At 39.8% G+C, this 53913-nt stretch carries 74 protein-coding genes (2 of these 74 cut by a window edge); 58 read left to right on the plus strand and 16 right to left on the minus strand.

What is annotated here, in order from left to right; translation table 11 throughout:
• The 3 genes from ACH0CI_RS07690 to ACH0CI_RS07700 form a co-directional block, all read left to right on the plus strand.
• Nucleotides 1-399 carry the final stretch of an NAD(P)-dependent alcohol dehydrogenase gene (locus tag ACH0CI_RS07690; RefSeq protein ID WP_406901206.1) on the plus strand. 516 nt of this gene lie to the left of the window's left edge, so only the last 399 of its 915 coding nucleotides appear in the window; its start codon lies beyond the left edge, outside the window; it ends in the stop codon at nt 397-399.
• A gap of 163 nt (nt 400-562) precedes the next feature.
• A complete protein-coding gene (locus ACH0CI_RS07695) occupies nt 563-1903 on the plus strand; it encodes an LLM class flavin-dependent oxidoreductase (RefSeq protein ID WP_406901207.1) in 1341 nt (446 codons plus the stop codon).
• Complete coding sequence (locus tag ACH0CI_RS07700) at nt 1893-3077, plus strand: M20 family metallopeptidase (protein WP_335706930.1); 1185 nt, start codon at nt 1893-1895, stop codon at nt 3075-3077. The genes ACH0CI_RS07695 and ACH0CI_RS07700 overlap by 11 nt, the downstream gene beginning before the upstream one ends.
• Before the next feature lie 181 nt (nt 3078-3258).
• Here the strand turns inward: ACH0CI_RS07700 and ACH0CI_RS07705 are convergent, their stop codons facing one another.
• Nucleotides 3259-3723: a hypothetical protein gene (locus ACH0CI_RS07705; protein ID WP_047750438.1), complete on the minus strand. Its 465-nt coding sequence runs from the start codon at nt 3721-3723 to the stop codon at nt 3259-3261.
• A 102-nt stretch (nt 3724-3825) separates the two neighbouring features.
• Here ACH0CI_RS07705 and ACH0CI_RS07710 point away from each other — a divergent pair, with 102 nt between their 5' ends.
• Nucleotides 3826-4371, plus strand: a complete 546-nt coding sequence (locus ACH0CI_RS07710; protein ID WP_406901209.1) for a GNAT family N-acetyltransferase — start codon at nt 3826-3828, stop codon at nt 4369-4371.
• 36 nt (nt 4372-4407) lie between these two features.
• Here ACH0CI_RS07710 and ACH0CI_RS07715 read toward each other — a convergent pair whose 3' ends face one another.
• On the minus strand, nt 4408-5796 hold the full coding sequence (locus tag ACH0CI_RS07715) for an alpha/beta fold hydrolase (RefSeq protein ID WP_406901210.1): 1389 nt from the start codon (nt 5794-5796) through the stop codon (nt 4408-4410).
• 176 nt (nt 5797-5972) lie between these two features.
• Here ACH0CI_RS07715 and ggt point away from each other — a divergent pair, with 176 nt between their 5' ends.
• From ggt to ACH0CI_RS07730, 3 genes are all read left to right on the plus strand, one after another.
• On the plus strand, nt 5973-7583 hold the full coding sequence (gene ggt, locus ACH0CI_RS07720) for a gamma-glutamyltransferase (protein ID WP_406901211.1): 1611 nt from the start codon (nt 5973-5975) through the stop codon (nt 7581-7583).
• Between the two features lie 206 nt (nt 7584-7789).
• A complete protein-coding gene (locus ACH0CI_RS07725) occupies nt 7790-8290 on the plus strand; it encodes a CBO0543 family protein (protein WP_335706925.1) in 501 nt (166 codons plus the stop codon).
• A 38-nt stretch (nt 8291-8328) separates the two neighbouring features.
• Nucleotides 8329-8940: a CBO0543 family protein gene (locus ACH0CI_RS07730; protein ID WP_406901212.1), complete on the plus strand. Its 612-nt coding sequence runs from the start codon at nt 8329-8331 to the stop codon at nt 8938-8940.
• Between the two features lie 29 nt (nt 8941-8969).
• On the opposite strand, the gene ACH0CI_RS07735 is transcribed toward ACH0CI_RS07730, so the two are convergent.
• Complete coding sequence (locus ACH0CI_RS07735) at nt 8970-9308, minus strand: hypothetical protein (RefSeq protein ID WP_406901213.1); 339 nt, start codon at nt 9306-9308, stop codon at nt 8970-8972.
• A 225-nt stretch (nt 9309-9533) separates the two neighbouring features.
• Here ACH0CI_RS07735 and ACH0CI_RS07740 point away from each other — a divergent pair, with 225 nt between their 5' ends.
• The 20 genes from ACH0CI_RS07740 (at nt 9534) to gvpU (ending at nt 20672) form a co-directional block, all read left to right on the plus strand.
• The gene (locus ACH0CI_RS07740) at nt 9534-9716 is read left to right on the plus strand and encodes a hypothetical protein (protein ID WP_335706922.1); all 183 of its coding nucleotides are present in this window, start codon (nt 9534-9536) and stop codon (nt 9714-9716) included.
• 32 nt (nt 9717-9748) lie between these two features.
• Entirely contained in the window at nt 9749-9949 is a 201-nt protein-coding gene (locus ACH0CI_RS07745; RefSeq protein ID WP_034263931.1) for a hypothetical protein, read from the plus strand.
• A 90-nt stretch (nt 9950-10039) separates the two neighbouring features.
• A complete protein-coding gene (locus ACH0CI_RS07750; RefSeq protein WP_029715023.1) occupies nt 10040-10378 on the plus strand; it encodes a zinc ribbon domain-containing protein YjdM in 339 nt (112 codons plus the stop codon).
• 200 nt (nt 10379-10578) lie between these two features.
• The gene (gene gltP, locus ACH0CI_RS07755) at nt 10579-11823 is read left to right on the plus strand and encodes a glutamate-aspartate/proton symporter GltP (RefSeq protein ID WP_406901214.1); all 1245 of its coding nucleotides are present in this window, start codon (nt 10579-10581) and stop codon (nt 11821-11823) included.
• A 263-nt stretch (nt 11824-12086) separates the two neighbouring features.
• Nucleotides 12087-12566, plus strand: coding sequence for a DUF2798 domain-containing protein (locus tag ACH0CI_RS07760; RefSeq protein WP_335706920.1), 480 nt, complete (start codon nt 12087-12089; stop codon nt 12564-12566).
• Between the two features lie 191 nt (nt 12567-12757).
• The gene (locus ACH0CI_RS07765) at nt 12758-13243 is read left to right on the plus strand and encodes a general stress protein (RefSeq protein ID WP_406901216.1); all 486 of its coding nucleotides are present in this window, start codon (nt 12758-12760) and stop codon (nt 13241-13243) included.
• 450 nt (nt 13244-13693) lie between these two features.
• Entirely contained in the window at nt 13694-13954 is a 261-nt protein-coding gene (gvpA, locus tag ACH0CI_RS07770) for a gas vesicle structural protein GvpA (protein WP_301862454.1), read from the plus strand.
• 60 nt (nt 13955-14014) lie between these two features.
• Nucleotides 14015-14500, plus strand: a complete 486-nt coding sequence (gene gvpT, locus ACH0CI_RS07775; RefSeq protein ID WP_048019585.1) for a GvpT/GvpP family gas vesicle accessory protein — start codon at nt 14015-14017, stop codon at nt 14498-14500.
• A gap of 25 nt (nt 14501-14525) precedes the next feature.
• A complete protein-coding gene (gene gvpQ / locus ACH0CI_RS07780; protein ID WP_335388023.1) occupies nt 14526-14999 on the plus strand; it encodes a gas vesicle protein GvpQ in 474 nt (157 codons plus the stop codon).
• 19 nt (nt 15000-15018) lie between these two features.
• A complete protein-coding gene (gene gvpA, locus ACH0CI_RS07785) occupies nt 15019-15285 on the plus strand; it encodes a gas vesicle structural protein GvpA (RefSeq protein ID WP_013057997.1) in 267 nt (88 codons plus the stop codon).
• 74 nt (nt 15286-15359) lie between these two features.
• Nucleotides 15360-15626, plus strand: coding sequence for a gas vesicle protein GvpO (gene gvpO / locus ACH0CI_RS07790; protein ID WP_033580317.1), 267 nt, complete (start codon nt 15360-15362; stop codon nt 15624-15626).
• Between the two features lie 28 nt (nt 15627-15654).
• Nucleotides 15655-16581, plus strand: a complete 927-nt coding sequence (gene gvpN / locus ACH0CI_RS07795) for a gas vesicle protein GvpN (protein WP_335388026.1) — start codon at nt 15655-15657, stop codon at nt 16579-16581.
• Nucleotides 16582-16595: 14 nt separating this feature from the next.
• Entirely contained in the window at nt 16596-17363 is a 768-nt protein-coding gene (locus ACH0CI_RS07800; protein WP_221784081.1) for a GvpL/GvpF family gas vesicle protein, read from the plus strand.
• A gap of 1 nt (nt 17364) precedes the next feature.
• Complete coding sequence (locus tag ACH0CI_RS07805; RefSeq protein WP_013084016.1) at nt 17365-17631, plus strand: gas vesicle protein GvpG; 267 nt, start codon at nt 17365-17367, stop codon at nt 17629-17631.
• A complete protein-coding gene (locus tag ACH0CI_RS07810; RefSeq protein WP_406901217.1) occupies nt 17632-18441 on the plus strand; it encodes a GvpL/GvpF family gas vesicle protein in 810 nt (269 codons plus the stop codon).
• 17 nt (nt 18442-18458) lie between these two features.
• Nucleotides 18459-18749, plus strand: coding sequence for a gas vesicle protein (locus ACH0CI_RS07815; protein WP_028414530.1), 291 nt, complete (start codon nt 18459-18461; stop codon nt 18747-18749).
• Nucleotides 18700-18984: a gas vesicle protein K gene (locus ACH0CI_RS07820; protein WP_028414529.1), complete on the plus strand. Its 285-nt coding sequence runs from the start codon at nt 18700-18702 to the stop codon at nt 18982-18984. Before ACH0CI_RS07815 ends, ACH0CI_RS07820 begins: the two co-directional genes overlap by 50 nt.
• Nucleotides 18985-19005: 21 nt before the next feature.
• Nucleotides 19006-19308 carry a gas vesicle protein gene (locus ACH0CI_RS07825; protein ID WP_028414528.1) on the plus strand — a complete coding sequence of 101 codons (303 nt, stop codon included), beginning with the start codon at nt 19006-19008 and terminating at the stop codon, nt 19306-19308.
• 36 nt (nt 19309-19344) lie between these two features.
• Nucleotides 19345-20232, plus strand: a complete 888-nt coding sequence (gene gvpT / locus ACH0CI_RS07830; protein WP_406901219.1) for a GvpT/GvpP family gas vesicle accessory protein — start codon at nt 19345-19347, stop codon at nt 20230-20232.
• 23 nt (nt 20233-20255) lie between these two features.
• Nucleotides 20256-20672 carry a gas vesicle accessory protein GvpU gene (gene gvpU, locus ACH0CI_RS07835; RefSeq protein WP_013057987.1) on the plus strand — a complete coding sequence of 139 codons (417 nt, stop codon included), beginning with the start codon at nt 20256-20258 and terminating at the stop codon, nt 20670-20672.
• A gap of 30 nt (nt 20673-20702) precedes the next feature.
• Here gvpU and ACH0CI_RS07840 read toward each other — a convergent pair whose 3' ends face one another.
• Nucleotides 20703-21602, minus strand: a complete 900-nt coding sequence (locus tag ACH0CI_RS07840) for an AraC family transcriptional regulator (RefSeq protein ID WP_335388033.1) — start codon at nt 21600-21602, stop codon at nt 20703-20705.
• Nucleotides 21603-21710: 108 nt separating this feature from the next.
• On the opposite strand from ACH0CI_RS07840, the gene ACH0CI_RS07845 reads away from it, so the two are divergent.
• Entirely contained in the window at nt 21711-22631 is a 921-nt protein-coding gene (locus tag ACH0CI_RS07845; RefSeq protein WP_335388036.1) for an EamA family transporter, read from the plus strand.
• Nucleotides 22632-22665: 34 nt separating this feature from the next.
• On the opposite strand, the gene ACH0CI_RS07850 is transcribed toward ACH0CI_RS07845, so the two are convergent.
• On the minus strand, nt 22666-22881 hold the full coding sequence (locus ACH0CI_RS07850) for a hypothetical protein (RefSeq protein ID WP_013057984.1): 216 nt from the start codon (nt 22879-22881) through the stop codon (nt 22666-22668).
• A gap of 273 nt (nt 22882-23154) precedes the next feature.
• On the opposite strand from ACH0CI_RS07850, the gene ACH0CI_RS07855 reads away from it, so the two are divergent.
• From ACH0CI_RS07855 to ACH0CI_RS07865, 3 genes are all read left to right on the plus strand, one after another.
• Nucleotides 23155-24090 (plus strand): aldo/keto reductase, encoded by a 936-nt coding sequence (locus ACH0CI_RS07855; protein WP_406901220.1) that lies wholly within the window; start codon nt 23155-23157, stop codon nt 24088-24090.
• Nucleotides 24091-24454: 364 nt separating this feature from the next.
• Entirely contained in the window at nt 24455-24838 is a 384-nt protein-coding gene (locus ACH0CI_RS07860) for a MerR family transcriptional regulator (protein ID WP_014459212.1), read from the plus strand.
• A 20-nt stretch (nt 24839-24858) separates the two neighbouring features.
• The gene (locus ACH0CI_RS07865) at nt 24859-25305 is read left to right on the plus strand and encodes a GNAT family N-acetyltransferase (protein ID WP_335388041.1); all 447 of its coding nucleotides are present in this window, start codon (nt 24859-24861) and stop codon (nt 25303-25305) included.
• A gap of 298 nt (nt 25306-25603) precedes the next feature.
• Here the strand turns inward: ACH0CI_RS07865 and yjcZ are convergent, their stop codons facing one another.
• A complete protein-coding gene (gene yjcZ / locus ACH0CI_RS07870) occupies nt 25604-25753 on the minus strand; it encodes a sporulation protein YjcZ (RefSeq protein WP_014459214.1) in 150 nt (49 codons plus the stop codon).
• A 517-nt stretch (nt 25754-26270) separates the two neighbouring features.
• Between yjcZ and ACH0CI_RS07875 the strand changes: the two genes are divergently transcribed.
• The 3 genes from ACH0CI_RS07875 to ACH0CI_RS07885 all read left to right on the plus strand — a co-directional run bounded on the left by ACH0CI_RS07875 (nt 26271) and on the right by ACH0CI_RS07885 (nt 28740).
• A complete protein-coding gene (locus ACH0CI_RS07875) occupies nt 26271-26603 on the plus strand; it encodes a hypothetical protein (RefSeq protein ID WP_033580324.1) in 333 nt (110 codons plus the stop codon).
• Between the two features lie 347 nt (nt 26604-26950).
• Nucleotides 26951-27523 (plus strand): GNAT family N-acetyltransferase, encoded by a 573-nt coding sequence (locus tag ACH0CI_RS07880; protein WP_335388044.1) that lies wholly within the window; start codon nt 26951-26953, stop codon nt 27521-27523.
• 80 nt (nt 27524-27603) lie between these two features.
• On the plus strand, nt 27604-28740 hold the full coding sequence (locus ACH0CI_RS07885; protein ID WP_335388047.1) for an ATP-binding protein: 1137 nt from the start codon (nt 27604-27606) through the stop codon (nt 28738-28740).
• A 58-nt stretch (nt 28741-28798) separates the two neighbouring features.
• Here ACH0CI_RS07885 and ACH0CI_RS07890 read toward each other — a convergent pair whose 3' ends face one another.
• Nucleotides 28799-29572 carry a DUF2628 domain-containing protein gene (locus ACH0CI_RS07890; protein ID WP_335388050.1) on the minus strand — a complete coding sequence of 258 codons (774 nt, stop codon included), beginning with the start codon at nt 29570-29572 and terminating at the stop codon, nt 28799-28801.
• Between the two features lie 190 nt (nt 29573-29762).
• On the opposite strand from ACH0CI_RS07890, the gene ACH0CI_RS07895 reads away from it, so the two are divergent.
• The 10 genes from ACH0CI_RS07895 (at nt 29763) to ACH0CI_RS07940 (ending at nt 36854) form a co-directional block, all read left to right on the plus strand.
• On the plus strand, nt 29763-30107 hold the full coding sequence (locus ACH0CI_RS07895; RefSeq protein ID WP_335388052.1) for a YunG family protein: 345 nt from the start codon (nt 29763-29765) through the stop codon (nt 30105-30107).
• A 14-nt stretch (nt 30108-30121) separates the two neighbouring features.
• Nucleotides 30122-31003 carry a PhzF family phenazine biosynthesis protein gene (locus ACH0CI_RS07900; RefSeq protein ID WP_406901222.1) on the plus strand — a complete coding sequence of 294 codons (882 nt, stop codon included), beginning with the start codon at nt 30122-30124 and terminating at the stop codon, nt 31001-31003.
• A gap of 162 nt (nt 31004-31165) precedes the next feature.
• The gene (locus tag ACH0CI_RS07905) at nt 31166-31840 is read left to right on the plus strand and encodes a response regulator transcription factor (RefSeq protein ID WP_335388056.1); all 675 of its coding nucleotides are present in this window, start codon (nt 31166-31168) and stop codon (nt 31838-31840) included.
• Nucleotides 31837-33219 carry a sensor histidine kinase gene (locus ACH0CI_RS07910; protein WP_406901223.1) on the plus strand — a complete coding sequence of 461 codons (1383 nt, stop codon included), beginning with the start codon at nt 31837-31839 and terminating at the stop codon, nt 33217-33219. Before ACH0CI_RS07905 ends, ACH0CI_RS07910 begins: the two co-directional genes overlap by 4 nt.
• 72 nt (nt 33220-33291) lie before the next feature.
• Nucleotides 33292-34377, plus strand: coding sequence for an ABC transporter permease (locus tag ACH0CI_RS07915; protein WP_406901224.1), 1086 nt, complete (start codon nt 33292-33294; stop codon nt 34375-34377).
• Complete coding sequence (locus tag ACH0CI_RS07920; protein WP_406901225.1) at nt 34377-35072, plus strand: ABC transporter ATP-binding protein; 696 nt, start codon at nt 34377-34379, stop codon at nt 35070-35072. Before ACH0CI_RS07915 ends, ACH0CI_RS07920 begins: the two co-directional genes overlap by 1 nt.
• 127 nt (nt 35073-35199) lie before the next feature.
• Nucleotides 35200-35397, plus strand: a complete 198-nt coding sequence (locus ACH0CI_RS07925; RefSeq protein ID WP_080974267.1) for a hypothetical protein — start codon at nt 35200-35202, stop codon at nt 35395-35397.
• 37 nt (nt 35398-35434) lie between these two features.
• A complete protein-coding gene (locus ACH0CI_RS07930; RefSeq protein ID WP_406901226.1) occupies nt 35435-35887 on the plus strand; it encodes a hypothetical protein in 453 nt (150 codons plus the stop codon).
• An 11-nt stretch (nt 35888-35898) separates the two neighbouring features.
• The gene (locus ACH0CI_RS07935) at nt 35899-36459 is read left to right on the plus strand and encodes a shikimate kinase (protein WP_182030585.1); all 561 of its coding nucleotides are present in this window, start codon (nt 35899-35901) and stop codon (nt 36457-36459) included.
• Between the two features lie 5 nt (nt 36460-36464).
• Nucleotides 36465-36854: a VOC family protein gene (locus ACH0CI_RS07940; protein WP_335388065.1), complete on the plus strand. Its 390-nt coding sequence runs from the start codon at nt 36465-36467 to the stop codon at nt 36852-36854.
• Nucleotides 36855-36920: 66 nt separating this feature from the next.
• Here ACH0CI_RS07940 and ACH0CI_RS07945 read toward each other — a convergent pair whose 3' ends face one another.
• Entirely contained in the window at nt 36921-37214 is a 294-nt protein-coding gene (locus tag ACH0CI_RS07945) for a hypothetical protein (protein ID WP_406901227.1), read from the minus strand.
• Between the two features lie 119 nt (nt 37215-37333).
• Between ACH0CI_RS07945 and ACH0CI_RS07950 the strand changes: the two genes are divergently transcribed.
• The 8 genes from ACH0CI_RS07950 (at nt 37334) to ACH0CI_RS07985 (ending at nt 45498) form a co-directional block, all read left to right on the plus strand.
• Nucleotides 37334-37933: a GNAT family N-acetyltransferase gene (locus tag ACH0CI_RS07950; protein ID WP_335388067.1), complete on the plus strand. Its 600-nt coding sequence runs from the start codon at nt 37334-37336 to the stop codon at nt 37931-37933.
• A 168-nt stretch (nt 37934-38101) separates the two neighbouring features.
• Nucleotides 38102-38461, plus strand: a complete 360-nt coding sequence (locus tag ACH0CI_RS07955; RefSeq protein ID WP_335388069.1) for a hypothetical protein — start codon at nt 38102-38104, stop codon at nt 38459-38461.
• Between the two features lie 439 nt (nt 38462-38900).
• Entirely contained in the window at nt 38901-40403 is a 1503-nt protein-coding gene (gene zwf, locus ACH0CI_RS07960) for a glucose-6-phosphate dehydrogenase (protein WP_406901228.1), read from the plus strand.
• Between the two features lie 28 nt (nt 40404-40431).
• Entirely contained in the window at nt 40432-42426 is a 1995-nt protein-coding gene (gene tkt / locus ACH0CI_RS07965; RefSeq protein WP_406901229.1) for a transketolase, read from the plus strand.
• Between the two features lie 30 nt (nt 42427-42456).
• Entirely contained in the window at nt 42457-43350 is an 894-nt protein-coding gene (gene gnd / locus ACH0CI_RS07970) for a phosphogluconate dehydrogenase (NAD(+)-dependent, decarboxylating) (protein ID WP_047750468.1), read from the plus strand.
• Between the two features lie 48 nt (nt 43351-43398).
• A complete protein-coding gene (gene fsa / locus ACH0CI_RS07975) occupies nt 43399-44067 on the plus strand; it encodes a fructose-6-phosphate aldolase (protein ID WP_013083988.1) in 669 nt (222 codons plus the stop codon).
• Between the two features lie 78 nt (nt 44068-44145).
• Complete coding sequence (locus tag ACH0CI_RS07980) at nt 44146-44631, plus strand: hypothetical protein (protein WP_335707595.1); 486 nt, start codon at nt 44146-44148, stop codon at nt 44629-44631.
• 273 nt (nt 44632-44904) lie between these two features.
• Nucleotides 44905-45498, plus strand: coding sequence for a hypothetical protein (locus tag ACH0CI_RS07985; RefSeq protein WP_028409296.1), 594 nt, complete (start codon nt 44905-44907; stop codon nt 45496-45498).
• Between the two features lie 40 nt (nt 45499-45538).
• Here the strand turns inward: ACH0CI_RS07985 and ACH0CI_RS07990 are convergent, their stop codons facing one another.
• From ACH0CI_RS07990 to ACH0CI_RS08015, 6 genes are all read right to left on the minus strand, one after another.
• The gene (locus tag ACH0CI_RS07990; protein ID WP_028414497.1) at nt 45539-45883 is read right to left on the minus strand and encodes a DUF1516 family protein; all 345 of its coding nucleotides are present in this window, start codon (nt 45881-45883) and stop codon (nt 45539-45541) included.
• 162 nt (nt 45884-46045) lie between these two features.
• Nucleotides 46046-46417: a NucA/NucB deoxyribonuclease domain-containing protein gene (locus tag ACH0CI_RS07995; protein WP_406901380.1), complete on the minus strand. Its 372-nt coding sequence runs from the start codon at nt 46415-46417 to the stop codon at nt 46046-46048.
• A 191-nt stretch (nt 46418-46608) separates the two neighbouring features.
• A complete protein-coding gene (locus ACH0CI_RS08000; protein ID WP_406901230.1) occupies nt 46609-47073 on the minus strand; it encodes a FixH family protein in 465 nt (154 codons plus the stop codon).
• Nucleotides 47074-47102: 29 nt separating this feature from the next.
• On the minus strand, nt 47103-48482 hold the full coding sequence (locus ACH0CI_RS08005) for a PepSY-associated TM helix domain-containing protein (RefSeq protein ID WP_406901231.1): 1380 nt from the start codon (nt 48480-48482) through the stop codon (nt 47103-47105).
• 134 nt (nt 48483-48616) lie between these two features.
• Nucleotides 48617-49258 carry a response regulator gene (locus ACH0CI_RS08010; RefSeq protein WP_033580507.1) on the minus strand — a complete coding sequence of 214 codons (642 nt, stop codon included), beginning with the start codon at nt 49256-49258 and terminating at the stop codon, nt 48617-48619.
• Nucleotides 49259-50080: a sensor histidine kinase gene (locus tag ACH0CI_RS08015; protein ID WP_335707589.1), complete on the minus strand. Its 822-nt coding sequence runs from the start codon at nt 50078-50080 to the stop codon at nt 49259-49261.
• A 221-nt stretch (nt 50081-50301) separates the two neighbouring features.
• Between ACH0CI_RS08015 and ACH0CI_RS08020 the strand changes: the two genes are divergently transcribed.
• From ACH0CI_RS08020 to ACH0CI_RS08030, 3 genes are all read left to right on the plus strand, one after another.
• Nucleotides 50302-51135, plus strand: a complete 834-nt coding sequence (locus ACH0CI_RS08020) for an AraC family ligand binding domain-containing protein (RefSeq protein WP_335707588.1) — start codon at nt 50302-50304, stop codon at nt 51133-51135.
• Between the two features lie 27 nt (nt 51136-51162).
• Nucleotides 51163-51792, plus strand: a complete 630-nt coding sequence (locus ACH0CI_RS08025; RefSeq protein WP_028414490.1) for a LysE family translocator — start codon at nt 51163-51165, stop codon at nt 51790-51792.
• 158 nt (nt 51793-51950) lie between these two features.
• Complete coding sequence (locus tag ACH0CI_RS08030; protein WP_260503752.1) at nt 51951-52085, plus strand: hypothetical protein; 135 nt, start codon at nt 51951-51953, stop codon at nt 52083-52085.
• Between the two features lie 87 nt (nt 52086-52172).
• Here the strand turns inward: ACH0CI_RS08030 and ACH0CI_RS08035 are convergent, their stop codons facing one another.
• Nucleotides 52173-52535, minus strand: a complete 363-nt coding sequence (locus ACH0CI_RS08035) for a transporter (protein ID WP_406901232.1) — start codon at nt 52533-52535, stop codon at nt 52173-52175.
• 203 nt (nt 52536-52738) lie between these two features.
• Here ACH0CI_RS08035 and ACH0CI_RS08040 point away from each other — a divergent pair, with 203 nt between their 5' ends.
• The 3 genes from ACH0CI_RS08040 to cotJC are packed head-to-tail and all read left to right on the plus strand — an operon-like array spanning nt 52739 to nt 53835.
• Nucleotides 52739-52987, plus strand: coding sequence for a spore coat associated protein CotJA (locus ACH0CI_RS08040; RefSeq protein WP_033580510.1), 249 nt, complete (start codon nt 52739-52741; stop codon nt 52985-52987).
• Nucleotides 52984-53244, plus strand: coding sequence for a spore coat protein CotJB (locus ACH0CI_RS08045; protein WP_335707586.1), 261 nt, complete (start codon nt 52984-52986; stop codon nt 53242-53244). The genes ACH0CI_RS08040 and ACH0CI_RS08045 overlap by 4 nt, the downstream gene beginning before the upstream one ends.
• 21 nt (nt 53245-53265) lie before the next feature.
• On the plus strand, nt 53266-53835 hold the full coding sequence (gene cotJC, locus ACH0CI_RS08050) for a spore coat protein CotJC (RefSeq protein WP_025751043.1): 570 nt from the start codon (nt 53266-53268) through the stop codon (nt 53833-53835).
• Between the two features lie 69 nt (nt 53836-53904).
• Here cotJC and ACH0CI_RS08055 read toward each other — a convergent pair whose 3' ends face one another.
• Nucleotides 53905-53913, minus strand: the final stretch of a protein-coding gene (locus ACH0CI_RS08055) for a nuclear transport factor 2 family protein (RefSeq protein WP_335707585.1). The gene runs 360 nt beyond the window's last position; the window shows 9 of its 369 coding nt (coding positions 361-369); the start codon falls outside the window, past its right edge; it ends in the stop codon at nt 53905-53907.

Below are 53913 nucleotides of genomic sequence, written 5' to 3' on the forward strand. Positions count from 1 at the left end.
CTTGCTAGCTATTACGGGGCCGAAGTGACAGGCGTGTGCAGCGCCAAAAATAGCGAATTAGTAAAATCTTTAGGAGCAAATCACGTCGTCAACTACCAAACTGAAGATTTTATTAAAAAAGAGAAAAGGTACGATCTTATTTTTGATGCTGTTGGGAAAATCACAAAAAATCAGTGCAAGGAAGCTTTAGCTTTAAATGGACAATTTGTCTCAGTGGAAGGTCAAGGGATTGCGAAAGTGGAGACGAAAGATTTATTATTCCTTAAAAAGCTGATGCAAGAAGAGAGTATCAAATCAGTGATTGATAGACGCTACTCTTTAGAACAAATTCCAGAAGCTCATGAATATGTAGAAACGGGACGTAAGGTAGGAAATGTAGCTGTAGTTTTACAGAAATAAAAGGAAATATTTAAAAAGCTAATTTGACTTACCGGGATAGTAGGTATAACATGCAGGTAAGTCACATAAACAGCTATTTAAAAACAATCGACCAGACGACTGGAGATGCTTTGAACAATCAAAGCATCTCTTTTTATTTGTCGTAAAAAGGAGGAAATATACGGTGAGTAAAAAAAGAAAGCTAAAGCTAGGAGCAAATATTAAAGGGCTTGGAAATACGACGGATGGATGGAGGCATCTGGACGTAGAGCCTGATGCGAGCATTAATATTGAGTTTTATAAGAAACAAGCGCGTATATTAGAAAAAGGACTTTTCAGCTTTGTCTTTATTGCGGATGGATTAGCCATATCTGAAAAGTCTATTCCTCACTTTTTAAATCGTTTTGAGCCCATTACGCTGCTGTCAGCTCTTGCTGCTTCTACGAGTCACATCGGACTAGTTGGAACGGTTTCAACAAGTTTCAGTGAGCCTTTTACAATCGCTCGTCAGCTGATGTCTCTTGATCATATCAGCGGTGGCCGAGCAGGATGGAACTTAGTTACTTCTCCGCAAGAAGGGGCAGCGCGCAATCACAGCAGAGGATATCTTCCTGTTCACAGCGAGCGATACGAAATGGCAAAAGAGCATCTCGACGTAGTAAAAGGGCTGTGGGATTCGTGGGAAGACGATGCTTTTATCTATCAAAAAGAAACCGGTCAGTTTTTTGATCCGAAAAAAATGCATACGCTTGGGTTTAAAGGCAAGCATTTTCAAGTTCAAGGGCCTTTAAATATTGCTCGTTCAAAGCAAGGACATCCGGTTGTGTTTCAAGCTGGCTCATCAGAAAGGGGAAGAGGTTTCGGAGCGGAAAATGCGGATGCGATTTACACAAATGCACATACACTAGAAGAGGCGCAGGCATTCTATCAAGATATGAAAAATAGAGCAAAAAATCACGGAAGAAGTCCTGAAGAGCTTCTCATTTTTCCAAGTATTGATTTAATTATAGGAGATAGCGAGGAAGATGTAGAAAGAAGATATGGAGAGCTTGCTGCTTTAATTCCAATTGATCATGCCATTACATATTTAGCTCGTTTTTTTGATGATTATGACTTTCATCAATTTGACGTAGACGCACCGTTTCCAGAGTTAGGGGATATCGGAGCCAATGCCTTTCAAAGCACCACGAATAAAATTAAACAAGCGGCTGCTGCTCGAAAGTTAACGTTAAGAGAGGTCGCGCTTGAAACAATTTTGCCTCGTTCGTCGTTTTCAGGAACGCCAGAGCACGTAGCGGATGAAATGCAAAAATGGTATGAGCAGGAAGCAGCGGATGGATTTGTGCTTCGCCTGTTTATGAGCGAGACGTTTCATCAGTTTGTGGAAAAAGTGGTGCCTATCTTGCAAGAGCGTGGGCTTTACGGCACTTCATACGAAAGCAATACGCTGCGCGGAAATTTAAACCTTTCCGTTCCAGCCAATCGATATAGTCAAACAAAGGGGGAGTTTGTATATGACAGTTAAATCAATCGGTGAATACAGCGTCACAGAAAGCTTAAAGAAGCAGGTAATTGAGTGGAGAAGACATTTTCATCGCTATCCTGAATTATCGTTTCAAGAGCACCGAACGGCTCAGTTTGTTGAAGATACGCTTCGTTCATTTGGAAGCTTTAACATTACGCGTCCTACGCCAACAAGCGTGGTAGCTAGATTAATAGGGAAAGAAGAGGGAAAAGTAGTTGCGATTCGAGCGGATATGGACGCGCTGCCGATTGAAGAAGAAAATACGTTTTCATTTGCTTCGGTTCATAAAGGCGTGATGCATGCATGCGGACATGACGGTCACACGGCTATTTTGCTAGGAGTAGCTTCTGTGCTTTCTCAGTTAGGAAATGAATTTAAAGGAGAAATTCGCTTAATTTTTCAACACGCAGAAGAGCTGCTGCCCGGGGGAGCGCAGGAGCTTGTGAAAGAAGGCGTGATGGAAGGTGTGGATTATGTAATTGGTACGCACTTGAATTCTGGTCTTCCGGTCGGAGAAATCGGCGTGCTTGCAGGTCCTATGATGGCTTCGCCTGACACGTTTAATATATCGATTAAAGGAAAAGGAGGACACGCCGCGGCGCCTCATGAAGCAGTTGACGCCATCGTTGTAGGAGCGCAAATTGTGACAAACCTTCAAACGATTGTTTCAAGAACGACGAATCCAATCGATAAATTAGTCGTATCGGTTACACAATTCCACGGAGGAACTACGCACAACGTACTTCCTGATAAAGTGCAGCTGAACGGTACCGTTCGAAGCTTTGACGCGGCTCTGCGAGAAAAAGTTCCGGCACAAATCGACCGGATTGTAAAAGGACTAACAGAAGCCTACGGTGCAGAGTACACCTTCACATATGAAAAAGGCTATCATCCCGTCATTAACTCTGAAAAAATTACAAGGCTAATTGAAGAAACAGCCATCGAAGAATACGGAAAAGAACGTGTTAAAACACTGTCTCCTAAAATGGGAGGAGAAGATTTTTCAGCTTACCTGCAGGAAACGGAAGGAGCTTTTTTTAACATCGGAGCCCGAAATGAAGAACATGACATCGTATACCCTCATCATCATCCGAAGTTTACAATAGATGAAGCCTCGCTTGAAGTCGGAGTAAAGATGTTTTTGCGCGTTACTGAAAAGCTGTTGGCTCGTTAAAAAAAGAACAAGAACCTATTTGGTTCTTGTTCTTTTTTATGTATCCTTACTTCGTATCTTTATAATTCGTCGCAAATCCTGCTGCAATTAAACCAATCAGACCCAGCACTCCTACAATAACCGTTATGACCATTACGCTCACCTCGATCTCTCTTAATAATACGTTTTTAATTGTTTAATTTTACCATGAGTCTTCGTATGAAAGAAGCTTTTCTTTTAAAGGCTCGAGCTTCTTGAATTTTTGATCATAGCTTTGCCGTTTTAACATGTCATTGGTTATTATCAGCGCATCTTCTTTACGCCCCGCATACAAGTAGGCTTCAATAACTTCGTCGAATCCCTCTGAATAAGGAAACTTTTCGTATTTTGCGAGTTTAAATGATGCATCGTAGTGTTTCGTTGATTCTTCATATTGCTTTAGTTTTAAAAGCATACGCCCGTTCGCTAAATGTAAATCAGCTCGTTCTAAATCGGTAAGGGTATGGAGTTCAATTCCTTGGTTACGTATATCAAGCGCATCTCCATAGCGCTTTTTCTTTTCCAGCTCAAACGCTCTCTCGTAAAAATGATCAAACTTCGTTAGCGGTCTCCTTGATTTATACAACTTGTAAATGCCGTATAGAATCAAAAGCAATAACCAAAGCAATTCCTTCAACTCTCTTTCATTTCTTTGTGTATAATATTTATAATAAAGGAAATTAAAACTAATTGATAGATTGAATGAAAGAAATACATGTGGAGGTATAGGATGGTCATCAATCAGCAGATTTACCATGTAAAAGGACTTCAGTACATCATTCGTTCAGCTCACATTAGCGATGCAAACGAACTGTCTCACCTAAGAGTTCAGCTAGATGGAGAAACGGAAAACTTAGATCGTGAATCAGGAGAAGGGTATATGGACGAATCCGACTTTGAAAAACTTATTCAACGTGACACAGAAAGTAAACGAAACTTATTTTTAGTAGCGGTTGTACATAATGAAATTGTCGGATTTTCAAGATGTGAAGGTAATGAGTTGAAGCGATTGGCTCATAAAGTAGAGTTTGGTGTATGCGTCGCACAAGAATATTGGGGATACGGAATTGGCAAAGGTTTTTTGCAGCAATCCATACTGTGGGCAGAGAGCGCGAGCATGAAGAAAATGACGCTGAATGTGTTAGAAACGAATAAAAAAGCCATTGATTTATATGAAAAGTTCGGATTTGAAGTAGAAGGAGTATTAAAAAATGACAAGGTGCTGTCAGACGGGAAGTACTATAGTACGGTTGTAATGGGAAGGTTTAAAGAGTAAGAGAACAAGGCGCTGATAAAACAGCGCCTTGTTTCTTTACTTTTGCGTTTCACGAACCCATTTCACAATATCATCAATGACATAAGAAGGAATGTTGGCTGAAACAGAATATTCATCGGGCGTGCTTTTTTCACCAGTTCCTTCTGTGAAAAAGTGGTTGAGCTTTGGATAAAGCTTAAAAGAAGCGTTTGAACGCTGAGACAAGCTTTGCTTCCAGCCTTCAAAATCTTCGGTCGTTACTTGATAATCACGCGCTCCTTGTAAAAGAAGCAGCGGCGTTTTCTGAGATTTTGCAATTTCTGCAGGGTGCCAGTGAGCTAAGTCATACCAAAAATAAGGCGTGCCAAGCAAAAATTCTTTTGGCGGCTGAGCTGGCGAAAAGCTTGGGTCTTGTAAAATGGCAAACTGCTGCTGGAAAAAAGAAAGCTGCTCTTTCGGAAGCTGATTCAGCGATACAAGATAGGAAAATTGTTCAAGCATTAACTCTGGAAGTGTGCGGCTCGGTGCAGCAAGTAAAACAGAGCCGCGAACGCTTTTATCCGGCGTTTGATTTAAAATTCTGGGCATCATCATGCCGCCTTGACTGTGTCCTAGTATAAAAATGTTACGGCTGTCGATGCCTTTTTGTTTCGCCATTGCTTTGACTGCAAGTACGGCATCATCAGTTGTTTCATCGTCAACGCTTATCTTACTTTCACCGGACATTTTAGCTGTATGTTCGTATGTACGCTTGTTGTAGCGTAAAACGGCGATTCCTTGAGAAGCCAGTCCTGAAGCCAGATCTCGAAACGGCTTTAAGCTCATAAAGGTTTCATCTTGATCAGAAGGACCTGATCCGTGAACTAAAATGACAACGGGGACATTTTGATGCTTTGAACGTGTTGAAAGAGTGAGCGTTGCTGGAAGTTCGTAAGGTGCTTTGCCGATTGAAAGCTGTGTTTCTCTGTAATTCTTAGGGGTGTCATAAGGCGGTGTGGAAAACGAAAACTGGCGCTCGTCCGGTACAATTCGCCAGTCATCAATTTGACGATTTTGACTAAATCGAACGGTTAAAGTAGCTGATGCGTGTTCAAATTCAATGGGAATGTCTATATTTCGATGAACGGTATTGACTTCACCTTGTACAGCTGTACCAATCTTTTTTACAGCACCAAGCTGAGCCGTTAGAGATGACCACCATGTTTTTAGGTTGTCTTCACTCATTTTTGCCTGCAGGCTGCGGGAAAAGTAGCGCGTAGCTTCGTTTGTTTTTCCGTTTGCTACATTCGTTAAAAATACGTTTGCTCGTTTGACTTCAACTTTTGCTGAGTGATGAGCAGCATTTGCCGCTGCTTCAGCTTGAATGGTTGAAGTGGACATAGGAAGTACTTGAAGGCCGAGAGCTAAAGCAACAGCGAGTGGAAGGGCAGCTTTTACTTTTTTCATACATCATCCTCCTTGACGATTCTTTTACTCTACCAGTATACCAATTTTAGGTAAATGAAGTCATGTCATTCTGAGATAAAAAGAAAGGCGCTTGGCTATAAATATGGTAAAATAAAGAAGTTAAATTATTTAGAAAATTAAATAAAATTAAGAAGTGTAAAAGAGGAGGAGCTTTTATGAACTATGATCCGCATTATCATCCATATCCATCTTACCGAGTTCCCGTTTATGCAAAGAAAGGAATGATATCCACATCTCAGCCGCTTGCAGCGCAGGCAGGTCTTGATATCTTAAAAAAAGGAGGTAATGCTATTGATGCAGCGATCGCTACAGCGGCAAGTCTTACCGTATTAGAGCCCGCCTCTAATGGGATCGGAGGAGACGCGTTTGCGCTTGTTTGGACGAATAATCAGCTGTATGGACTAAACGCGAGCGGACCTTCTCCGCAGTCTATTTCCATTGATGCGCTGAAGGAAAAAGGATACAAAGAAATTCCTAAGTACGGAATGATGCCCGTTACGGTTCCCGGTGCTCCGGCTGGTTGGGCTGCTTTATCAAAGCGATTTGGTAAACTGCCTCTTTCTCAAGTGCTGGAGCCTGCTATTCAATATGCTAAGGAAGGATTTCCGTTAGCGCCTACACTCGCTAAACAATGGAAACAAGCGTACGATACGTTTAAACGAGTACATACAAGCGAAGAATTTGAATCGTGGTTTCAAACGTTTGCGCCGAATGGACGAGCACCAAAAGCAGGAGAGATGTGGTCATCTACTGATCATGCTCATACGCTTCAGCTCATTGGTGAGACAAATGCAGAAGCCTTTTATAAAGGTGAGCTTGCAGAACGTATGGATGCATTCAGCAAAAAATATGGCGGATTTTTATCAAAAGAAGATTTGGCAGCTTACGAACCGGAGTGGGTAAATCCTATTTCCGCTCACTACCGTGGATATGATGTGTGGGAAATTCCTCCGAACGGACAAGGGCTTATTGCGTTACTGGCATTAAATATCGTAAAAGGCTTTGAGCTTCAAGAAAAAGACGCCGTCGATACGTATCATAAACAAATCGAAGCGATAAAGCTTGCGTTTGCGGACGGAGCAAAATACATTACTGAAGAAGCGAAAATGAACGTACCTGTCAGCGAACTGCTGTCTGATACATATGCAAACTATCGCCGCAGCCTTATAGAAGAACATGCTCTGCAGCCTGAAGCAGGAGAACCGGTCGGAAGCGGAACAGTGTATTTAGCAACGGCTGATGAAGAAGGAAACATGGTTTCATTCATTCAAAGTAATTATATGGGCTTTGGTTCTGGAATTGTTGTGCCAGAAACGGGAATTGCTCTGCAAAACCGCGGTCACAATTTTTCAATGGACCTCAATCACGATAACTGTCTTGCTCCTAATAAAAAAACGTTTCATACCATTATTCCAGGCTTTCTCACTAAAAATAATGCGCCCGTAGGACCTTTTGGGGTGATGGGCGGGTTTATGCAGCCGCAGGGACATATGCAAGTTGTCATGAATACGATTGACTTTCACCTTCATCCTCAAGCCGCTTTAGATGCGCCAAGATGGCAGTGGAAAAAAGATAAAACGGTGCTTGTTGAGCCGACTTTTCCTTCACACGTAGCACAAGCGCTTGAACGAAAAGGACATAAAATTGAAGTAGCCGTGGATTCGATGGCATTTGGGCGCGGACAGATTATTTGGAGAGACCCTGAAAGCGGCGTGCTATGCGGAGGAAGTGAATCACGAACGGATGGTTGTGTAGCTGGATGGTAAGAACAAAATAGATCAAGAAAGAAGCCCGGACTGATTAGAGTCGGGCTTTTTTCATGTCTCAACCATATGTATAAATCTCTTCAAAGAACTGAAAACTAAAACAAACATGAACGTACGTAAAGAGAACGGGATTAGAACAACCGTCTTAAGCTGCCAATCGACACGAAGGTATACTAACAACACTTGGTGAAAGGAGCGAAAAGGTTATGAGAAATAAAAAATTTGAAGTGAATTTTTTACGTACAATGCTGATTATAGGGCTGGGAATGCTCCCTTTTCTATTTAGAAAACCACCGATCAAAGACTGGCTGCTGGCTTATGCATTTAATGCCTTAACAAATGGTATTATTGATAAATTTATTGTCTCTCACGGCCTTCTTCGATATCCAACTCGCTTGCTGAAAAAACAGTTTAGAATTAATGTGTTGTTCGACTTTTTACTGTATCCTAGCATATCCGTTATGATTAATCAGGCTACGTATCACGATAAAGGGTTAAAGATTTTATATAAAATTGTACTTTTTACGATTCCCATGTTTTTTATTGAATTATGGGCTGAAAAACGAACGAAGCTCATCGAATGGAAAACAGGCTGGATGTGGTACCACACCTTTATTAGCGTAACGTTAAAATCCTATCTTAACCGGCTGCTGATTGGATGGATTCGGAAAATTGAAAAGAAGCAGGACGAAATAAAAATAAAATAACATTGGTTCTAAAAACGACGTTAGAGAGGTGAACAAAGGTGCATATTTCTGTCCTTCTATGGCTGATTTTTCAAAATATCCAGAAGAAAACGTGGAAAAAAATTCACGAGCTATATGCTGGGGTTTTATACGTGAGCTTTTTTAATATTCTTTATTACTTTTTATGTAACGATAAGTTGCTTTGGGATTTTAAATCTTCTCATCTTTCATTAAAAGTACTGCGTATTTTACACCTTATGTTTATTACACCTCTCATGATTTTGTCGTTCTTAGCTACTTATCCGTCTACACTTCTTAAACAGGTAAAATATATCTTAAAATGGGTATGTACAGCTTCATTTGTAGAATGGATTGGTCTTAGGTGTAAGGGGATTACATTTAGACACGGCTGGCATTTGGGATGGTCAGCACTTATTTATGTAATGATGCTTATCTTCTCGAGATGGTTTCAAAAAAAGCCTTTTGCGGTCTTACTGCTATCGGTTTTTGCAACAGTCGTTCTCAGCATTATTTTCAAAGTTCCCATTAGCAAACGAATGCTAAAACATCCGCTGAAACGAATATTAACTCGCCCTTTAAAAGATCATGTGACTCAAGCTGTTGCGAATAAAGTAAGGCGAAAATGCCTGCTTCTCAAGCTGTTCTCGTAAGTGCCTGCTCTCTGTGAAGAGCAGGTTTTTTAGCTCGCGGGAGGAATAACGGCCGTCAGCAGCAGAATGAAAAAAATCAGGCCGACTCCCGTAAAGCTTAAAGAAGCAAGAAAATAAGCCGTCCAGCGCAAACGAAACGGATTATGTTCGACATTGGCTCCAGACATTAACCTCATGGAGTGAGTGTTATAGTGAGAATGAGCGCTGTTGCTTCCGCTGCTTGAAAACCAAAAAGTTAAAACTGAAAACAAAAGTCCGCTAAAAAACATAAGCTCAATAAAGCGAACGGACAAAAATGATGAGCACGCATAGGTTAATCCCCCTTCAATAAGCAGGGTAATAACAAAAATAAGCTGAGTTCTCTTCAAACAATCTTCCCCTTTTCTCTCTGTGTCTACTTTTCATTATACAATAATTTACATGTATAAAAAGTCTCAAAAATGCTTTTATTATGATATAATGGTAATAAATGTATTATTAAAAAGTGCTCAAAATCCGCATGCATCACGATTATAAGGTCTTTTGTAATGATGAGATTTACTATATATGCTGCGCTTAGCTTCAAGTGCGTAGAGTGAAAGTGAGGAGTGTTTATGGGATTGGGAGAGACTTTGATTGCGATACTAGCAGCGGGAGCACTGCTGTTATACGGTACGTTAGAGCTTTGGTTTGCACCTCATAATTCTTCTTTTTTTAAAGGTTGGAAGCAAAAACTAGCCGTCATTTTGCCGTTATACGCAGTTACATTCGGCATATGGTTCGCGTTTTGTTCGTAACAAAAATGTCTTACAAAAAGGAGGAATGAAAAATGGAAATCAATTCATACCTCATTCGGTTTTCATGTATGCTGATGCTCATGTTTGGAGGATTATTTATTATACGGTATGTAAAGACAGGTGACCTTTATTTAGATCAGCTTCTTGTCTTTGGAGCGGGTTTTGTTCTGTTTATCGGCTCACTTATTTGGAAAAGAAAACATCAGCATAGAGAAAATAGAAAAGCTTGTTAAACGTATAAAAATGTGACAGTATAAAACAGATAAAAAACGTAATCTCGTGATCGTACCATTGGTTACGGGCTGCTGCTGGAGGAAAAGAAAATGAATGTACCTAATTGCCCAAGCTGTCAATCACAGTATACATATGAAGATGGAAATCTGTTCATCTGCCCGGAGTGTGCGCATGAATGGGGTCAAGATGAAAAAGCAGAAAGCACGGAAGAACAGCTTACTGTAAAAGATGCAAACGGTAATGCTTTAAAAGACGGAGATTCAGTTACTGTCATCAAAGACTTAAAAGTAAAAGGAAGCTCATCGGTTGTAAAAATCGGAACGAAAGTAAAAAGCATTCGTTTAGTAGAAGGCGATCATAACATCGACTGCAAGATTGATGGATTTGGAGCGATGAGCTTAAAATCTCAGTTTGTGAAAAAAGCATAACGATAAAAAAGTCAGGATGAAGAAGACTTTCATCCTGACTTTTTTCTATGTATCTTAACGGACAAAGTGAAATATATAGACCGTTTTGTCTATTTTAGAAGGAATTTAGCTAAATGTCCCGAATTTACTTAAAGTGTCTGAGAACTTGGATATTAATGGAACTGATGTCCGTTTCATGAAGACAAAGGGGAGGGAGAAATGTGAAAAAATTTTTAGCGTTTCAAATTTTAATTGCATTAGTAATTGGAGCTGTTATCGGGCACTTTTTTCCGGACTTTGGGATGGCTTTAAGACCGGTAGGAGACGGGTTTATCCGGCTCATTAAAATGATTGTAGTGCCGATTGTCTTTTCAACCATCGTCATAGGTGCTGCGGGAAGCGGCAGTATGAAACAAATGGGAAGTCTAGGGTTAAAGACGATTATTTGGTTTGAAATTATTACTACCATCGTATTAGGAATCGGTCTGCTGTTAGTGAATTTGCTAAAGCCCGGAGTAGGCCTCGATCTTTCTCATCTTGTTAAAAAAGATATCGGTGAATTGTCTCAGTATACCGACAAGGTCGTGGACTTTAAACAAATGATTTTAAACATCATTCCAACGAATATCGTAGATGTGATGGCAAAAAATGATTTGCTGGCTGTGATTTTCTTTGCTATTTTATTCGGTGTTGCCGCCTCAGGAGTTGGGAAAGCATCCGAACCTGCAATGAAATTTTTTGAATCTACGGCTAAAATTATGTTTAAATTAACGCAAATTGTGATGGTCACAGCGCCTCTTGGTGTACTAGCGCTAATGGCTGCATCTGTGGGGCAATACGGCATTGTCCTTCTGCTTCCGATGCTAAAGCTAATTGGAACCGTCTTTTTAGGCCTTTTTATTATTTTATTTGTTTTATTTCCGCTTGTTGGGTTTTTGTTCAAATTCAAATATTTTGAAGTCTTCAAAATGATTTGGGACTTGTTTCTTATTGCGTTTTCAACAACAAGTACAGAGACGGTGCTGCCACAGCTGATGGAGCGTATGGAAAAGTACGGATGTCCTAAACGAGTGGTGTCGTTTGTTATTCCGTCGGGTCTGTCGTTAAACTGTGATGGCTCCACGCTGTATTTATCCGTTTCATGCGTCTTTTTAGCACAGGCTTTTAACATCGATATGCCATTAACTCAGCAATTATTTATGATGCTTATACTCGTGATGACAAGTAAAGGAATTGCGGCTGTCCCGTCAGGTTCACTTGTTGTTCTTTTAGCTACAGCCAACGCAGTAGGTCTGCCGGCTGAAGGAGTCGCAATCATTGCAGGAGTAGACCGCATCATGGATATGGCAAGAACAGGAGTTAACGTTCCAGGCCACGCCATTGCCTGTATCGTCGTCTCGAAATGGGAAAAAGTATTCCGAACTCAAACGCCAATTCCGCCTGCATCTCACACGGAATCTCTATAAAACCAACCCCCGCTTTAGCTCCTAAAGCGGGGGTTTTTTGTTAAATCTCTAAACACTTATTAACGATATAGACTAGAGTAATTTGCCATACTAGCCCTACTAAAAAAAGAGCACGCGCCGCTCAAGTCTAAAAAAATGCCCTGTGACTGTTTTATGGTCACAGGGCATTTTTTTAGATGAATGTTCACAAAATGTTCACTTACGAAGAAGGAAGATAAAAAGCTATACTAAGCCAAGTAAAAAAGATGAAAAGGATGAGAAATATGCCCACAACTAAAAAAGAAAGTATGTATTTTGGAATGATGATGTGCGGAGGGATGGTGCTTGTGATGACGATGTATAATATGTTCATAAATGATGTCATCGGGCATATCACACTTGCAGAAGGTATTTTAAACTTGGTTATCACATTTGTAGTTGCCATGATTATCGAAACTTTCTTAGTAGGACCCGTAGCAAAAAAAGTAGCATTTTCACTGCCGTTTGATAAGTCTAAACAGTTAAAAGTCGTGTTGATCCTCTCAACTTGCATGGTTATTGGAATGGTGCTTTCCATGTCTGTATATGGATTAATTACGATGTCACTTACGAAAGGCCTGCAAGGAGAGCCGCTTCTTTCAAGCTATGCATTTATCGTTATAAAAAACTTTATCGTAGCCTACCCGCTTCAGCTTCTTATTATGGGACCTTTAGTTCGGTTATTGTTCATGAAATTTGTGAAAAAGAATCCGGCAGCGGCTTAAGTCAAAACCCTAAGAACGCCTATTTTCTTAGGGTTTTGTTGTGCAAAGCTGTTCGGTCAGAAGAGAAGAAAGTCACTAAATAAAAAGTGATTTAGGACTATTTATTTAAGAATAGAGAAGATCTCTTATCCTCTAAAACGTTTCAAAGCCATACTCCCGGGTACACACAACATTAATGAGGAGGAGATAGTATGGAAGCAAAAGCTAAGAATGTTGTGGGAGTATATGAAACGGAACAAGAAGCAATTCATGCTGTAGAGAATTTTAAAAAAGAAGGATACGTATCAGAAGAAATATCTATTATCGGTAAACATAAAAAGAACAAAAAAGTTCAGAAAGAAACGAATACAAAAGCAGAAGGGGCAGCAACTGGAGCGCTTACCGGAGGTACGCTAGGGAGCTTGACCGGAATATTAGCAGGTGCCGGAGCTCTTGCAATCCCGGGAATAGGCCCAATTGTAGCGGCTGGTCCGATTGTAGCTACATTAACAGGTGCAGCAGCTGGTGCGAGTGTAGGAGGTCTGTCTGGTATTTTAGTCGGTATGGGAATTCCAAAACAGCAGGCCGAGCACTATAATGATTTAGTCAAAGAAGGCAGCCTGCTTGTTTTAGTAGACAAAGAAGACTCAGATCATGATGGAAATCCGAAAGCGCCTTTAACCGGAATGATTTTATAGAACTTATTATGTATAGGAGAAAGCTGTCGCAGTGCGGCAGCTTTTTTTATGCGCTGGTTTTATTTAAGAGAATTACATGCACAATAATATTCCATAATAGTTAAAAATATCAAAGTATTTGAGGATAACCCGAAAGATAATATGCCTTAAATTATAATGTAATATTATTGTAACAATAATGTATTTATTGTTTTATTTTGGAATTTGAGTTTCGATAAAAGCTTTAACAACGGGATTTAGGCGCAAAATACATCCATAAATTAACTGTAAACTATTATGCGAAGTAGAATAATTTTCTAATTATTTTTCAAGAATTAATTTTTAGCAAATTATTCATGTTTGAAAGAGGGTTAAAAAGTATATTTCAAAAGTATGTTTACTAAAAAAAGTTAAGCAGGTTGTTTAGTAGCATCATTCATTTAGTTAAATCTCGAAAGGAGCTGCTAAAAAATGAGTATTCAAAAAAGTACAGACAGTTCAAGTTTAGCAGAAGTGATTGATCGAATTCTAGACAAAGGAATTGTCATCGATGCTTTTGCTCGAGTATCACTCGTAGGAATTGAAATTTTAACGATTGAAGCACGAGTCGTTATTGCAAGTGTCGATACGTGGCTTCGCTACGCAGAAGCCGTCGGGTTATTAACCGACAAAGTAGAGGAAGAAGGGCTGCCTGGCCGAACAGAGGAGCGAGGAGCAGGGTTTAGCTTTTAAGTCTTTTAATCGTAAGAAAATTCATTAAATAAATAATAATAAGAGAAAAGAGGATGAAACATGTCAACAACTGATAAGAATGTACAAAGTGAAAAACAAGAAAATCAGCAGCAGGAAGAAAAAACGCAAAACTCTTTGAATCTTGCCATTTTAGGAGGCGTAGTAGGAGCGGGAATTGGACTTCTTTCAAGTCCGCAAACGAGTAAAAAAGTACTCAGTCGCTTAGGACAATCAGAAATTGTACGTGCTACAGGACAAGAGTTAAGAAGAAACGCACAAGATATTTTAACGCAGCAAGCGATGGGAGCGTTAAGACAGACAGCTACAGGATATCTTGAAAAAGACAATTTAAGCAAGCTGCTGGCACCTAAAAAGAAAAAAGAAGAAACATCAAATGAACAGGGAGATTCGCAGGAAGAAGTCAGCGCAAGCGCAGAAATGGAAACGTCTCAGTACGAAGAGTTAAAAGAAGAAAATAAAAATATGAACGATCAGCTGCAGCGCATTGAAGAGATGCTAAACAAACTCATGGACGCGAAGAAGTAAGATATCCGTCCTGAAGGGGAATTTCATGGATAAAAAAGATGTGGAGAAAGCAGCCTTAAAAGCAGGAAAAAAAATAGTGGAGCACACGCCTGAACCTGTTAAGGAAAAGGTAGAAGAAAAGGTTAAAGAAAAAGCGAAAGAAAAGTTTGTCGAAAAAACCGAAGGGAAACTGCAGGAAAAAGCGGATGAAGCGTCAGAGAAACTGCAGGAAACGAAAGAAAAAAATGCCCAAAAGGTACACGGCAAAGGAGAAGACGCAAAAGAAAAGCTTCAAGACGTCTTATTATCAGTAAAAGATAAGCTTAGCGATGTGAAAGAAGCTGGAGAAGACTTTCAAGAAAAAGTTTCTTCTTCAGACGATAAAGATAAGTCAAAAAACAAGCGGAAAATAAAAGGCGTAAATCAGATTAAAAAAGCAACGGATATTAAAAGCTCTACTAAGATTAAAAGTTCCACTGATATTAAATCATCTACAGATTTAAAAACAATGGGATCATAAGCGAAAGGAGAAATGGGATATGTCTATTCAAAAAAGTACTAATAGTTCAAGTTTAGCAGAAGTAATTGACCGTATTTTGGATAAAGGAATTGTTATTGATGCGTTTGCAAGAGTGTCTGTTGTAGGAATTGAAATTTTAACAATTGAAGCACGAGTGGTTATTGCCAGTGTTGATACATGGTTACGCTATGCAGAAGCAGTGGGGCTTCTTCGTGACGACGTAGAAGAAAACGGCCTTCCTGAACGTTCAAATTCAAGTGAAGGGCAGCCGCGTTTTAGTATTTAATATGAAGTGGTATGGAACCTTCCTTTTTGAGGGTGGTTCCAGCTTTTAGATCTAACTATTGGAGGCTACTAAAGATGGAAATTAAAAAAATTATGCAAGCCGTGAACGACTTTTTTGCTGAAAACGTAGCTCCTCCTCATAAAATTACCTCGGTGGAAGTTACTGAAGATGAAGGCTGGAGAGTTATTGTTGAAGTCATTGAAGAACGAGAATATATGAAAAAGTACGCCAAAGATGAAATGCTCGGAACGTACGAGTGCTTTTTAAATAAAGAAAAAGAAGTCATTTCATTCAAACGACTCGACGTCAGATATAGAAGCGCCATTGGCATTGAAGCATAAACGATAAGATGGCAGGAGGAACGTAAAAATGACCGTCTTAACAGACAAAAGGAAAAAAGGCAGTGGAGCTTTTATACAAGATGACGAGACAAAAGAGGTTCTTTCAAGAGCGCTGAGCTATTTAAAATCCGGCTATTCCATTCATTTTACAGGTCCTGCCGGCGGAGGCAAAACCTCTTTAGCGCGAGCGCTTGCTAAAAAGAGAAAGCGTCCTGTAATGCTGATGCACGGGAATCACGAGCTCAACAACAAAGATTTAATTGGCGATTTTACGGGATACACGAGCAAAAAAGTGATTGATCAGTATGTTCGTTCTGTTTATAAAAAAGATGAACAAGTGAGTGAAAACTGGCAGGATGGGCGATTGCTTGAAGCTGTAAAAAATGGCTATACGCTGATTTACGACGAATTTACTCGTTCTAAGCCTGCAACGAATAATATCTTTTTATCAATATTAGAAGAAGGCGTGCTGCCGCTGTATGGAGTAAAAATGACCGATCCTTTTGTACGCGTGCATCCCGATTTCCGCGTCATCTTCACAAGCAACCCAGCTGAGTATGCTGGCGTATATGATACGCAAGATGCGCTTCTTGACAGGTTAATTACTATATTTATTGATTATAAAGACATCGACAGAGAGACAGCAATTTTAACGGAGAAAACGGACGTAGAAGAAGACGAAGCGCGCACAATTGTAACGCTCGTAGCAAACGTGCGAAACCGCTCTGGAGACGAAAATAGCAGCGGACTTAGCCTGCGGGCTTCGCTTATGATCGCTACCCTTGCCACGCAGCAAGACATTCCTATCGATGGAAATGACGAAGATTTTCAAACGTTATGTATCGACATTTTGCATCATCCGCTTACCAAATGTTTGGATGAAGAAAATGCAAAAAGCAAAGCCGAAAAAATCATTCTAGAAGAATGTAAGAATATAGACACTGAAGAAAAGTAAAGGAGCTTGAAAACATGAGTGAAACAAACGAAACAGGTATTTATATTTTTAGCGCCATTCAAACGGATAAAGACGCAGATTTTGGATCGGTAGAAGTAGAAGGAACAAAAGCTGAAACGTTTTTGATTCGCTACAAAGACGCGGCGATGGTAGCAGCTGAAGTGCCGATGAAAATTTATCATCCTAATCGCCAAAATTTATTAATGCATCAACACGCAGTAGCAGCGATCATGGACAAAAATGATACGGTTATTCCAATCAGCTTTGGGAATGTATTCAAATCAAAAGAAGATGTAAAAGTTCTTTTGGAAAACCTTTATCCGCAGTTTGAAAAGCTGTTTCCAGCGATCAAAGGAAAAATTGAAGTTGGTTTAAAAGTAATTGGAAAAAAAGAATGGCTTGAGAAAAAAGTGAACGAAAATCCTGAACTTGAAAAAGTATCAGCATCCGTAAAAGGAAAATCAGAAGCAGCCGGTTATTATGAGCGTATTCAGCTTGGAGGAATGGCTCAAAAGATGTTTACTTCCCTGCAAAAAGAAGTCAAGACAGATGTGTTTTCTCCGCTTGAAGAAGCAGCGGAAGCAGCAAAAGCAAATGAGCCAACGGGCGAAACGATGCTTTTAAACGCTTCTTTCTTAATTAACCGAGAAGATGAAGCGAAGTTTGATGAAAAAGTGAATGAAGCGCATGAAAACTGGAAAGACAAAGCCGATTTTCATTACAGCGGTCCTTGGCCTGCTTATAATTTTGTGAACATTCGCCTAAAAGTAGAAGAGAAATAACGTGCTTCACAAATTAGTAACCGCACCTATTAATCTTGTAGTGAAAATCGGCGAAAAAGTACAGGAAGAAGCTGATAAACAGCTATATGACCTTCCGACGATTCAGCAAAAACTCATTCAGCTTCAAATGATGTTTGAGCTTGGTGAAATTCCGGAAGAAGCGTTTCAAGAAAAAGAAGATGAATTGTTAATGAGGTACGAAATCGCGAAACGTAGAGAAATTGAACAATGGGAAGAGCTGACAAAAAAAAGAAATGAGGAATCCTAGATGGGAGAATTACTGTATTTATACGGTTTAATTCCAACAAAAGAAGCAGCAGCCAGAGAGTCGTTTCCATCTTATAAAGGGTTTGACGGAGAACATTCACTGTACCCAATAACGATTGATCAGGTGACGGCTGTCGTTTCTAAGCTGGATGCTGACGCCTATTCAGAAGAAGTGATTAAAGAAAAAATGGAGCAGGATATGAGCTGGCTGCAGGAAAAAGCATTTCATCATCACGAAACGGTAGCCGCTTTGTACGAAGAATTTACGATCATTCCATTAAAATTTTGCACCATTTATAAAAGTAAAGAAAGTCTGCAAGCAGCTATTGAGCTTAACAAAGAAAAGCTAGAGAATTCATTGACGCTGCTTCAAGGAAATGAAGAGTGGAACGTGAAGATTTACTGTGATGATAAAGAGCTTAAAAAAGGAATCAGCGAAACGAATGAAAGCGTGAAAGCGCAAAAAGAAGAAATTAGTCACTTATCACCAGGAAGACAGTTTTTTGAAAAGAAAAAAATAGATCAGCTGATTGAAAGAGAATTAGAACTTCACAAAAACAAAGTGTGTGAAGAGATACATGACAAGCTCAAAGAACTGTCGCTTTATGACTCTGTTAAAAAGAATTGGAGCAAGGACGTAACGGGGGCGGCTGAACAAATGGCATGGAACAGCGTGTTTCTTCTCCCATCTCTGCAGATCACTAAGTTTGTAAACGAAATAGAAGAGCTTCAGCAAAAGCTTGAAAATAAAGGCTGGAAATTTGAAGTGACGGGACCATGGCCGCCCTATCATTTCTCGAGCTTTGCGTAAAGTGAGGAATTAACATTATGTCTCTTAAACAATCCATGGAGAATAAAGATATTGCTCTTATTGATATTTTAGATGTCATTTTAGATAAAGGAGTCGCCATTAAAGGAGACTTAATCATTTCCATAGCCGGCGTCGATTTAGTGTATTTGGATTTGCGGGTGCTTATTTCTTCGGTTGAAACGCTGGTGCAAGCAAAAGAAGGAAATCGCAAACCCATCACTTCTGAACAATTTGATAAACAAAAGGAGGAATTACTGGATGCAACCGGTCAGCCAAGCAAATGGACGAATCCACTTGGATCCCGATAAAGCTGAACAAGGCTTAGCGCAGCTTGTGATGACAGTTATTGAGCTATTGAGGCAAATCGTTGAACGTCATGCCATGAGGCGGGTGGAGGGTGGAACGTTGACGGACGAACAAATTGAAAACTTAGGAATTGCACTAATGAATTTGGAAGAAAAAATGGACGAGTTGAAAGAGGTGTTCGGTCTGGACGCAGAAGATTTAAATATTGATCTTGGACCGCTAGGCAGCCTGCTTTAAGCGGTCAGTGGGAGGAACAGTATGGCAGTCGAACATAATATGCAGTCAAGTACGATTGTAGATGTGCTCGAAAAGATTTTGGATAAAGGAGTCGTCATAGCGGGGGACATCACCGTAGGAATTGCAGATGTCGAGCTATTAACGATAAAGATCCGCTTGATTGTGGCTTCGGTTGATAAAGCAAAAGAAATCGGCATGGACTGGTGGGAAAATGATCCCTATCTCAGTTCAAAAGGAGCCAATAGTAAAGCGCTCGAAGAAGAAAATAAAATGCTGCATGAGCGGTTAAAAACGCTTGAAGAAAAAATAGAAACAGAACGTTAAAAACTGTACGCTACTTAAAAAATGGAGGGATTTACAATGGCAACTGAAACAAAATTAGATAACACACAGGCAGAAAACAAGGAAAATAAAAATACGGAAAACGGTTCAAAAGAAAAGAACGATTCAAAAGCAAGCAAAACAACAAGCAGCGGGCCAATCAAACGTGCGGTCGCAGGAGGCATCATCGGTGCAACGATTGGATATGTATCGACTCCTGAAAATCGAAAAAGTCTCCTTGACCGCATTGATACAGACGAATTAAAAAGCAAAGCATCTGATTTAGGAACAAAGGTGAAAGAAAAATCAAAAAGCAGCGTGGCCAGCCTGAAAACATCTGCGGGAAGCTTGTTTAAAAAAGATAAAGATAAATCAAAAGATGATGAAGAAAACGTAAATTCTTCTAGTAGCGAAACAGAAGACGATAACGTTCAAGAGTACGACGAGTTAAAAGAAGAAAACCAAACGCTTCAAGACCGTTTATCACAGCTTGAAGAAAAAATGAACATGCTTGTTGAGCTTAGCCTCAATAAAAATCAAAATGAAGAAGCGGAAGATACAAATTCCGACGAAGAAGAGAACGATGAGAACGAAGAAAACGAGCAGGACGATGAAAATGAAGAAGAAACACCTAAGTCTCGTAAAAAGAATAAAAAAGAAGAGGAGCAAGAAGAGGAGCAAGAAGAGGAAGAAGAAAGTGACGAAGACAGCGAGGAAGAAGAGGGAGATTCTCGTTCAAACAACAAAAATAAAAAAGTAAAAACAGAAGAAGAAGACGAAGAAGATGAAAGCGAAGAAGAAAAAAAGGAAGCGAAACCAAAAAAGTCAACAGCTAAAAAATCAAAAAATACAAAAGCAAAGAAAAACACGGATGAAGAAGATGATGACGCAACATCTCTTTCAAGTGAAGACGATACAACAGCCTAAGACGTAAAGGAGGAAAGAAATACATGAGTACAGGCCCTTCTTTTTCAACTAAAGACAATACGCTTGAATACTTTGTGAAAGCTTCTAATAAACACGGCTTTTCACTTGATATTTCATTAAATGTAAACGGCGCTGTGATTTCGGGTACCATGATTTCAGCAAAAGAATACTTTGATTACTTAAGCGAAACGTTTGAAGAAGGCAGTGAAGTGGCTCAGGCGCTAAGCGAACAATTCTCTTTAGCAAGCGAAGCGAGCGAATCAAACGGAGAAGCAGAAGCCCATTTTATTCATTTGAAAAATACAAAGATCTACTGTGGAGACAGTAAGTCTACTCCTTCAAAAGGAAAGATCTTTTGGAGAGGAAAAATAGCAGAAGTAGACGGATTCTTCTTAGGGAAGATTTCTGATGCAAAATCAACGAGTAAAAAGAGTTCATAAAAAACGGCGGGGTGAGTGCTCCGCCGTTTTTTAGTGATGTGATGAGATGTGCAGCTTCTTTTTTCGATACATGAGCGGAGTCATCTTCATTTCTTTTCGAAACTGATTAATAAAATAGCTTGTACTATTAAATCCTACTTGATAGGCGACGTCCGTCACATTTGCTTCTGCTTGCTGCAGCATAACTAAGCTTTGCTGAATTCGATAGTTTAATACATAGGTCAAAGGAGATTTTTTTAACATTTTCTTGAAATATCGACAGCATTCAGAACGGCTTAATTGTCCCGCTTTGGCAATATCATCGAGCGTAATCTTTTCAGCAAAGTGCAAATGAATCCAATTAAGCATTTGCTTCATCCGCTGATTTTTGATCATTTCTTTTTCATTGTATTTCAGCTGCAAACCGTTAAGAATTACATTTTTCCACAGTATGCTGAGTTCAGAGGCAATCTCTATTTCATAGTGATGCGGCTGCTTATGAATCCATGTGTATATCTTATTTATAGACTCTAACACGTTATTCCCCCACGCTTGCTTTGGACTGATGAATAAATGTGGTAGATTCGTTGCATGAATGTAGGGATAAACGTAATTTGTAAAAAGCTCTTGCGGCACAAGAAAATGAGGAGAAACATTTAAACAAATGTACACGCAGCCGGATTTGTTTATGTCTTCAGTCATATGAAGACATCCGCTGTTAATAAACAGTCCGTAGCCTTGTTTTACAGTCACTGTTTTTTCATTTATTTGAAAAGACGCATGACCTTTTATAACCAATACAAATTGAAGCTCATCGTGCCAGTGAAGAGGGATGTAGCCGTTTATGTGATCACTGATCGTTGTTTGATAACATGCTACTGGCAGCTCAACGGTGCGATGGGTCGTTAGCTCTTTTAAGTTTTCATCAATTTTAAAATGTGCTGCTGGCATACATGGTCACCTCAATATATTTATATTTTTTAATGCAATTTGCGTATTTTCTGCCCCGTTTTTCACTTATTATAACACTATTCTTATAATAAAAGTGAGGGATGAAAGATGAACGATCTCAGCAGAAAAAAAGGATTCTTCTTTGTAACCACTGGAGCTATATGTTGGGGGATGGGAGGAACGGTTGCTCAAAAGCTTTTTCAAGAATTTGAAATCAGTGTAGACTGGCTTGTTTCAGTACGGCTGCTCACTGCGGGTTTTTTGCTGTTAATGATTTCATGTATAAAAAGGAATCGTTCTCACGTACTTGGAGTATGGAAGAACCGAAAGTCAGCTTTTCAGCTCGTCGTTTTTGCCATAGCTGGTATGCTTGCCGTTCAGTATACGTATATGGCTTCTATTAAGCACGGAAATGCAGCAGTAGCTACGCTGCTTCAGTATTTATCACCGGTGATGATTATCATTTATTTGCTTTTGCGCAAGCAGTCTATATTTACGCGACAAGACGTCATCACTGTTCTGCTGGCACTGGGGGGCTGCTTTTTTTTATTAACAAACGGCTCTATTTCTCAGCTGTCTGTTTCTGTATCTGCCGTTGTTTGGGGAGTGTTGTCCGGCGTAGCGGCAGCTTTTTATACGCTGTATGCGGTGCCGCTGATCAAAAAGTACAGTTCGCTTGTCATCGTTGGCTGGTCAATGGTAATTGGGGGAAGCGCAATGAGCTTTATTCATCCTCCTTGGGAAACGTCAAGCTTATCACCAATAACCTGCGGATATATTTTATTTGTTATTATTTTTGGCACGATGCTTGCTTTTTGGTTTTATGTAGAAAGTCTGCAAAGTCTTTTACCTAAAGAAACGAGTTTGCTTGGAAGTTTAGAACCTTTAGCCGCTGTTATTACAACCGTTGTTTGGTTGAAAGAGCCTTTTGGTTTTTATCAATGGATAGGCACAGCTTGTATTATTGGATTAGTTCTATTACTCACACGAACGAAACAAGCATCTTCTGAGACGACACTTTCAGTGTAAATGGGGGCTTGCTAAAAGAAGAAGCAAACCACTGTCACTTTGCCGCCGAATCTGTAGAAACTCGTTTGACTTTTAAAATCTTTACATATTGAATAAACACTCTTTCTTTTGTAGAAACATTTAATTTAGCAAGTCTTGATGCGTCATCTCGGTTTTTAGCAGATTCTATCACAAAAGTTCCTTTGATTTTGGCTTCATCTTTTAGAACGGAATACTGTATTTCAAATCGTTTTGCTTTCGTTTTCTGCATAGTGATTGATAAGCTCCTTTGCCTGATAGATTAATGTGTTGGTATGAAATAAGCTTCGATAAAAAGGAAGGAAAGAACGTAACATATACTACTAAATGAAATGCAGAGCGGCAGTGATTTTTATCACACCACAACCTAGTATTTCATCTTTTTACCAAAAAAGATAGGGTGTTTTATCGTCGCTGCTTATAAAATCTTTTATTCTTTCTGCTTGACCTAGAGTTAACTCTATGGTTTATCTTGTAGTAGTATCATTTCAAGGAGGGGCTTTATATGAAGTATCATACAATTGCTAGTACTGACTTACACGTATCAAATTTAATTATGGGAAATATGCGTTTAACAGAGCTTTCTTTACCGGAAGCAGAGAAGCTAATCCGCACAGCGATGGAAGAAGAAATTAACTTTTTTGATCATGCTGATATTTACGGTCCTGATTATGTAGGACAATGCGAAGAGTATTTTGCGAACGCTATACAAATGAATTCAAGTCTTCGTGAGAAAATGGTGATTCAAAGTAAATGCGGCATTAACGCAGCGGAAAATTACTATGACTTTTCAAAGAAGCATATCATAGATTCTGTTGACGGCAGCTTAGAGCGCTTAAAAACAGATTACTTAGATCTTTTATTACTTCATCGTCCAGATCCGCTAATGGATCCTGAAGAAGTTGCAGAAGCATTTAATGAACTTCAAAGCAGCGGAAAGGTACGTCACTTTGGTGTGTCGAACCACAACCCAGCGCAAATTCAGCTGCTTGAAAAATACATCAACCAAAAACTTGTCGTAAACCAAGTGCAGTTCAGCATCGCACATACGCCAATCATAGACTCTGGTATTTCGTTAAACATGGGAATTGATCAAGCTGTCAACCGCGACAGCAGCGTGCTTGAATATTGCCGTTTAAACGATATCACACTTCAAGCATGGTCACCGTTCCAAAACGGATTTTTTGAAGGTCCTTTCCTAGGTGATAAAGAGAAATTTGGAAAGCTAAACGAAGTAATTGATCGAATCGCAAATAAATATAGCGTGACGAATACAGCGATTGCCGTTGCGTGGATTACAACGCATCCTGCAAATATTCAAGTAGTGCTTGGTACGACAAATATTCAGCGTATGAAAGATGCAAGCAAAGGTTCAGAAATCAAGTTAACACGCCAAGAATGGTACGATATTTATAAAGCCGCTGGCAACATGGTGCCTTAAGCGTTTTAGTCTCTAAAATAAAACAGGTAACTCCGTTCGAACATAGAACGGAGTTACCTGCGTTTTACGTTAAGAACTACGGGTTAAGCTAGAAAAAGATTTAGCAGCAGCTCAATTATTTTGGTGACGCCAAAACCTAATAAAAAGGCAATAAAACCGCCGATTACAATGGTAAGCATCATGTGAGCAGTATTCATCGTATCATCCTTTCTGATTTGAATGTATGTTGCTGCTTGTACAAAAAACCTGCAGCATAAAGATCGCAATAAAGAAGACTCTAAAAGAATAAATCCTCGAGATAACTGGAGGTCAAGACAAACTCATCATGTTTTTCTGAGAAGTTTAAGATGTAGGAGGAAGCAGTATGACGTACACCATTTCACAAGTTGCGAAAAAATTGAACGTGACAATTTATACCATTCGCTATTATGATAAAGAAGGGCTTTTTCCATTTTTAGATCGTACAGCGTCAGGGAATCGTATTTTTAAAGAACAAGATATTGAATGGATTGATTTAATCTGCTGTTTAAAAAGCACAGGTATGCAAATCAAGGACATTCGGACGCTTATTGAAAACTGTACGCTTGAAAATGCCGTGCTTGATAAAAGTCTGCAAATGCTGATGGATCACAAAAAAGCAGTGCTAAAAGAAATTGAAGAAATTCATCACAAGCTTGAGACGATTGATTATAAAATCAAGCACCTGCCGGAAATGTACGAACGAATCGTTAATAAGCCTTCAAACTAAACAAAAAAGGAAGCGTAAAAATGATCGAAAAAGTAGTACCTTTCACTGCAGAGAATATGCAGCAGTGCATTGACTTGTATCTGAATGTATTTACAAAAAAGCCTTGGAATGAACCGTGGACGGAAGAATCAGCTAAAGAAAGGCTGACTGATTTACTGAACACGCCTAAATTTATGGGCTATTTATTTTATGACAAAGGAGAGTTGATTGGCATGATTGCAGGTCACGCGAAAAAATCATACAGCGGTATGACCTTTTACGTGGCCGAGCTTTGCGTCAGCGCAAGCGTGCAGGGAAAAGGATATGGTTCAGCTATCTTAAGCCGGTTTGAGAACGAACTTCAAAGACGCGATATCAACAGCTTGTATCTCTTGACGGCGACTGGAGGAGCTGCACAGGCTTTTTATGAAAGAAACGGCTATACTGTAAATGATCAGCGGGTCGTCTTGAAAAAATCGTTTGTATAATTTTGTACATAAAGCGTGAAGAGAGCTGCAGAGTGGCTCTCTTTTTAATTACTCTTTTTACCTATCAATATGTAGAAAAAAGGGAAGTATGAACAAGAAAAATAAGGTAATGAGAAGGCGTAAACAAGGAACGGTAGATTAAAAAGCCCGTGGTTTTTTCTCAGTAGTGAGTCTCATTATGAGCACACTTAAAAACAGTGCCCATTATGTGGACACTGCTTTTTCATAATAAAGTGGAAAGCTAGCTTTTGGTAAAAAAATTAGTGGAAATGAAGCTGTTCATTATTATTTCTAATGATTAGCAACCGCCAAATCCTCCCCAGCAAGCACAGCCGATGATGATTAATAAAATGAATAATACGATGATTAAAGCAAAGCCACTGCCAAATCCGCAGCCGCCACCGCCATAACCGTAACCGCCATAACCACAGCCACCATAGAAGCCCATATATTTCACCTCCAAGTTCTGAGTACATTTTTAACATATGCCTGAAATGCAAAAGTGCTCCAAAAATATCCAATGATTTCAATGAAAATAAAAAAAGATAAGAAAATAAGATGGACACGGTACGTTTTTTCACTTTCTACATAGGATGAATCATCCCAAGATCTCATATATGAGCCCCCATGTTATAACGAAGCAGGCTAATACCACTTCCTCCTTAGCCTGCGTACATAATGAAGGAGAAGCCGAAGAATTTTTTCTTCGGCTTCTTGTTTTTTACTATGAAATAAACACGTTAGTAATTTCCATATACCATTCTAAGTCATGATCCGCTTCTTTTTGTATGTATTAGGTACTAAAGCGAAATCAAGCTCATTTTCATATAAACCTAGTCATTTGCTTTTTTTCGTAATTCTTTTCCCTTATTTTCAGCATAACCAAGATATTTGCCCAAGACAGCGAATAGGTAAATGCATATTCTTGGGTGAAAGCAAAAAACAAAAAAACGGAGGTTTCTCTCATGAATTCAGAAATGCATTTTTTACCTACTATGTATGCTCAAGATCATCATCAACTTCAACACGAAGATGAAAGGTTTATTGGCAGACCGTTTGGTTTCGGACGCCCGTTTGGTTATGGCTTTGGCAGACCGTTCGGTTTCGGACGCCCGTTTGGCTATGGTTTTGGCAGACCATTCGGCTATGGATTTGGAGGACCATTTTTAGGAGGATTAGCAGGAGGGCTAGTAGCAGGCTCACTGTTATCACCATATGGCTATGGCGGTTACGGATACGGTTACGGTGGTTATCCGTATGGCGGCTACGGCGGTTATGGCTTTGGCTGCGGCTGTTAAATATAAATAAAAGAAAAATCTCAGAAGAAGCGTTTTTTATATCATTCTTTTCTATAAGGAAGTCTGTTTTGAAACGTAAGGTATTATATCCATCCACAGTGAAACAGAACGTACACCCCATCTCATATATAAAACCACCTGGTCATTTTTTCAGGTGGTTTTTGATTTTACATAGTGAAGAAATAAAAAATAGTGGCAAGAAGAGATAAAGAAAAGATGTTAGAATCGTGCTTTTGGTTCTTTACATTACAGTAAGAAACGCTTACTATGTGAGAAAATGGAAGATGTTAGCGAAGCATTCTTTTTACACAACTTTCTGTGAGAAGTAAAAGAGGGAGAGACATAACATGATTGAAAGTCACACTATTTATTTGCGCCCGTTGACTGCCGGCGATGCGCACGACAGCCTCCGATTGCAAAAGGACAATCGAGACTTTTTTAAGCAGTTTTCTATGAGTCGAGAGCATTCTTTTTATACATTAGAGAGCCAAGTAGAAAAAATTCAGCGTCACGAAGAGAATAGGAAAAACGATCAAGAATACTATTTTGGTCTTTTTCAAAAAGAGAATAATAAATTAATTGGCACCATTAGTCTTTTTCAAGTGATGCGGGGATCTTTACAAAGCGCAGTTATCGGCTATTTTTTAGATCACCATCATAATGGGAAAGGGTACGCAACAGAAGCCATAAAAGCACTTGTTGACTATGCGTTTGAAGAGCTGCATCTTCACCGCATTGAAGCTGGGGTGATGCCACGTAATTTGCCTTCTCAGCGCGTACTCGAAAAAGCTGGGTTTCATAGAGAAGGAATCGCTAGAAAAAATGTAAATATTAATGGCATATGGGAAGATCATCAAGTCTTAGCTATCCTTAACCCTAATGACAAAATAGAAGAAATAAACGAGTTCTTAAAATTTTGATATACGTTTGTACATTTAAAATTTATAATGAGAATAAGAGAATAGAACAGTCTATATTTAAATAGTAGGTGACTAAGGTAATGGAAGAGAGGAACATCAATGAAAAAGCCGTTTGGGATGTATTGCAGATGGCCAGCGAAGTAGTCGGAAGCAGGACGCTGTTTGTAGGGATTTTCGACGAACAATTTTCAGTTATGAAAGCCTTTAATAAAGAAGGGGGAAGCCTTGTAGAGGATGGACTGATGCTGCCGTTAGAGCTTGCGGTATGCAACTTAGTCACGTGTGATGAACCCCTTGTTATTCCCAATACAAAACGCGATGTTAGAACGTCTAATTTAGCCATCATTGATGGTGCCCGGGTAGGTTCTTATTTAGGAACACCTATTGTGCTAGAAGATGGGAGAATGTTTGGTACCTTATGTGCGGTCGATCCGGATCCTTATCCGTTTAGCGAAAGTGAAATTCAAGGGTTAAACCGGCTGGCTGGTATTTTGTCTCATATTATTTATAAAAATCAAGCGGCTGTTTTGCCGAAAATTGAAGAGAAAATTCTGCAGCTTGATAAACTGGCACTCGTAGGGCAGCTAGCAGCAGGGTTAGCGCATGAGATTCGAAACCCGATGCAGTCGGTGCGCGGCTTTATTCAATTTTTATTTAATGAAAATGAGCAGGCAGAGCCTTTTCAAAAAATTGTTCTTGATGAACTGGATCGTATGAATGAACTTATTAACAACTTCTTGCTTGTCACGCAGCCAACAGCGCCTAAAAAAGAAATCGTATCGATTGTAGAAGTTATTCATGATACCGTTGCTTTCTTGAAAAGTGAAGCTGCGCTGTATAATGTCGAAATGAACGTAAGAATAGAAGGAGCCATTCCGCTTGTATCAATCGATCCTGCTCAAATGAGACAAGTGTTTATGAATCTTTTGAAAAATGCCATTGAAGCAATGGAGAAAAAGAAACACGGGGAAGTAAATCTTATTGTCAAAGAATGGGAAGGTTGGGCTCTTATTGACATTCAAGATACCGGTTCTGGCATTCCGCTATCCATTATTAATAAAGTAGGAAATCCGTTTTTCTCAACAAAAGATGGAACAGGCATGGGGTTAGGGCTTTCTATTTGTAAAACGATCATCAACGAGCATAACGGTGCGCTTGCGATTGAAAGTGATGAGAACGGGACAGTGGTGACGGTGAAGCTGCCTTTGACGCTTTAAGATAAAACAAAAAAGAAAGGAGAGCAAGCACTCATCCTTTCTTTTTTTGCTGACTTTTTTAATATGCTGAACTGTCTTCAATCCAGTATTCATAGTCTTCCGCATCTTTTTTATTTAACTTTTTGCCGTTGATGTAAATTTTGTTCCATTCGTAAATTTGTTTATCCAAATAAACGTTAAACACAATGCGTACATGCTCTTTTTCTGTATAATCGTAGCCGGTAAATTGTACAACGTGATGACGGCCTTCTTTTTTAATATAGGTCCATTTTGGATGATCGTTGTACATTTCAAGCGTAATTGCTTCGTCGCCGTAGCGAACTACATCTTTAATATTTGTTTTTGTTGGTAAATATGATAATCCCGCTCCGACTCCAAACGTAATCACAAGCGCTAAGATACTTAAACCAATAGCAATTCCGATGTGAGTGCCGCCTTTTATTTGCAAATAAGCTTCTTTCCGCTGCTCCGGCTGAGCTTCGGCTCGAGCTAACACGTTTTTAACGTGCTTATAGTACCAGCGGTTGGCACATAGCCCTGTAATAAGTGAAGCACCGCCGAATACAATTGCATCGGACCACTCTGGTATGTCTACAAAGCACAAAAGGGAAAACCAAATTACTTCAATAAGCGTTAAAATAAAAAAGTGCTTATACATTTTTCGGTATGCAAACCAAGAGCTTGTCAGAAAAAAGGCTGCCCAGTTCCACGTGTTGCTTTTAGCTGGATTGGCTGTTTTTCCCCATTTTAAATCATAATAAGACGTATTCGTTCGAACTACTTTATGCTCTTCTTCAAAAGAAACGAGTTCATTTACTGCTTGTTCTTCCATTTAAAACACCTTTCATTGGTTATAATCTATCATCTAAAATGACTCTATTATTATACATTATTTCTAGTATTTTTCTATTCTTCCTTAAATTATTTTTAAAGTAAGAATATTTGCGCTGTCAATTTTTTAATGAGAACTTTCATAAAAAAGAAGAATATGGTAGATTTGAAGAAAAAGGAGCTGCCCCAACGTGAATCGTTTAAAGAAAGCCCTGTATCGATCGTGGTCAATTCATTCAAGCACGAAGTGGACGGCTGACAATCCTGCCAAAGGACAGTGCGGCGTGACAGCTCTTGTCGTTCAAGATATCAAAGGAGGAGATATTTTAAAAACTCCGTGTAAAGAAGGCTGGCATTTCTATAATCAGCTCAACGAACAGCGCTATGATTTTACACAAGAACAATTTCGTGAGCCTCTCCATTACGCAGACATTTTATCCAGCCGGGAAGAAGCATTTATGGATACGAATGAGGAGCAATATGAGGCTTTAAAGAAAAAAGTAATGACCCATTTTGTACATAAAAATTTGCATTAGAAAGGAACACAGGAATGAAAACTATTCAGTATTCCATTGTTGATGTATTTGCACAGAGAAAATATACGGGAAATCAGCTAGCCGTTTTTAAAGACGCAGGAAGCCTTTCAGACAAAGAGATTCAGCAAATGGCTAAAGAAATTAATTTCTCTGAAACGACGTTTATTACGTCGGCTTCTCCGCAAAAAGGAGAATATGACGTGCGAATTTTTACACCTAATGAAGAAGTGCCATTTGCAGGCCATCCGACGCTCGGTACCGCTTATATTATCCGAGAAGAACTAGAAGAAAAAGATACAGAGGAGCTTATTCTTCATTATAAAGCAGGTCCTACGCCCGTTACATATGATGAACAAAAAGATGTACTGTGGATGACACAAGGTCAGCCGACGTTTGGGAAAGTGTTAGATAAAAAGCAGGTGGCGGACGTGTTAAACCTTGATGAAACTTATATCGATATGCGTTTTCCCGTTCAAGAAGTATCCACCGGTCTGCCGGTCATTCTTGTCCCTTTAACATCATTAGAAGCTGCTAAAGAGATAAAAGTGGACAAAGAAAAATATTTTAAGCTGATAGAAAACACGGAAGCAAAAGCAATTATGGTCTTTTCGCCGGAAACCTATCACCAAGATCATCACGTAAATGTGCGAGATTTTGCTGAGTATTACGGCGTTCCAGAAGATGCGGCAACTGGCAGCGCCAACGGCTGTTTAGCAGCATATTTAGTCAAATACGGTTATTTTAATCAGCAAGCTATTGACATATGTGTAGAACAAGGATACGAAATAGGAAGACCTTCACTGCTGTATGTAAAAGCTAGTTATGATGGAGAGGCTTTTCACATTAAAGTAGGCGGAAAAGTAGAGATGATTGCGCGCGGTGAATGGATTTTGTAACAAGCTGTTCATCTGCTGTTCACAATAAGTTCTTATCCTAATAAAAACGCAATAGGACTACTACGTTTGGTTACACTAGTAAACAGATAGATACTGAAAGAATAAATGATGGCGGCCAAAAGGCCGCCATTTTGAATGGTTGATAAAAGGAGTGCAGAAGTAATGATTCACATTTTACTAGCGGATGACGATGAGCATATGAGGCAATTGGTTCGTCACTATTTGCAGCTTGAAGGCTATATGGTGCATGAAGCAAAAGACGGGGAAGAAGCTTCAGGTCTGCTTGCTAAGCAGCACATTCATTTAGCGGTTATAGATATTATGATGCCTCATAAAGACGGATATGAAGTTTGCGAAGAAATACGAAACTATTATGATTTCCCCATTATTTTATTAACAGCAAAAGATCAGCTCGAAGACAAAGAAAAAGGCTTTTTAGCAGGAACGGATGATTATGTGACAAAGCCGTTTGAACCAAAAGAATTGATTTTCCGAATCAAAGCCCTGCTTCGCCGATACGAAGTGGTAAATGAAAAGATGATCGTACTGAACAGCACCTCTATTGACCGAAAAAGCTATGAAGTGCACTGCAGCGGACGACTGTTAATTCTTCCAATGAAAGAATTTGAATTATTAGCTCAGCTCGCGAGCTATCCAGGAAGAATTTTCACAAGAGAAGAATTAATTCATCTGATATGGGGAGCGGATTTTAACGGAGATAACCGTACAATTGATGTACACGTAAAAAGGCTGCGCGAGCGGTTTGAACATACCGATGATTTTGTCATTACGACGGTTCGAGGCGTCGGCTATAAGCTTGAGGTGACGGCAAAATGAAGACGCTCTATTTGCGGATTGTCCTGACAACCATTGCTGTGATGGTATTTAGCAGTCTCCTCGCGTTTATTGTGGCGAACGTTTATTATCAGTACAGCTTAAAACCTTATAACGATCAAAAGCTTACGCGTATGGCAAAAGACATTGCGAGCTTTTACGAAAGCAATAGAGGCGTGGATCAACAGTCTTATTTACAGCATATTAGTAAACTTGGCTATCAAATATATGTAGTGGACAGCACCGGACATGAGACGTTTTACGGACGAGAGTTTAGAAACCAGCGCTTAGAAAAGAGTGCTGTCAAACAAGTGTTAGAAGGCAAAATGTATCACGGAATTGCAAACTTTCCTTCACAGGTGTTTGTGACGGGTTTTTTTGATAATGTGTTATCCAATACCATTGGCGTGCCGTTAAAAGGAGAGGGTAACAAGCAGCAAGCGCTGTTTATTCGCCCTGATATTCAGCTGCAGTTCGGGGAAATGCGCATTTTTTTCTCAGTCATTTTACTGCTGATGATTGTATTAAGTATTTTGTTTGTACTTATTAGCACGCGTTATTTAGTAAAACCAATCGTCAAGCTGACGGAAGCAACAAAGCAAGTGGCGAAAGGAAAATACAACGTTGAGCTGTACGTAAAGCGCCGAGACGAAATCGGCGCGCTTGCTTCACATTTTTCCAAAATGACTAAAAGTTTAGAGCAGCTTGAAGAGATGCGCCAGGAATTTGTATCGAACGTGTCACATGAAATTCAGTCTCCGCTGGCGTCCATTCAAGGGTTTTCGAAAACGCTCCGTTCTGCTGACCTTTCAGATGAACAAAGAAATGAGTATCTGTCTATTATTGAAGAAGAAAGCCGGCGCATGTCGTCCCTCAGCAAACAGCTGCTTACGCTTGCTTCACTTGATAAAGAAAGTGAGCATATCGAAAAAAGGACGTTTGACGTTGCAACTCAAATCAAGCAAGTGCTGTTTATGACGGAGTGGAGCTGGCGTGAAAAAGAATTAGCCATTGAAATGGATCTTCCTTCAACGATGATTTCAGGCGATCAAAAACTGCTTCATCAAGTGTGGACAAATTTGATTACTAACAGCGTAAAGTTCACGGAAGAAGGAGGAACGCTGTCTCTTCGCGTTGGTATGGAAGATACGTATTGCCACGTGGAGTTTCAAGATACGGGAATCGGCATGTCAAAAGAAAGCCTACCGCATATTTTTAATCGTTTTTATAAGGAAGATAAAGCAAGAAGCCGGACGGAAGGAAGCAGCGGTCTTGGTTTAGCGATTGTGAAGCAAATTGTCGACATGCACGGAGGTTCCATTCACGTTGAAAGCGAAAAAGGAAAAGGCAGCACTTTTCACGTCTATCTTCCGAAAATGTAATGAGCCGTTCATCTTCCATTCATTTTCTGTTTTTATACTTTAAATAGAATGAAAAAAGGAGATGAAAGAAAGATGTTTTTGGCTTTACGTGAATTAAAACATGCGAAGCTGCGCTACTTACTCATTGGCGTGATTATGGTGTTAATTGTATGGCTTGTACTTTTTGTATCGGGCTTAGCAAAGGGGCTTTCCTCTGACAATGCTTCAGCTGTTCAAGAAATGAAAGGAAATTACGTTGTGCTTCAAAAAGAAGCGGATCAGCGTCTGACGCGCTCTGTTTTATCCATAAACAAAACAGAAGATATTCAACAACTAAGCGGCAAGAAAAATGCTGAGCCGCTTGGTGTGAAGATGACAGCCGTTATAAATGATGGAAAAGCGAAAAAAATAGACGCCTCGTTTTTTGCCATAAGCACAAGCGGCTTTTTAGCTCCGAACGTAACAGAAGGGAAGATGATTACGGACGATGCAAAACATGAAGCCGTGGCGGACTCTTCGCTAAAAGAAGAAGGAGTAAAGCTAGGTGATACGATAAAAGATACAGCTTCAGGAAAAAGCTTTAGAATTGTTGGTTTTACAAAAAATCAGTCGTTTAGTCACGCGCCTGTCATTCATATTAATCTTAAAGAGTGGAAAACAATTGAAAACACAGGTGCGTTTAATGCAGTGGTGTTAAACATGAACGATAAAAAAGCACATGCTCTTCAAAAAAAGGAGTCTGACATTGACGTGATTAGTAAAGATGAAGCGTTAAAAGGAATTCCAGGTTATCAAGAAGAACAAGGCTCGCTTTTAATGATGGTCGCATTTTTGTTTATCATTGGCGCTTTTGTGCTAGCCGTTTTCTTCTACGTGATGACGCTTCAAAAAATGAATCAGTTTGGCGTGTTAAAAGCGATAGGAGCAAAAACAAGCTATTTAGCGCAAACGATTTTATCTCAAGTGGTTGTCTTAACTTTATGCAGTCTTGCTATTAGTATTGGATTGACATACGGAGTAGCAGCCGTATTGCCGGATTCAATGCCGTTTCACTTAGACGTATCGCTAATCGCAGGGTGTTCAGCGCTGTTTGTAGCTGTTTCTGTACTGAGTTCATTATTATCGCTGTATCGCGTAGCAAAAGTAGATGCGGTTGAAGCGATTGGGAGGGCTGTTTAATGAGTGAAGAAAAATTAGTTTTAGAGAGTGTTAGCAAGTCGTTTGGAGACGGAGAAAACGCTGTAGACGTGTTAAATGATCTATCGCTGCGTGTAAAAGCGGGAGAGCTTGTGGCGATTGTCGGTCCTTCTGGTTCTGGGAAAAGTACCTTTTTATCCATTGCTGGCGCGCTGCTTTCACCGTCTAGTGGACGCGTGATTATTGACGGAGACGAAATTAATAACATGTCTTCAGCGCAAATGAACAGCATTCGTCTTAAAAAAATTGGCTTTATCTTTCAATCAGCTAATTTAATCCCTTATTTAACGGTTCGCGATCAGCTGCTTCTTGTCACGGAACTAGAAGGAAACCGAAACAAAGAAGCAAAAAAAAGAGCGGATGATCTGCTTGAAAAGCTCGGGCTTGCCCATCGAAAACATCACTATCCTGAAAGTCTATCCGGCGGAGAGCGCCAGCGGGTAGCGATTGCAAGAGCGTGGATGAATAACCCTGAAATTATCTTCGCAGACGAGCCGACGGCAAGCTTGGATTCAGAGCGAGGAAGAGCGGTCGTTCAAATGCTTGCAGATGAAGTGAAGCTAAGGGGAAAAGCGGCTGTAATGGTTACCCATGACCAAAGAATGTTGGATTTATGTGACCGCGTTGTGTGGATGGAAGATGGAAAATTAGCAGAATCAAATAGCGTGCAAGTTTAAAAAAGAGGCTGGGACAAAAGTATGTTAGACGAAGTGAAAAACGCACCCTTCATCAACATGTTTGATGAGCGGTTCGTTTTTTTTGTGATAGTGCCTATCGTTTTATCTGTTTTGTTCCTTCTAGCAGTTGATTGGAGGGAAAGACGAAGACTCCTGCGGGGAAAGCGGAACAGATGAGACCCCACAGGAGCGTAAGCGAAGAGGAGGCTCAGCGGCCGCCCGCGGAAAGCGAAGTCTTGCACGGAAGTCAACTGCGGTGTCTCAAGCAGTTCAGCTCATAAGACAATGCTATTTAGGAAAGGAGAAAATAAGAAACAGGAAATAAACGAACCGTGAAGAAATAGTAAAAAGGTGATGAAAGGATGAGAACATGGAAAGTGACTGCGTTTGGACTTATTATAGCAAGCTTTTCCGGGTGTTCAAGCAGTGGATTTCTTGAAGAATCCCCGCCAAAAGCGTATCTCGAAGCAAGCAACCATCTTTATGAAACAAAAGTTGGCACTTACTGCTGGAAAAACAAGTGTGTGGATAAAGCAGGCCCTTTAGAATTGTTAAAAACAGAACAGCCGATTAAAGTAAAAGCAAATGAATCGCTATCGCTTGTTATCAAGTATAAGCGGCAGCCCAACGAAAAGCATATGGCACAAATACAAAACAGCCATGAAGTGGAAATACCACTGAAGAAAAATAAGCTGAAAGCACCTTCTGAAGCAGGCACGTACTACTACTCATATTCAGCGTGGTGGATGGATGAAAGTCAAAAAAATGTATCTAATGGAGATGCATCGTACGCGTTTGTATTGGAAGTGAAATAAGGAGAGAGCCTATGCAACCCCCTATTATTCTCATTGGACCTATATGCGCGGGTAAAACGACGGTTGGTGAAAAAGTAGCGCAAAAACTAAGTATTCCTCAGTGCTCAATGGACGAAGTGCGATTTTCTTACTACGAGGAAATAGGTTTCAGCAAAGAAACACAGCAGGACATTCGAGAAAAACAAGGGTTTCAGGGGATGTACGCCTATTGGAAGCCGTTTGAAGCCTATGCCGTTAAAAGAATACTAGAAGATTACAAGCATGCGGTCATTGATTTTGGCGCCGGTCACTCGGTCTACGAAGACATGGGACTGTTTCAGCAAGTAGAAAAGATATTAAAACCTTATCAGTCTCTATTTTTATTGCTTCCCAGTGCTGATAAAGAAGAGTCCATACAACTATTACATCAAAGACTGCAGCAAATAACGGATGATGAAGATGTTTTTAAGCTTAACAAACATTTTGTAACGCATCCGTCAAATGAGCTGCTGGCAAAGCAAACAATTTACACAAAGGAAAAGTCGGCAGATACAGTAGCAAAAGAAATTATTTCATCTATATCGAAGGAGTGAAAGCAATGATTAAAAAAATCGGTCAAATTATGGTGTATGTAAACGATCAAGATCAAGCGGTAAAGTTTTGGACAGAAAAAATGGGATTTCAGGTTATGTCCGAACAAAATAATGAACAAGGCATGAAGTGGATTGAGCTAGCGCCGGTAGCGGGTGCTGAAACAACCATTATCCTTCATAACAAACAGCTAATAGCAAAAATGCAGCCAGAATTAAATGTCGGGACTCCTTCTCTGCTGTTCTTTACAGAAAATGTGGATGAATTATACAGCGATTTAACTGCTAAAGGCGTAACGGTGGGAGAAATGGTATCGATGCCTTCAGGAAAAGTCTTTAATTTTTCAGACAGTGAAGGTAACTATTTTGCAGTTATGGAAAACGCGAATAATAAATAGAGGAAACAGAAAAACACCGGGAGCATGTATATTTTTCCTGGTGTTTTACATGTGAAACAGGATGAGTTACACTTCATTGTCATTAGTGAAATTAAATTCAACCAGTTTATTTCGCCCGCACTCTCCTGCAATTTGTCCTTCTTGATTGGCATTTTGCCCGCCGTTTTTGGCAATTTGTCCACCTTGAGACGCATTTTGCCCACCTTCGTATGCAATGTTTGTATAATAATTAATGGTTATACAACATGCTTTTTTCTTACGAGAGCGCTTTTTAGAAGAACAATCGCTTTCTACATAATATTTTCCATCTGCTGAATTGTAGTAGCAATAATATTTTTTTATAGGATTCACTCCTTTCATCAGGACTACTATATTTTATTCATTATGCTAAGGTGTGCTTGTACACGTGTGTATTCATATTCGTTTTATTTTTACAGAACGTAATCAGCTATTTTATAAATCAAGGAGTGTTGACCCTCATGATAAAACTAATAGGAGAAAAAGTGTTGCTAAGAGAAGCGACACAGGAAGATGTTAATGAACTTTATTACTGGAAATACGAAGAAAAAAACCAAGAAGCAAAAAAGTGGAACGCTCCGTACATACCAGAGCGAAGACTCACGAAAGAAAAGTATATAAACTCATGGAAAAAAGAATATGAGTTTTTTCCGTCAGTTCCTCGAATACTTGCAATTATTATTAATGAAAAAACGGTGGGGACCGTGAGCTGCTATTGGGTGGACAAGCATACAAACTGGCTGGAAACCGGAATTGTCATTTACGACCCAGACTATTGGAGCGGAGGATACGGAACGGAAGCTTACCGCATGTGGATTGCTTTTTTATTTGAATCTACACATTTACATAGACTCGGTATGTCCACATGGTCAGGCAATATCAGAATGATCAAAACAGCGGCAAAAATAGGTATGAAAGAAGAAGCGAGAATTAGAGAAGCACGTATTGTAAATGGAAACTATTTTGACAGCATTAAAATGGGCATTCTGCGAAGAGAATGGGAAAGTCATCGTAGTAAGAGCTGTAATAGAAAAGAATACAGAGGTGAACGAAAGCATTGATTAATATAGTCTCATTATTTAAGGCTTCTTCCTTTATAAATGGAAGAAGCTTTTCTTATATCAATCATGTCATCTGTAAGACCTAACGTGTATAAAATTAGAAGAAGGAACGTTTATATAGATCTGCTCAAAACAGTTACTGTGTTAAAAACATCAGGGGGGAAATACATGCGGGTAAACTTTAAAGAATATGCAAAAAGAAGCGTGAAAAAGGAGAGAACGCTGCAATTTACGCTAAATGTAATCGGAATATTTATGTTTATAGGGGTTTTAATCAGATGGTGGACTGTTCCGTTCGCTATTAGTAACAACCTCGGAATTTATTATAATCCAGATTTTCAAATGAAGCCCAGTGAGTGCAAGGAATTTCTTGCGTTTACGCTATGCGCAGCAGGCGTGTATTTTAGTTTAGTAAACATCTACTTTTTAGGCAAAACAGGTAAAAAATTAGTCTATACCGTTCTTGTTTTACTGGCTGTCTTTAACCTCTATATGATGGTTATACTTCTTGCTGTAGCTACGCATTAAAGGCGTGCGTGCAGCTTAAAAGAAAGAGGTCAAACTTTCTTTCTCCCTTAAATGGTTTTACGATTTTTCTATGTAAAAAACAGATAAGTCTTCAAACGTCTTCATTAGCTGAGCTTCCATATTACTTCCACCTTTTGATATTTTCACTGACACATATGTAGACATTATGTGCGCTTTTGCTTTCATACAATTCTATCAAATCCATTAAAACAGTTTTATTTTTTAAATTCAACTAAAAAGTATTTTCATTATTTTTCCATAAATTATCTAAGATAAGCGGCTATAGGGTTTAAAGAACAAAAGAAAATTGAAATGATTTTTTATGAGTTTTATATCTTGACGAAAAAATATTTCAGGAATAAGATAGGTTACATAAAGTAACGAATGAAAGAAAAGTTACTTTTTAAAGATTATATTTTTCCTAACAGGAGGAAGAGATATGGAAGCGATGACTTTTGTTTTATTCGGTTCAACAGGTGATTTAGCGAAACGCAAAATTTATCCTGCACTCTATAATTTATTTGTAGACGGGAAAATCCCTAAATCAATTTCTGTTGTAGGACTAGGCAGAAGGGAGATGTCCGACGCTGACTTTCAGGAAAAAGTAAAAGAGTCTATTCATACTTTTTCACGTCGCGTCGAAAAAGATTCATCTCTTATGCAGCATTTTCTTTCAGCTTTTCGCTACAGCCCATTGGATGCAACGAATGCTGAAGATTATAAAAAGTTGTTAAATCTAGTAGAAGCACGCGAAGAGGAACGAAACATTCCAAGCAACCGAATGTTTTATCTATCCGTTGCACCAGAATTTTTTGGTACGATTGCCGAGCATATTAAAGACAGTGGCTTAGGTGCTACAAAAGGTTGGAAACGGTTAATTATTGAAAAACCGTTTGGCCATGATCTACAGTCCGCTCGTCAATTAAACGAAAACTTAAGCAAAGCGTTTAAAGAAGAAGAGATTTACCGCATTGACCACTATCTTGGCAAGTCGATGGTACAAAATTTAGAAGCGCTGGAATTCGCTAATCCTATTCTTCAATCATTATGGAATAACGAACATATTGCGAATATACAAATTACAGCAAGTGAAACGGTCGGCGTAGAGGAAAGAGCAAGCTATTATGACCATTCAGGAGCCATTCGAGACATGGTTCAAAATCATATGCTGCAAATGCTGATGATGACGGCTATGCACTTACCGGCCCGCATTAGCGCTGATGATATTCGAAACGAAAAAATAAATGTGTTAAAAGCGCTTCGTCCGCTTGTAAAAGAAGATATGGATCTAGACGTTGTTCGCGGTCAATATGAGGCTGGAAAAATAAACGGGGCTTCAGTGCCGAGCTACATAAATGAGCCCGGTGTATCACCATCTTCTCAGACGGACACGTTTTTAGCAGCCAGACTATATATCGATAATTCGCTTTGGAAAGGCGTTCCTTTCTACATTCGTACAGGGAAAAGAATGGCGGAAAAAGCGACGCGAATTGTTATTGAATTCAAAGACTCGTTAAAAGAGTTGTACTTAGACAAAGGAGAAACAACATCTCCAAATCTGTTGATTATTGAAATCAACCCGAACGAAAATATTACGCTGCAGTTAAACAGCAAAAATCCATTTAATCATGGTCATATTGAGCCTGTACAAATTAATTTCTCAGGTCAGCAAGAAGGAGCACCGGAAGCATATGAGCGCCTTATTGCAGATGCATGTGCCGGAGATTCTACATTTTTTGCTCATTGGAAAGAAGTAGAGCTAGCTTGGGAATGGGTTCAGCCGCTTCTTGAAGCATTTCAGGAAAATACAGTGCCGCTTCACAACTATGCTGCTGGTTCACACGGCCCTGATGCATCACATGCACTGGTAGAAAAAGACGGCTTTAAATGGTGGTTGGATGAAGAAACAGCAGATCAATCACGCGAAGTACAGCCAGTTTAATACAAACAAAGCGAAAGAAGGATGAAACATGAGTACCAACATAGACACACTCGCAGTTAATACGATTCGCACCCTGTCAATTGATGCAGTAAACGCAGCCAATTCAGGCCATCCGGGGCTTCCGATGGGAGCGGCTCCAATGACCTATGCGCTGTGGGCGAATCACTTACAGCATAATCCGGCAAATTCAAGCTGGTTTAACCGAGATCGTTTTATCTTATCAGCCGGTCATGGCTCAAGCTTGCTGTATAGCATGCTGCATCTAAGCGGATACAATGTATCAGTAGAGGATTTAAAAGGCTTCCGCAAGCTAAATAGTAAAACACCGGGTCATCCTGAATTTGGCCATACGGACGGCGTAGAAGCAACAACAGGTCCTTTAGGTCAAGGAATTGCTAATGCAGTCGGAATGGCAATGGCAGAAGCTCACTTAGCAGCAAAATTTAATCAACCTAATTTTCCTGTCATTGATCACTATACGTATACATTAGTAGGCGATGGTGACTTGATGGAAGGCATTTCTTATGAAGCGATGTCCATGGCTGGCCATATGAAGCTTGGTAAACTTATTGCTTTATATGACTCTAATGGTATTTCGTTAGACGGGGAATTAAATCTTTCGTTTAGCGAAAATATCCAAAAAAGAGCGGAATCTGCAAACTGGCAGTATTTACGTGTAGAAGATGGAAATGACGTAGATGAAGTCACAAACGCCATCGAAGAAGCGAAGCAGAACACAGAACAGCCAACGCTTATCGAAGTGAGAACCATTATTGGCTACGGAAGCCCGAAAGTAGCGGGAACAAATAAAGCACACGGCAATCCGCTTGGAGAAGAAGAAGCAAAAGCAACAAAACAAGCCTACGGCTGGGACGCTGAAGAAAACTTCTATGTTCCAGAAGAAGTAAAAGTTCATTTTGAAAAGCTAGAAGAAAAAGGGATGAAAGCAGAAGCAGAGTGGAACGAACTGTTTGCTTCTTACCAAAAAGAATACCCTATGCTGGCAGATGAATTAGAACGTGCCATCACGGGCGAAGCGTTAATTGAAGTGAATGATATTTTAACATTCTCATCGGAAAAAGCGATTTCGACGCGCGTTGCAAGCGGAGAAGCTATTAATTATTTCACTAAATCTGTGCCATCTATTTTTGGAGGCAGTGCTGATTTATCACATTCCACGATGACGGACATTAAAGAAGAAGGACCTTACGCACCTGGATATTTCGGTAATCGAAATATTTATTTCGGCGTACGTGAACATGCAATGGGAGCGGCCGGTAATGGAATGGCCCTTCACGGCGGTGTGAAGCCGTTTGTCAGCACATTCTTTGTTTTCAATGATTACTTGCGTCCAGCGATTCGTTTAGCTGCACTGCAAAAGCTGCCGGTCACATATGTGTTTACTCATGATTCCATAGCAGTAGGAGAAGATGGACCAACTCATGAGCCGGTTGAACATTTAGCTTCTCTTCGTGCAATTCCAGGGCTTACCGTAATCCGTCCGTCTGATGCAAACGAAACAGCAAGCGCTTGGGCTTATGCGCTTCAGCAAGCGGAAGGTCCTATAGCCTTAGTGCTTAGCCGTCAAAACTTGCCTGTATTTGAAGAAACAAAACAAAATATCAACGACCTAGCTAAAGGTGCTTACGTATTAACTGAAACAGACGATAAGCCGGAGATGATTTTCATCGCTACAGGTTCTGAAGTAGCACTAGCGGTCAGTGCAAAAGCTCAGCTAGAACGTGAAGGTACATCCGTACGAGTTGTAGCGATGCCTAGCTGGGAGCTGTTTAACAAGCAGTCAAAAGAGTATCAAGAACGCGTCTTGCCTGAATCTGTTTCAAAACGAATCTCTCTAGAAATGGGAATTTCACTTGGCTGGGAACGCTTTGTAGGGCCAAAAGGAAAAGTTTTAGCAGTTGACACATTTGGTGCTTCAGGAACCGGAGCTGATGTGATGAAGCTGTTTGGATTTACAGAAGAAAACGTAGTGGCACAGGCAAATGAATTACTAAAGGCTTAAATAAGAAGATAAATAGAAGGAGCGGTTCACATGAAAGTAGGATTAGTTGGTTTAGGGAAAATGGGGATTAACTTAGGACAAAACTTACTGGATCAGCGTCATGACGTTGTAGCATTTGACGTAAATTCAAACGCAGTTGAACAAATGAAAGGGTACGGTGCTTCAGGAGTATCAAGCTTACAGGAGCTTGTTCAGTCACTCGAAACACCAAGAGTTGTATGGCTGATGGTTCCTCATACGGTTGTTGATTCTGTTATTAGTGAAGTGACGCCTCTTTTAGCTGAAGGAGATATCGTTATTGAAGCCGGAAACTCTCATTATAAAGAGTCTATTCGACGCTATAACGAGTTAAAAGAAAACAAAATCCACTTTATGGACGTTGGAACATCTGGCGGAATGGAAGGCGCTCGTAACGGAGCTTGCTATATGATTGGCGGAGATCGTGAAGCGTGGGAAATTGTTGAACCTATTTTCCGCGATACAGCAGTAGAAAACGGATATCTATATGCTGGAGAAGCAGGCAGCGGTCACTTTTTAAAAATGGTTCATAACGGCATTGAATACGGCATGATGGCTGCAATCGGAGAAGGATTTGAAGTTCTCGAAAAAAGCCAGTTCGACTATGATTACGAAAAAGTGGCGAGAGTGTGGAACAATGGATCTGTTATTCGTTCATGGCTCATGGAATTAACCGAAAATGCATTCTCTAAAGATGCTAAGCTAGATGACATCAAAGGAGTTATGAACTCTTCTGGTGAAGGGAAATGGACGGTAGAAACGGCTCTAGACCTTCAAACAGCTACGCCGGTTATTGCGATGTCTTTACTGATGCGCTATCGCTCACTTGAAGATGATACCTTTACAGGAAAGGTAGTTTCCGCGCTTCGAAACGAGTTTGGCGGTCATGCTGTGGAAAAGAAATAACAAGTGAAATAGTGGGTATAGTAAAAAAACTAATGGAGGAATGAAAAAATGAAATTTTTTATTGATACTGCAAACCTTGACGATATTAAAAAAGCATACAAATTGGGCGTTTTATCTGGTGTTACAACGAACCCTTCTCTTGTTGCCAAAGAAGGCGTAAAGTTTGAAGATCGTATTGAAGAAATTTTAAAAACCGTTCCAGAAGTAGAATCCGTTTCAGCAGAAGTGACGCCGGATGCCGAAACAGCAGAAGACATGATTGCGCAAGCAGAAGAATTAATCAAAATTAACGGCGGAGATCAAAACATTACGATTAAGCTTCCGATGACACTCGCTGGACTAGAAGCGACTCGCTACCTTGCTAAAAAAGGTGTAAAAACAAACGTAACGCTTATTTTCACTGTAAACCAAGCGCTTTTAGCAGCCCGTGCAGGTGCAACGTATGTATCTCCATTCCTTGGTCGCCTTGATGATATTTCAGAAGACGGCGTACAGCTTGTGGCTAAAATTGCCGAGTTGTTCCGCATTCAAAATATCGATTCTCAAATCATTGCGGCTTCTGTAAGACATCCGGACCACGTTACACGTGTAGCCCTTGCCGGAGCTCATATTGCAACCATTCCGTATTCAGTAATTGAGCAGCTTGTTAAACATCCTTTAACCGAACAAGGAATTGAAAAGTTTGCGGCTGATTGGAAAAACGCTGTTCAAAACTAAGTAAAAGATAAAGAACGTGCGCATTCTAGAAAAAGAATGCACGCGTTCTCTCATACTATCCTTAAAGAGGTAAACATCATGAATACAGTAGACGCTAAAATTATTAAAACCCAATACGGTTCAGAAGTTTATGTAGACGATGCAGAGCATATTAACTTTAAAAGCCTTCATGCGCCGAAAGTTAACCAGCCGCTCTATCGCATTGAATTTGAAATTGGCTACTTTTTATTAAAAGAACACAGATATTACGAATACGAAAAAAACTATTTTTGGCTTGCAGTAAGTGAAGATTTTAGTAAGCTAATTATTCAAGAACCTGATATGGAAAGTTTATTTGGAGCTAAAAGCGAAGACGAAAGAACGGCAACAAAAGAGCTTTTAAGTCAGTGGCTCATTCATACCGAGGCTTATAAAAAGCAATTAAACCAGCATATTAATGACTGTAAAAAAAGTAATGAAACAAATAAGGGCATAACGGCTATTTTAGAAAAGTTGCTGCATATTTCAGCAGCAGACATTGAACAAGCCCCAATCGAGAAATTAGCTGCTTCACGAGCAGTTTAACTAAAAAAAGTGAATTAGCAGTCATAACATAAGAGATAAAAGGTGCTTCGTTTAACACGCGAAGCACCTTTTTATATGTCATAAAAAGCTGTTTCCTTTGGGGGAAATGCATGGGTTAAATTATTTTCGTTACTTCAACAATTTAGTGAATCAATGTGTGTTTTTAGTAAGCTTAGAATGGAAAAGGAATTTTGAGGCTTCTACTTCCTTTGAATAGTTTTGCAAAAATTAAGCATAATACGACTGCAAACTATATTTAAGGAGATGGAAAAAATGAAAAAAGGACTTATCATTGCTTCTTCGGTTCTTTTCCTTTCAGGCCTAGCTGCGTGCGGAGGAAATAAGGACAATAACGCAATGGACAATACTCAAAATGATTTACGCAACACTTCTACAAACGACGGAGTTGATAACAATATCCCAATGGATAATACTGATCAGCCGACTAAGTCAGTTGAAGCAGCGCAAAATGTAGAAGATATGAAGGAAGTTGATGATGCATATGTGCTTCGTGATAATAACAACGCCTATGTAACAGTAGACCTAGCTGGAAATGACGCAGCGGACAACAATGATAACGGCAAGGTGAACACCGTAACGTATAACGGCGATACTTATCATGAAGTTTCAACTGATTTTGAACAAAAAATTGCGGACCGCGTAAGAGAAGCAGATAGTAAAATCGATAAAGTATACGTGGCGTTTGTCAACACGGGTTTAGACAATATGAATAACAACAATAACGTACCTGGCGTAGATAAAAATGACAAGATGTATCGAGATGATGAAAAAGACAACAACCGTGATCCAGAAGATATTGTAGAAGATCCAAAAGATATGATGGACCGTAACAACAAAGATCAATAACATCAAAAAGGCCTCTGAATCACCAGAGGCCTTTGGTTCATTAACTAAGTTCAAGTAAAGAAATAAAAATCGGAAGAACACAGCAAGAAACGGCTGAAATAAAATCAAGCTCGTTCTGTTTTTTTGCAGAAAGCGTGAACTCCATCAAAATAATCGTCAGGATACTCATGAAAAGCGTTGCATAAAAAAGAAAATCGCGCTGACTTTCCACTAAAAACAACACCGCATTTAAAATCAAAATAACGGCATAAAGAAACTTAAGCAGCACGTGAAGCTGCATGCTGAATTTATTCTCTTGTTTGTAGCGCAAGATATAGACAAAAAAGAAAATAAATAAAGTTAATTGCCATGAGGCAGGAAGTAGCTGCTGCCATAGATTGTCCAAGAAACTCATTCCTCCTATAAAACAATGATGCATATATGTAACACACACGTTTTTATTTTAAAAGTGAAGAGTATCTTTAGGCAAGAGCAATTTCTCTTTTTTTATTCTTTTTCTTATACAGGCTCTCAACATAAAAAAGAACGGTCGCGATGACCATTCTTTTTACTTCACTTCAATTAAAACCTTCGTGCCGTCTGGAAACTCGTCTACTTGATGTGAAATCCAAGACCCGGCGCCTCGGTTGTCTGAAGGCTTTACATATTCAATATCTGCGCCGCTTCCGCCTTCTTCACAAAAGGCCATCGGAAACTCATCTCGGTCATAGCCGCTTTTAGTCGGAATGCCTTTTAAAGACTCACGGCGGTTTTCTTCAGCACCGTCTCGATCGATTGTACAAACAGCCGATGTTCCTTTATCGATTGCATGTTGAATGTGCGCTGCAGTTTCAGGGTAACGATCAGCAGGGAAGGTAATTACTTCATCGTAGGAGGGATTCGTTGAAGAGTTCTGCTCTAACGGATTTCCTTCAATCATAACAATAACGGCTATTACTAAAATTAAAATACCAGAAACAATTTTTTTCAACCTGTAAAACTCCTTTATAAAACGTTTATCACTCTTATTGTAAAGTAATAAGAAAAAAATGTAAAAACATATAATGGAACTAGCTAGAATTCATAAGACAAACATAAGCTCACGTTCAGCTGCTGAACGTCAGCTTATGTCTAATGATGAGAGTGGTGATGATGCGTTTCGTTTTCAGCTGGCTGTAGTGAACGTAACTCTTCTTTTGATAATTTGCCTACTGCGACTTGCTGAGTAGGAAGAATGTGCTCATCGCGCGCGTTAATATCGGTTTTAATATAGTAAATACCATCCTCTTTAAAAGTTGCTTTTGCTTTATACATACTGCCGTCATAATGTGCCTTTGCTGTTTCGACTTTGCCGGGAGCATCTTTTTTCCACACGTTAAACTGAACGCTTTTGGCGTCATCCACCGTTTTATTTTCTTGCATCACATGGACTTCTAACACCTGTGTGCTCTGTGGCTCTATATTTTCAGGAAGCATCACATGCGCAGACAGAGGCTTTTGCTGCTTGTAGAGCTGATCTGCGTTGCTGTTTACAGAGCACGCGGAAAGTAAAAGTGTACTTAGTATGACTAGTCCGAACATTTTCCATTTGTTCATTGTTACTGCACCTCACATTGTTTCATATATCATGCGTTTAAAAACCGCTTCAATGCTGGAATTCGTTTGATGACAAAGAAATCTAAAAGCCACACGATAATCAAAGACAGTCCGACTAAAGGAAAGAGGATACCAAACACGACGATTATACACGTCACAATTCGCATTGCATTTCCTTCAGGAACTTTAGGAGCCCCCATGTTTTTAGCTGGTTTTCTCTTCCACCACAGTGAGGCTCCGCTGATAGCGATACCAGCAATTCCGATACAAATAATAAGGCCCATAAGCTGATTGATAAACCCAAACTGTGTGCCTTTATGAAGCGTAATACCAAGTGCGATCAATTTTCCCATAAATCCATAGTTGTCGTACCGATAATCTGCTAAAACGGCGCCGGTGTATTGATCAAGGTGAATCGTTGCTTCATCTTGTGCTCTTGGTGAAAAAACAGAGAGCGTATACACACCTTGAGGCTCTTGCGGAATGGAAATGGTGTAGCCATCGTGCATATGCTGTTCTCTTGCAATACCTACAATGTCATCAAGCGATACTTTTGTATATTGCGAAGCTGTGGAGCTTGGCACTTCTAACGTTTCAGCTCCCCAAGGCACGTCCGCAACATCTTTTGTTTGCACGGTTGAAGTAGGAGCACTGCCTACCCAAATAGACGGAGGGTATCCAACGCCTGCGTTTGTGGTGACTTGCTGAAACGCATTGCCCCACAGTCCTGACCACGGAAGTCCTGTTAGTACGAGAAAAAGCATCCCCGCTGAAATCCAAAAGGCCGGTACTGCATGAAGGTCACGTATCAGTACGTTTTTACCTTTTGAAAACCGAGGAATCAGCACGCCTTTTATTTTGTCTTTTTTGCGCGGCCACCATAAAAAAGCGCCGGTTACAATTAAGACAATTGCCCAGCAGGCCGCAAGTTCTACGATACGATCACCTGCTGTTCCCGCCATCAGCTCTCCGTGAAATTCTTCAATTTGATTCATCAAGCGACTGGAATCATCTACTTTTCCTATGATGTGACCATTGTGAGGGTTAACAAACATCGTATATGTATGGTCTTTTAATGAAATTCCTACTTCTGACGAACGAGTAGAGCGATCACTGGGCTTATACGTCAACACATCAGCGTCTGGATACTTTTCCTTTACAGCCTGTACTTGTGCTGAAGGGGATACGGACTGTGACTGAGCTTGTACATGATAGAAGTCGTGATACAGTTTTTCTTCAATTTGAGGCTTGAATAAATACATCCCGCCCGTAACAGCTAATATAAGAAGAAACGGAGTAAACATTAAACCTGCATAAAAATGCCAGCGCCATATGACTTTGTATAGACCTTGAGAACGCGCCGTGCTTTTTTTCGTTGTACTCGCTGATTCTTCGCGCTTTTCCTGCATCGTTTTTTCCTCCTTTTTACTAACTAACGTGCTTTTATTATAGAGGGAAAGGGAGAATTAGCCATCACCCCTAAGAGTGATTGTTGGGGTTTATAAGAGGAAGGGGGGAATAAAAAAACAGCTCGTGAAAGCTGTTAGTTCATTAAGCCATTTTGAAACGCATAGCTTGTCAGCTGCACGCGGTTTTCTAAATGAAGCTTGCTTAAAATATTTTTCAAATGGCTTTTTACCGTGTGTTCAGAAATAAATAACTGCGCCGAGATATCGCGGTTTGACAGTCCTTTAGCCACTAATTGAAGCACTTCAAGCTCCCGTGCAGAAAGAGGAGTGTCTGGCTTTGTAATCGATGTTTCCTGCGGAAACTCTTTTAAAATTTGAAACGCAATTTCTTTTGACATAGGAACTTCATCTAAAGCGAACGCACGCAAATAGTCGTACCACACTTCAGACTGCAGGTTTTTTAACAAATAGCCCTGGGCGCCTTTTTTAAGCGCATCAAACAAATCCGTAATATCGTCTGAAACCGTGATGACCACAATTTTAACATACGGAAACTGAAGCTTAATTTGTTTTGTCGCTTCTAATCCATTCATCACGGGCATTTTAATATCCATTAGCACAATGTCAGGCATTAATTTTTCGGTTAGTTCGATTGCTTCCTGCCCGTTGGTTCCTTCGCCAACAATCATAAAATCTTCATATTCTTCTAAAATATCACGAATGCCTTCTCTTGCATGAGCGTGATCATCTACAATCAAAATACGAAACGGCTGCATTTACGCAACCTCCTTTTTAATACTAACAATGGTCTGGTTCTGTTTTCGCTGAATGGAAAAGTCCCAGTTCATATCTTTGGCACGATCTTTCATAATTTGCAGACCAAGACCGGCCTTAAGAGATTCAGAGGTGAAACCTATACCAAAATCTGTAATTTCACAAATCCATCCGCCTGCCGTTTCACCGGCTGTAATCCAGATTTTATTTGTTTTTGCATGTTTAATGACGTTCATAGCAGCTTCTTTCACACAGGCAAACAGCTCATTTTTTTCTTTTCTCGAAAGCGTTGTTTCTGACAGTCTCCAATCTAAATTGACATCTAGTAAATGAGTATGTGTTAAATCATCGACGTATTGATGAATGCTTTCAGTCCAGCTTTCTGAAGAGTCTGAAGGAGAGTGCTTTAAATTTGTAATCGCTTGGCGCGTATCGTCATGAACATGCTGCAGAGTTTGCTTCATTCGGATAAAATCAGGATCCTGCTCTAAGTTGTTTTTTCTTCCGAACTTGTTCATTTTAACAGATAGGAGAAACAGCGACTGCGCAATGCCGTCATGCAGTTCACGAGCTAATTTTTCACGCTCAATAAGCGCAGCTTTCTTTTCTTTTTCTTGCCTTAGTTCCTCTTGCATTTTTTCTAAAATAGAAAATAAATAGCGGACAAACACAAGCGTTACAAAAAAGACAAGCAGCGGAGAAAGAACATTTCCCATGTCCATTGAGATGTAAGGAAGCAAAAAGGCATGGCGAACATACTCCCAAAGTGCGATGGTCAGAGTTGGAAGAAGCAAAATCAGCCATTTAATTTGTCTATATTTCACGGTATCCCTTCTTTCATCCATAAAATGTGTCTATATTTTATCATTTGAGCGGAAAATTACTAGAGGAAAGAAGAGAAATCCCTCTTAAGAGTGATTAGTACGAGCCGTAGCTAAATGGAGAAAAATAATGCAAAAGTCTTATCTGCAATATCATACAAGAAAAATGTTCGAGTGAATGATATGGTTAAAGAGCTTAGTATGTGACAAGGAGGGGTCGATTGATGACAAAAGAAATTCGCACGGCGCACGTTGACGCTGATTTACATATTGAAGCTTATCGTTTTAAAGGAATTATGCAAAAGTTTCCTGCTCATTTTCACGAGTATTATGTGATTGGATTTATTGAAGAAGGTCAGCGTCATTTAATTTGCCAAGGCAAAGAATACATCATTAATCCAGGCGATTTACTGCTGTTTAATCCGTATGATGTCCATAGCTGTGAACAAATAGACGGCAAAACGCTTGATTATCGCTGTATTAACGTGACGCCAGACGCGATGAAAAAAGCTGTTTTTGACATTAACGGAAGTGAAAGTCTTCCGCGTTTTAACAGCAATGTGGTACAAAGAAGTGAGGCTGTCTCTAGTTTAAAAGAGCTTCATTTGCAAATTTTAAATGGTGAACATGAGTTTAAGAAAGAAGAGTTATTTTTATATTTGCTAGAAGAACTCATGCAGGATCATTCAAATCTTTCTTTTCTTTCATCAGCCGTTGACACGTCTCATGAAATCAAAACAATCTGCAGCTATTTGGAAGACAACTATACAAACAAGATCACGCTGGATGAGTTAAGTCAGCTAATTGGATGGAGCAAATACCGGCTGCTGCGCTCTTTTACAAAGCAAAAAGGAATCTCTCCATACAGCTACTTAGAAACAGTTCGAATCAATCAGGCTAAAAAGCTTCTAGAACAGGGACAAAAACCGATTGACGTCTCCTTTTTAACTGGATTCAGTGATCAAAGTCATTTGACTCGATTTTTTAAAAGTCAGGTGGGGCTAACGCCAAAACAATACATGAAAATCTTTGAAAGTGAAAAGAAAACAGAATGCTAGTAATAGCTTAAAAAGGAGAGAAGAGCTGTGGATCATTTAGCTGCTTATATGCTGATGGCGCTGGTTATGTCAATGATACCTGGTGCTGATACGATTCTTATCATGAAAAATACGCTTCATCACGGAGCAAAAGCAGGACGTTTTACCATACTCGGCATGGCTACAGGCCTCACGTTTTGGACGTTAATTGCTGTGCTTGGCTTGTCTGTTGCTATCGCGCAGTCGGTGTATCTGTTCAACACCATTAAATATATAGGTGCCGCGTATTTATTTTACTTAGGTATCAGGGTATTTCTGACAAAAAATACGCTCTCATTGGAGCACATTTCAGAAGAAGAAAAAGCTGTTAAGCCTTCATCTAATCACGCCTATAAAGAATCATACATACAGGGAGCTCTTAGTAATTTTCTTAACCCTAAAACGGTATTGGTTTATATTACATTCATGCCACAGTTTATCAACTTGGATGCTCACACGAATCAGCAGCTGCTTATGCTTGGTTTTATTCTTACACTCATAGCGGTAGGTTGGTTTTTAATCTTAGTGTATGTAGTAGATTACGTGAAAAAATGGCTTAAAAAACCGATGTTTCAAAAAGTTTTTCAGAGATGCAGCGGCGTGCTGCTGATTGGTTTTGGAATAAGAACAATCGTGTAATAGTAGCTAATAAGCAAAAAAGAGGCTGGGATAAAAATATGTTAGTTGAAGGAAGATCCGAATGAGTTTGATTCTTGATGGAGAATCAAACTCGTTCGGATTTTTTTATTAGTATGGTGAACATAGCCTTCATATATTTATTCAGTTATTTCTAGCTGTTGATTGGAGGGCAAGGCGAAGACTCCTGCGGGAAAAGCGGAACAGGTGAGACCCCGCAGAAGCGCAAGCGACGAGGAGGCTCACCGGCCGCCCGCGGAAAGCGAAGCCATGCACGGAAATCAACAGCAGTGTAACAAGCCACCGATACTAGTTCATGTATTCAATTTTATCGTCTTTAAATTGTATTGATTTAGCTATGTCTCAATCGCTTTTCTTAACGTTTAAAAACACTTAAACGAAACAATTTGTCGTGTATCGACACTGAAAATGGTCCAAAAACGTCCGTTCCATCTAAATCCTGCAACCGACCGCGATCCTACAAAAATAGGGAAATACCAGAAGCTAGAGCCGTTTCTAAGCCATATGAACGTATTGCGGAATAGACAAAGAGAAATGGCTCCTGGGTCAACAGCAAATGGAGTTGCCGTTTGCTGAGCTGGAATAAATGCCGGCGGAGGGGAAGTTGGAGCTTGCTGCGGGTCAGGTGTAGGTAAACCGCCTGGTGGTCTAGGTGGACCGGGCGGGAGTTGAGGTCCAAGAAATCGTGCTGGGTAAAAATAAAAATCCATGTAATTAATGTCCATTTTTTAAGCACCTCTATTTTCTTAATCACTATTTTATAAAGTATGAGAAAGCTGCCTAAAGGGATTGGGCAACTATAGCGTTTTTTACATAGGTCTTTTTTATGAAGAAAAGTTTGGTTCTTAAGTCGGGAATGAATTCCTTCATGAACTCGATAAAAACTGAATAGGATAAAACAGAGTGTGTTTCTAGAGGAGGACTTTTCATGGATAACAATCCAAAAAAGATGTTTACACCGGTTAAGACCTATCAACCTTTCCACAGTATCTATGATCCGTGCCGGCCGATAGGAGTTAAATATTATTCTACGCCGCCTCAATTATACATGGGATTTCAGCCCGCGAATCTGCAGCAGTTTTCACCAAAAGAAGCGCTAAAAAAAGGAACGCTGTGGCCGGCTTTTTGGGACTACTATGAAAATCCATACAAAGATAAGAAGAGGGATGAAGAATGAAAAAACTACCTCCGGAGTACTATCAGGATTTAGAAGAAATACAGGCGATTGATTTTGCACTTGTAGAATTAACGCTGTATTTAGATACCCATCCAGATGACCAGCAGGCTATGCAGCAGTTTAACGAATACGCGCAGCAGGCTATGCAGTTAAAAAGAAACTTTGAAACAAAGTACGGGCCGCTCCAGCAGTATGGAAACAGCTATACCGACGGGAAGTGGAGCTGGGGAACAAGCCCTTGGCCATGGCAAATATAAGCAGATAAAGGCGGGAACTATATGTGGGTGTATGAAAAGAAATTGCAGTATCCAGTTAAAGTAAGTACGTGTAATCCAACGCTTGCCAAATATTTAATGGAACAGTACGGGGGAGCGGACGGAGAGCTTGCAGCTGCACTTCGTTATTTGAATCAGCGCTATACCATTCCCGATAAAGTTGTTGGACTGCTAAACGATATCGGGACAGAAGAGTTTGCTCATCTTGAAATGATTGCGACGATGATTTATAAGCTAACAAAAGATGCAACGCCGGAGCAGCTGAAGGCAGCTGGATTGACAGAACACTATGTAAACCATGATAGTGCACTTTATTACAATAATGCTGCTGGCGTTCCGTTTACAGCTACGTATATACAGGCAAAAGGAGATCCGATTGCAGATCTTTATGAAGACATAGCGGCAGAAGAAAAAGCAAGAGCTACATATCAATGGTTAATTGATATATCAGATGATCCAGATTTAAACGACAGCTTACGATTTTTACGAGAAAGAGAGATTGTTCATTCACAGCGTTTCCGTGAGGCCGTGGAGATTTTAAAAGATGACAGAGACAGGAAGAAAATCTTTTAACTAGCAAAAAACATCCCTCTTTGTGAATGCAAATGAAAGGAGGGATGTTTTTTATTATGGCAGCGTTGATTATGCGCT

Origin of the sequence: Priestia sp. 179-F W1.4 NHS (assembly GCF_045369295.1) — a bacterium.
Classification (GTDB): Bacteria; Bacillota; Bacilli; order Bacillales; family Bacillaceae_H; genus Priestia; species Priestia zanthoxyli.

Bases quoted from the DNA above. Each gene is read 5' to 3' on its own strand.
- ACH0CI_RS07700 (WP_335706930.1), top strand. From the start codon at position 1,893: ATGACAGTTAAATCAATCGGTGAATACAGCGTCACAGAAAGCTTAAAG.
- ACH0CI_RS07710 (WP_406901209.1), top strand. From the start codon at position 3,826: ATGGTCATCAATCAGCAGATTTACCATGTAAAAGGACTTCAGTACATC.
- ACH0CI_RS07715 (WP_406901210.1), bottom strand. From the start codon at position 5,796: ATGAAAAAAGTAAAAGCTGCCCTTCCACTCGCTGTTGCTTTAGCTCTC.
- ggt (WP_406901211.1), top strand. From the start codon at position 5,973: ATGAACTATGATCCGCATTATCATCCATATCCATCTTACCGAGTTCCC.
- ACH0CI_RS07725 (WP_335706925.1), top strand. From the start codon at position 7,790: ATGAGAAATAAAAAATTTGAAGTGAATTTTTTACGTACAATGCTGATT.
- ACH0CI_RS07740 (WP_335706922.1), top strand. From the start codon at position 9,534: ATGGGATTGGGAGAGACTTTGATTGCGATACTAGCAGCGGGAGCACTG.
- ACH0CI_RS07745 (WP_034263931.1), top strand. From the start codon at position 9,749: ATGGAAATCAATTCATACCTCATTCGGTTTTCATGTATGCTGATGCTC.
- ACH0CI_RS07750 (WP_029715023.1), top strand. From the start codon at position 10,040: ATGAATGTACCTAATTGCCCAAGCTGTCAATCACAGTATACATATGAA.
- ACH0CI_RS07760 (WP_335706920.1), top strand. From the start codon at position 12,087: ATGCCCACAACTAAAAAAGAAAGTATGTATTTTGGAATGATGATGTGC.
- ACH0CI_RS07765 (WP_406901216.1), top strand. From the start codon at position 12,758: ATGGAAGCAAAAGCTAAGAATGTTGTGGGAGTATATGAAACGGAACAA.
- gvpA (WP_301862454.1), top strand. From the start codon at position 13,694: ATGAGTATTCAAAAAAGTACAGACAGTTCAAGTTTAGCAGAAGTGATT.
- gvpT (WP_048019585.1), top strand. From the start codon at position 14,015: ATGTCAACAACTGATAAGAATGTACAAAGTGAAAAACAAGAAAATCAG.
- gvpQ (WP_335388023.1), top strand. From the start codon at position 14,526: ATGGATAAAAAAGATGTGGAGAAAGCAGCCTTAAAAGCAGGAAAAAAA.
- gvpA (WP_013057997.1), top strand. From the start codon at position 15,019: ATGTCTATTCAAAAAAGTACTAATAGTTCAAGTTTAGCAGAAGTAATT.
- gvpO (WP_033580317.1), top strand. From the start codon at position 15,360: ATGGAAATTAAAAAAATTATGCAAGCCGTGAACGACTTTTTTGCTGAA.
- gvpN (WP_335388026.1), top strand. From the start codon at position 15,655: ATGACCGTCTTAACAGACAAAAGGAAAAAAGGCAGTGGAGCTTTTATA.
- ACH0CI_RS07800 (WP_221784081.1), top strand. From the start codon at position 16,596: ATGAGTGAAACAAACGAAACAGGTATTTATATTTTTAGCGCCATTCAA.
- ACH0CI_RS07810 (WP_406901217.1), top strand. From the start codon at position 17,632: ATGGGAGAATTACTGTATTTATACGGTTTAATTCCAACAAAAGAAGCA.
- ACH0CI_RS07815 (WP_028414530.1), top strand. From the start codon at position 18,459: ATGTCTCTTAAACAATCCATGGAGAATAAAGATATTGCTCTTATTGAT.
- ACH0CI_RS07820 (WP_028414529.1), top strand. From the start codon at position 18,700: ATGCAACCGGTCAGCCAAGCAAATGGACGAATCCACTTGGATCCCGAT.
- ACH0CI_RS07825 (WP_028414528.1), top strand. From the start codon at position 19,006: ATGGCAGTCGAACATAATATGCAGTCAAGTACGATTGTAGATGTGCTC.
- gvpT (WP_406901219.1), top strand. From the start codon at position 19,345: ATGGCAACTGAAACAAAATTAGATAACACACAGGCAGAAAACAAGGAA.
- gvpU (WP_013057987.1), top strand. From the start codon at position 20,256: ATGAGTACAGGCCCTTCTTTTTCAACTAAAGACAATACGCTTGAATAC.
- ACH0CI_RS07840 (WP_335388033.1), bottom strand. From the start codon at position 21,602: ATGCCAGCAGCACATTTTAAAATTGATGAAAACTTAAAAGAGCTAACG.
- ACH0CI_RS07845 (WP_335388036.1), top strand. From the start codon at position 21,711: ATGAACGATCTCAGCAGAAAAAAAGGATTCTTCTTTGTAACCACTGGA.
- ACH0CI_RS07850 (WP_013057984.1), bottom strand. From the start codon at position 22,881: ATGCAGAAAACGAAAGCAAAACGATTTGAAATACAGTATTCCGTTCTA.
- ACH0CI_RS07855 (WP_406901220.1), top strand. From the start codon at position 23,155: ATGAAGTATCATACAATTGCTAGTACTGACTTACACGTATCAAATTTA.
- ACH0CI_RS07860 (WP_014459212.1), top strand. From the start codon at position 24,455: ATGACGTACACCATTTCACAAGTTGCGAAAAAATTGAACGTGACAATT.
- ACH0CI_RS07865 (WP_335388041.1), top strand. From the start codon at position 24,859: ATGATCGAAAAAGTAGTACCTTTCACTGCAGAGAATATGCAGCAGTGC.
- yjcZ (WP_014459214.1), bottom strand. From the start codon at position 25,753: ATGGGCTTCTATGGTGGCTGTGGTTATGGCGGTTACGGTTATGGCGGT.
- ACH0CI_RS07875 (WP_033580324.1), top strand. From the start codon at position 26,271: ATGAATTCAGAAATGCATTTTTTACCTACTATGTATGCTCAAGATCAT.
- ACH0CI_RS07880 (WP_335388044.1), top strand. From the start codon at position 26,951: ATGATTGAAAGTCACACTATTTATTTGCGCCCGTTGACTGCCGGCGAT.
- ACH0CI_RS07885 (WP_335388047.1), top strand. From the start codon at position 27,604: ATGGAAGAGAGGAACATCAATGAAAAAGCCGTTTGGGATGTATTGCAG.
- ACH0CI_RS07890 (WP_335388050.1), bottom strand. From the start codon at position 29,572: ATGGAAGAACAAGCAGTAAATGAACTCGTTTCTTTTGAAGAAGAGCAT.
- ACH0CI_RS07900 (WP_406901222.1), top strand. From the start codon at position 30,122: ATGAAAACTATTCAGTATTCCATTGTTGATGTATTTGCACAGAGAAAA.
- ACH0CI_RS07905 (WP_335388056.1), top strand. From the start codon at position 31,166: ATGATTCACATTTTACTAGCGGATGACGATGAGCATATGAGGCAATTG.
- ACH0CI_RS07910 (WP_406901223.1), top strand. From the start codon at position 31,837: ATGAAGACGCTCTATTTGCGGATTGTCCTGACAACCATTGCTGTGATG.
- ACH0CI_RS07915 (WP_406901224.1), top strand. From the start codon at position 33,292: ATGTTTTTGGCTTTACGTGAATTAAAACATGCGAAGCTGCGCTACTTA.
- ACH0CI_RS07920 (WP_406901225.1), top strand. From the start codon at position 34,377: ATGAGTGAAGAAAAATTAGTTTTAGAGAGTGTTAGCAAGTCGTTTGGA.
- ACH0CI_RS07930 (WP_406901226.1), top strand. From the start codon at position 35,435: ATGAGAACATGGAAAGTGACTGCGTTTGGACTTATTATAGCAAGCTTT.
- ACH0CI_RS07935 (WP_182030585.1), top strand. From the start codon at position 35,899: ATGCAACCCCCTATTATTCTCATTGGACCTATATGCGCGGGTAAAACG.
- ACH0CI_RS07940 (WP_335388065.1), top strand. From the start codon at position 36,465: ATGATTAAAAAAATCGGTCAAATTATGGTGTATGTAAACGATCAAGAT.
- ACH0CI_RS07945 (WP_406901227.1), bottom strand. From the start codon at position 37,214: ATGAAAGGAGTGAATCCTATAAAAAAATATTATTGCTACTACAATTCA.
- ACH0CI_RS07950 (WP_335388067.1), top strand. From the start codon at position 37,334: ATGATAAAACTAATAGGAGAAAAAGTGTTGCTAAGAGAAGCGACACAG.
- ACH0CI_RS07955 (WP_335388069.1), top strand. From the start codon at position 38,102: ATGCGGGTAAACTTTAAAGAATATGCAAAAAGAAGCGTGAAAAAGGAG.
- zwf (WP_406901228.1), top strand. From the start codon at position 38,901: ATGGAAGCGATGACTTTTGTTTTATTCGGTTCAACAGGTGATTTAGCG.
- tkt (WP_406901229.1), top strand. From the start codon at position 40,432: ATGAGTACCAACATAGACACACTCGCAGTTAATACGATTCGCACCCTG.
- gnd (WP_047750468.1), top strand. From the start codon at position 42,457: ATGAAAGTAGGATTAGTTGGTTTAGGGAAAATGGGGATTAACTTAGGA.
- fsa (WP_013083988.1), top strand. From the start codon at position 43,399: ATGAAATTTTTTATTGATACTGCAAACCTTGACGATATTAAAAAAGCA.
- ACH0CI_RS07980 (WP_335707595.1), top strand. From the start codon at position 44,146: ATGAATACAGTAGACGCTAAAATTATTAAAACCCAATACGGTTCAGAA.
- ACH0CI_RS07985 (WP_028409296.1), top strand. From the start codon at position 44,905: ATGAAAAAAGGACTTATCATTGCTTCTTCGGTTCTTTTCCTTTCAGGC.
- ACH0CI_RS07995 (WP_406901380.1), bottom strand. From the start codon at position 46,417: ATGATTGAAGGAAATCCGTTAGAGCAGAACTCTTCAACGAATCCCTCC.
- ACH0CI_RS08000 (WP_406901230.1), bottom strand. From the start codon at position 47,073: ATGAACAAATGGAAAATGTTCGGACTAGTCATACTAAGTACACTTTTA.
- ACH0CI_RS08005 (WP_406901231.1), bottom strand. From the start codon at position 48,482: ATGCAGGAAAAGCGCGAAGAATCAGCGAGTACAACGAAAAAAAGCACG.
- ACH0CI_RS08010 (WP_033580507.1), bottom strand. From the start codon at position 49,258: ATGCAGCCGTTTCGTATTTTGATTGTAGATGATCACGCTCATGCAAGA.
- ACH0CI_RS08020 (WP_335707588.1), top strand. From the start codon at position 50,302: ATGACAAAAGAAATTCGCACGGCGCACGTTGACGCTGATTTACATATT.
- ACH0CI_RS08035 (WP_406901232.1), bottom strand. From the start codon at position 52,535: ATGGACATTAATTACATGGATTTTTATTTTTACCCAGCACGATTTCTT.
- ACH0CI_RS08040 (WP_033580510.1), top strand. From the start codon at position 52,739: ATGGATAACAATCCAAAAAAGATGTTTACACCGGTTAAGACCTATCAA.
- ACH0CI_RS08045 (WP_335707586.1), top strand. From the start codon at position 52,984: ATGAAAAAACTACCTCCGGAGTACTATCAGGATTTAGAAGAAATACAG.
- cotJC (WP_025751043.1), top strand. From the start codon at position 53,266: ATGTGGGTGTATGAAAAGAAATTGCAGTATCCAGTTAAAGTAAGTACG.